Consider the following 57,079-nt stretch of genomic DNA (forward strand, 5'->3'; position numbering starts at 1 on the left):
CGCGCAGGATGGCGAACTTGCCGATGAAGCCCGGCATCGGCGGCAAGCCGGCGATCATCGCCGCGACCAGGCTGAAGCAGATCGCCATGGTCAGCCAGCTGACCGTGCGATGGCTGGCCGGGGCGGTGGTGTCCTCGACCGTGCCGAGGCCCATCGGCGCCCAGCGTTCCGAAAGCGGGTCGAAGCCGTCAGTCTCGACCGGGGCATCGTCGTCGCCCTCGTCGTTGCGGCTCACGGGATCGGCGATCAGGAAGAAGGCCGAGATGGCGGCGGTCGAGCCGACCATGTAGTAAAGCGCGCCGCCCAGCATCGAACTGCCGCCCCCGGCCTGCGCAAAGCCGATCGAGGCCAGCACCGTGCCCGACGAGATGATCGCCAGATAGCCGCCCTTGCGCACCAGTTCCGGCGTGCCGAGGATGCCGATCATGCCGAAGCCCATGGTCAGCACGCCGCCGATCATCAGCACCGGGGCGCCGAAACCCGCCGAGGGCCCGGCATCCGGCCCCAGCACCAGCAGCGACAGCCGCAGGATGACATAGATCCCGACCTTGGTCATGATCGCCATGATCGCGGCGGCCGGCGGCGAGGCGGCGCCATAGGTCGGCGGCAGCCAGAAGCACAGCGGCCAGGCCGCGGCCTTGATCAGGAAGGCGAGGCCGAGGAAGGTCGCGGCGGCATGGAACAGCAGCCGCTCGGCATCGTCGAGCCAATAGAGCGCCCGGCCGATATCGGCCATGTTCAGCGTGCCGGTGGTGCCATAGACCAGCGCCACCCCGATCAGGAAGAACAGCGAGGCCGCAAGGTTCACGGCAAGGTAATGCAGCCCGGCCTTGATCCGTTCGGGACCCGATCCGTGCAGCATCAACCCGTAGGAGGCCGCCAGCATCACCTCGAAAAAGACGAAGAGGTTGAACAGGTCGCCGGTCAGGAACGAGCCGTTGACCCCGGCCAGCAGGAACTGGAACATGCTGTGGTAATGCTGGCCCTTGCCGTGCCAGCCGGCCGCGGCATAGATCAGCGAGGGCGCGGCCAGCAGCGCGGTCAGCATCACCATCATCGCCGAAAGCCGGTCCAGCACCAGCACGATGCCGATCGGCACCGGCCAGTCGCCCAGGCGGTAAAGCCCGACGACGGTGCCGCCCTGTTCGGTCACGGATTTCACGCCCGACATCAGCTCGACCGAGGCCAGGAAGGTCAGCCCGACCGCCACCAGCCCCATGATCAGCTTGGTCTGCCGGTTGCGGTCGTTGTAGAACAGCATGATCGCCCCCGCCACCAGCGGGATCAGGATCGGCGCGATCATCAGGTGATCGGGCATGGTGCCGTCGTTCATCATGAATGGCGCTCCCGGCCGTCGACATGGTCGGTGCCGGTGGCACCGCGCGCGGCGATCATCAGGACAAGGAACAGCGCCGTGGTGGCGAAGCTGATGACGATGGCGGTCAGCACCAGCGCCTGCGGCATCGGGTCGGCATAGGCGGACGGATCGACGAAGCCGCCCTTGGGCATGATGGGCGCCCCGCCGATATAGAGCCGGCCCATGGCGAAGATGAACAGGTTCACCCCATAGGCCAGCAGGCACAGGCCGATGATGACCTGATAGGAACGCGGGCGCAGCATCAGCCAGACGCCGGAGCCGACCAGGATGCCGATGGCAAGGGCAAGGATCAGTTCCATCAGTTCGTCTCCTCGCTGGGTTCGACCGGGCGGGCGCGCGGGGCGACGCGCAGCGACTGGTGGGCGATGGCGATCAACATCAGCACGATGGCACCCATCACCAGCGAGAACACGCCGAAATCGAACAGCATCGCGGTCGAGAAGGGCACCTTGCCGATGATCGGGATGTCCAGATACTGTGCATGCGCGCTGAGGAACGGATAGCCGAAGATCCAGGACCCGGCCCCCACCGCCGCCGAGATGGTCAGCCCCGAGGCCATCCAGCGCACCGGCAGCACGATGATCCGCGCCTCGACCCAGCGCACATTGGCCGCGACATATTGCAGCAGCAGGCCGACGGCCAGCGTGACGCCGGCGGCAAAGCCCCCGCCCGGCAGGTCATGGCCGCGGAAGAACAGATAGGCCGACAGCGCGATGATCGGCGCGAACAGCCATTGCATCAGCACCGAGGGCACGAAGAGATAGGCTTCTAGCGCCTGCTCCTCGGCATCGAGCTGCGGGCGCGGGCGCTCGACGCTTTCGGGCGCGGGGCGGAAGCGGCGCAAGAGCGCATAGACGGTCAGCCCGACGATGGCCAGAACGGTGATCTCGCCGAAGGTGTCGAAGGCGCGGAAATCGACCAGGATGACGTTGACGACATTGGTGCCGCCGCCCTCGACATAGGCGTTGCGCAGGAACCAGTCGCCGACCGAGGCGCCGGGCGGGGTCAGCAGCACCGCCAGCGCCAGCGCCGTCATGCCCGAGCCGCAGGCCAGCGCGATCAGCAGATCGCGGCTGCGGCGCGACCGGGCGACCAGGTTGTTGTCCCCGGCGATTTCTTCGTTGCGCTTGGGCAGCCAGCGCAGGCCCAGAAGCAGCAATGCGGTGGTCGCGATCTCGACCAGCAACTGGGTCACGGCCAGGTCGGGGGCCGACAGCCAGACGAAGGTCGCGCAGGTCACCAGCCCCGCGCCGCCCATCAGCACCAGGGCGGCAAAGCGGTGATACTTGGCCTGCCAGGCGGCGCCGATGGCGCAGGTGCCGCCGACGACCCAGAGCAAGGCAAAGACCAGCTCGCTGGCACCCAATTCGGGCATGGGCACGTTCCAGTCCAGCGTCCGCAGCACGAACCAGGCCCCGGCCAGCGACAGCAGCACCATGGCGCGCAGCTGCGACTGAAGGCCGTTCGCCGACAGCACCCGCAGCGCGAAGCGCGGCAGGCGGATGGTCAGGTTCTGCAACAGCCAGTCGAAGCCGCGCGCGAAGTCCAGCCGGCGCATCAGCCGCGTGCCGTCCTCGCCCGAATCGATCAGCCGGCGCGGCAGCAGATAGATCAGCGCGCCCAGCGTCATGGCGATCAGGCTCATGATCAGCGGCGGGTTCACGCCGTGCCAGATCTTCAGGCTGAAATGCGGCAGTTCGGGGCCGACCACGGCCAGGCTGGCTGTCTGCAGCCAGGTGCCCAGCACCTGCTGCGGGAACATGCCGACGGCAAGGCAGATCGCGACCAGGATCGCCACCGGCAGGCGCATCAGCAGCGGCGGTTCGTGCGGCTCCTGCGGCAGGTCGGTGGCGGGCGGGCCGAAGAACACCTTCACGATGAAGCGCAGCGAATAGGCGGCGCTGAACGCCCCGGCCAGCACCGCGACATAGGGTGCGAAACTGTCGAGCGAGCCGCCGTTGTTCCAGACATAGGTCGCCTCGAAGAACATCTCCTTGGACAGGAACCCGTTGAGCAGCGGCACCCCGGCCATGGCGCCCGAGGCGATGATCGCCAGAGCTGCCGTGACCGGCATCACCCGGGCCAGCCCCGACAGGCGGCGCATGTCGCGGGTGCCCGTCTCGTGGTCGATGATCCCGGCGGCCATGAACAGCGAGGCCTTGAAGACCGCGTGGTTGACGATGTGGAACACCGCCGCGACCAGCGCAAAGGGCGTGCCGATCCCCGCCAGCGCGGTGATCAGCCCCAGATGGCTGATGGTGGAATAGGCCAGAAGGCCCTTGAGGTCGTGGCGGAACAGCGCCGTCACCGCCCCCAGGAGCAGCGTGGTCAGGCCGATGCCGGTGACGATCTGGAACCAGGCATCCGTGCCCCCCAGCGCCGGATGAAAGCGCAAGAGCACGAAGACCCCGGCCTTCACCATGGTCGCCGAATGCAGGTAGGAGGAAACCGGGGTCGGCGCCGCCATGGCGTTCGGCAGCCAGAAATGGAACGGGAACTGCGCCGATTTGGTGAAGGCGCCCAGCACGAACAGGATCAGCACCGCCGGATAAAGCCGATGGCTGGTGATCTGCGGCCCGGCGGCCAGCACGGCGTCGAGATCGTAGCTGCCGGCGATCTGGCCCAGGATGATCATCGCCACCATCAGGCACAGCCCGCCCGAGGCGGTGACGATCAGCGACATCCGCGCCCCGTCGCGCGCATCCTGGCGCTGGAACCAATAGCCGATCAGCAGGAAGGACACGATGCTGGTCAGTTCCCAGAACACCACCAGCATGATGATGTTGCCCGACAGCAGCAGCCCCGACATGGCGCCGGCAAAGGCCAGCAGGCAGGAATAAAGCCGCGGCACCGGGTCGTCGGGCGACATGTAATAGCGCGCGTAAAGGATGACGAGGAAGCCTATCCCCGCCACCAGCACCATGAACAGCCAGGAAAACCCGTCGATGCGGAAGGTCAGGTCAAGCCCGATGGAACTGACCCATCGGAAGGTGCCGGTGATGCTTCGCCCCTCGGTCACGGCGGGATAGAGCACGCCCAGGATCACCAGCGCGACGATCATCGTCAGCCCGGCCAGCCAGGCTTCGGCGTTGCGCGCCCCTATGGGAAGCGTGGCCGCCAGGGCGGCCGACACGAATGGCGTCAGAACAAGCAAGAGCAACAGGTTCTGTTCGACCATCGTGTTCCTTTTCCGGTTCGGGGTGTGCGCAGATAATAGCCGGGCGATGCGGGAAAACACAACCGACCCGGTCGAGAAAAACGACGCAAAAATCCGGGGATCAGCAATATTTTATCGCGCCGCCGGGCCGGATGCGAAACCGGGCCTCACCTGTCCCGGATTCGCGTCACGTCCTGCATCTGCCCGCCGGTCAGCAACACCTCGGCCGGCATGGGGTGGCTGATGAAATGCAGCGGGCTCGCCGTCGGCCCATAGGCGCCGCAGGCATGGATGGCGATCAGGTCGCCTTCCTTCAGCCGAGGCAGCGCGACGCCGCCGCCCAGCTTGTCGATCGAGGTGCAGAGCGGGCCGGAAATATCCTGCTTTTCCTCGGGGCGGGTGCCGTCTTCGTCGCCGCCGACCCGGTGCATGACGTAATTGCGCCGCAAGACCATGCCGAAGTTGCCCGAGGCCGCCAGGTTGTCGTTCAACCCGCCGTCGCAGATGGCGATTCGGGTGCCGCGCGACTGCTTGACCGACAGGACGCGGGTCACGAACCAGCCCGCCGGCCCGACCAGGTAGCGGCCCAGCTCCAGCACCAGCCGGGTGCCGGCAAGGCGCGGCTCGGCGCGGAAGGCGTCGAGTTCGGGGCCGATCTCGGCTGCGATGGCCGCAAGGTCCAGCGCGCTGTCCCCGGGGTGGTAGGGGATGCCGAGCCCGGCGCCGAAGATCAGCTTTTCCGGGCGCAGGTCCAGCGCGGCGCAGGTGTCGCGGAACACTTGCATGAAGATGCGCCAGTTCTCGCAGATCGCCTCGGGCTTGAGGCATTGCGTGCCGGAATAGATGTGCAGCCCGATGATGCGCAGGTTCGGCAGGGCGGCGATCTGCGGCAGGATCTCGGCCGCGTCCTCGACATCGACGCCGAAGGGGCTGGGTCGCCCGGCCATCTGGTCGCCGAAGCCCTTGGGCACCCGCGCCGGCGCAAGGCGGACCAGCACCGGCTGGACGCGGCCCAGCTCGGCCGCGACGGCATCGGCCAGCCGCGCCTCGCGCAGGCTTTCCAGCACCAGCTGGCCCAGGCCCGCCTCGATGGCGGCGCGCAGTTCCGCCTCGCGCTTGGCCGGGCCGGTGAAGCTGATCCTGGCCGCATCCCAACCCGCCTCGCGCCCCAGGGCCAGCTCGCCGCCCGAGGAAATGTCGAGGTAATCCAGCCGATCCCGCATCCAGCCCAGCAGGGCGGGGTTCGGATTGCTTTTCACCGCGAAGCTGACGGCGAACCAGCGACCCAGATGCGCGCGCAGATGGGCCAGCCGTTCCTCGACCACGTCGGTGGCATAGACATAGGCCGGGGTGCCGAAGCGCGCCGCCGCCTCGGCCAGGTGGCGGTCCAGGTCAGTCAAGGGACTGCACATAGGCGAGGATCGCGTCCACGCTGTCGAAATTCTCCAGCGTCACGTCGCCCGGCTGCACCCGCACGCCGGCATGCTGCTCGACGAACGAGATCAGCCCCACCATCGCCACCGAATCCAGCATCCCGGTCGAGAAAAGTTCGGTATCGCCCTCCAGCGCCGTGTCGATGTTCAGTTCGCTGCGGATGTAGCGGATCAGCTCGTCCTTGCTCAAGCTCATGGATTCAATGCCTTTCTGGTCAGTTCTGCAATGCGGCCCTGGCCGCGGAAATGATGGCGGGGCGGTCCAGCTTGCCGCTGGCGGTCCGCGGCATCGCGCCTTGCCAGGAATGATAGTGCTGCGGACGCATGTAATGCGGCATCGCCCGGACGCAATGCGCGGCCAGCGCGGCCTCGTCGGCTTGCGGCAGATAGGTCACGACCGCATGGACCGCCTGGCCCAGATCGGCATCCTCGACCCCGAAGGCCACGACGTCGGTGACAAGCCCGCTTTGCGAGATCGCATCCTCGACCTCGGTCGGCGACAGGCGGAAGCCCAGCGTCTTGATCATCTCGTCCATGCGGCTGACGAACCACAGGTCGCCGTCCTGGTCGACGCGGACCAGGTCGCCCGACCAGACCACTGGCTCGTCGCCCAGCAGATGCGCCAGTTCCGGGCAGGGGCGGATCTTCTGCGCCGTCACCTCGGGCTTTTCCCAATAGCCCATGCTGACCAGCGGGCCGGCATGGACCAGTTCGCCCTGTTCGCCGGGACCGGCGATGCCCTCGCCATGCTTGATGGCGAAGACCTGCGCGTTCGGGATCTGCCGGCCGATCGAGCCCATCTTGGCCGCGAATTTCGAAGGCGGCAGATAGGTCGAGCGGAAGGCCTCGGTCAGCCCATACATCAGGTAGATGTCGACGCCCGGAAACACCTGCGGCAGCAGTTCCAGGATGTTCGGTGGGATCTTGCCGCCGGTATTGGTGATGCGCCGCAGTGCCGGCAACTCGGTCGGGCGGTCCACCAGCAGCCGCACGATCTGGTTCCACAAGGGCGGCACGCCGGCGATCCCCGTCACCGATTCGGCCTGGGCCATGCGGATGATCTCGGCCGGCATGGTCAGCGGCTGATGCACCACCGTCCCGCCCGTCAGCAGCATGGTGGTCAACTGGTTCAGCCCGGCATCAAAGCTGTAGGGCAGCACCGACAGCAGGCGGTCGCTTTCGTCCAGCCCCAGATAATCCGCGACCGAGATGGCGCCCACGCGGATATTGCGATGGCTGAGCATCACCCCCTTGGGCGCGCCGGTCGAGCCCGAGGTGTAGATGATCATCGCCAACCCGCGCGGGTCGGATTCGTCGGGCGCGGAAGCCTGGTCGGCGGCAAGCGCCCCCCAGGGGTCCGCGCCCTGGACAAGGCCCTCGGCCTTGCCCTGAACAAGATAGGCCGTGCCCTCGGGCAAGGCATGTTCGCCCACAAGCGCCTCCAGCGCGTTTCGGGGCAGGATCACCGCGCGCGCCCGGCTGTCGCCAGCGACATAGGCCAGCTGCGCGGGGGTCCAGCGGATGTTCACGTTGACGACCACGGCGCCCATCTTCCAGGCGCCGAACATGGCCGCAACCTCGTCGATGCCCTTGCGCAGATGCACGATCACCCGGTCGCCGGGCCGGATGCCGCGTCGGGCGAGCCAGTCGGCCACGCGCCCGGCCTCGGCCGCAAGCTCGGCATAGGTGACCGAGCGGCCCTGGTCCACGGCGGCGATCTTGTCCGCGCGGGCGGGAAGGTTGTCGGCCAGCAGGCGCCACATGCTGCGGTCGAAATCGTCACTCATGGGCAGGGGCCTTCTTCTTGGCGGCAAAGATCGGCAGGCTGGGATAGATCTTGGCGGGCGAGCCGATCACCACCGAATCCGGCGGCACATTGGTCGTCACCGCGGTATTGGCGCCGATCCGCACCCGGTCGCCAATGGTGATCGGCCCCAGCACGCAGGAATTCACGCCGATGAACACGTCGTCGCCGATCACCGGCGCGCCCGGGCCCATGTTGGTGCCGATGGTGACGTTGTGCATCACCCCGCAACGGTCGCCGATCACCACGTCGGGATGGATCGACAGCGAGCCCTCGGCATGGATGATGTGGAAATTGCGGCCCAGCCGCACCTGCGGCGGGATCCAGACCTTGGTCACGTTCAGGATCAGGGTCTTCATCAGCGCGTAGAGCTTGCCGGCCAGCCAGCGCGCCCCTGGGTTCTTCAGCCCAAGGGCCCAGCGGCCATAGCGATAGACGGCAAGCGAGACGAAGGCGGGCTCGGTCAGCGAACGGCCGTGTCTTACGTAGTCATCCCGGAGAGTTTCGAACATCACCATGCACTTGCTTAATCACTTCGGCGGGAAATAAAGGTCGCCCGCCCCCATATTCCGATCTCTCGCAGCAAACTCAACCTGACTGTTAGGACGGGTTTTGGGGGTTTCGGGCCGCGATCAGGTCGAGTGTGCGCCGGATCTGGTCCCATTCCACCCGGTAGCCGCGGGCGGTTCCCGACCCCACCACCATGGCATAATGCTGCTGCCAGCAATCCGTGAGCAGCTTGAGCGAGGTGGTCACCCGGTCCGCCGGCTGCAGGGTCAGCACCGTGCCACCCGGCGCCATGGCGATCACGCCATGGGCAAGCTGGCTGCCCTCGACGCCCACCACCAGCCGGGCCGCGCCGGCCGCCTCGGCCAGTTGGTCGGCATCGTGGCGGTCGATGTAAAGCGTGCGGAAACCGTATTCGGCCTCCAGCCGCTCGGCGATCTCGGCCTCGTTCTCCAGGATGCGGGCATCGCCGCTGGCGCCGCGAAAGATGAAGACGCCGGGCAGCGGCTCCAGCGGGCGGTCCTTCAGGATGCGGGCGCGGTTTTCCTGCGCGCGGGCGCGGCGGTGGCTGTTGTTGTGCAGGTCGTCGAACAGGACCAGCTCGTCGAAATGCACCTCGCCGATGCGGCGCGGCGCCATGCCCAGCAATTCCTCGTAGCGGGCGATATGGCCGCCCCGCACCGGGGCCGAGGTCACGGGCATGCCGGCCGCTTCGGCCAGGCGATAGGCAAGGCAGTCGTTCAGAAGCCAGTTGCCGAACCAGCGATTGCCGATCCAGCTTTCGTAAAGCGCGCCCGACAAGCTTTCGCGCGGCCGGGAATAGGTCAGGCCGGAACGCTTGCGCTGGCGCAGGTGGCGCTCGGCCCCGCGCGCGTGAAGCACGCCATCGACGAAATCCACGTCGCGAAACCGATAGCCCATGGTCGGCGGCGTGCGCTCGGCCGGGTTGCCCTGCATCTGCGCCAGGATGTCGGGCAGGGCGCCGAATTCGGTGCGCGAGATATGCTCGATCTGGTCGGGCAGCCAGATCCCCGGCATGATCTCGACCGTTTCGGCCGGACAGATCTCCCACCGCTCGGCAGCGGTGTCGAAGAAATCCGCATGGCCCCTGCCGAAAAGGCGATGCAGGCGGTTATGGATCGGTCTGAGGGAATGCATGGCGGCTCGGCTGGCTGGTCGGGCGGAGTTTGCGGGCGCAAGGCGGCGGGCGCAAGGGGCAGAACGGCCGGTTCAGTTCGGAACCGGCCCTTTTAATGCCTCGATCAGCGTCTGGGCGATCATGGCATGGTCCTGCGCCGAGGGGTGCCACAGGCAGGCATTGCGCCGCGGATCGCCCAGGATCACCAGTTGGTTGGCAAGGCCGCGGGCGGCCAGCAGTTCCGATGCGGCTCGATGCGCCTCGACCAGTTCGGGGCCGTATTCGCCAAAGGCCAGCAACACCATGGCCGCGCCGGGATTTTCCTGCATGCGCGCCGCGGCGAAATCGGCCAGAGCCGGGCCGAAGTCGCGGCGCAACTCGGCCTTGTCGCGCCACGCTTTGCCGGGGGCGAGGTCCGAGCCGAAGACATTGGAGCCAAGCCCGATGACGACGATATCCGCCGGGCGCTGGGGCAGGGCCACGGCATCCCCATCCCCCGGCAGGGCCAGCGGATAAAGCCGGTCCATGGTGCGGTCGGGTTCGGCCCCGCCGTAATTGCGCAAGAGCCCGATCCCCGAGCGGGCGACGATCCGGTAATCCGCGCCCAGAGCCGCCGCGACCTGCGGCCCGAAGCTGCGGCTGGTATCGGTGGCGGCATAGATTTCCTCGGCGTCGCAATCGCGGCGCTCGGCGGTATTGGCAAAGCCGACGGTGTCGGAATCGCCGATGAACTCGATCAGCCGCGGCACCGGATCGGGCGGCGGCAGCGCCTGCGCCGGATCGCCCAGGAAGAAGCCGCCGAAAAGCGCCGGGCCACTTGATTCGCTGATCTTTTCGGCGCGGATCTCATGCGGGCCGGACGCGAGGCCCTCGATTCGCAAATCCTGCCGTCCGGGGCGCGAGACCTCGACCGCCTTGCCGTTCAGCATCACGCGCCAGTGATTGAGCGAATCGTCGAAGCGCAGGGTGACGCCCGTGCCCTCGAACCGGGCCGAGGCATGAAATCCCGGCCATTCGTGGCGATAGCCTTCGCCCGAGGGACCAGCCGCCGCGCGGCCCGTCACCGCGGCGGGCAGGGCGGCCAGGCCCGGTTGCGGCGCAACAAGCTGCGCTCGCAAACCCGCATCTTCGGCAAGGCTGAGGGTCGGCACCGGCGTCAGGGGACGCGGCGGCGCAGGCCAGGCAAGGAAGGCCATTGCGGCGGCCAGGGCGATGGCCGCCATCCCGACGCCGATTCGTTTCACCCAGCCTGCACCCATGACCACCCGCCAGAAAACCCGCCGCCGATCCCGACTGGCGCCCCCAGCGGCCGGTCAGCCGCGAAACCCGGCAAGAATCGCGATCGCTTCCTGCATGTCATAATGATGATTGCCGATGAAGAAGCCATGGGTATCGATCTCTTCGGCATGGCTCATCGATCCGTGCAGGCTGTGATCCATCAGCCGCAGCACCGGGTTCTTCGTGAAATTGCCGCTGACGATGGGCCGGGTCTCGAACCCCAGCGCACCAAGCCTCGCCAGAACCTCGCGCCGCGTCAGGCCGGTTTCGGGGCGCAGCACCAGCGAAAAGCCGAACCAGCTGCTTTCGCCGATCTCGCGCTGGATGCGGAACAGCGGATGACCCGCCATCGCCTCGGCCCAGCCTGCGCCGTTTGCGCGCCGGCCCTCGACCAGCCGGGGCAGTTTCGCCAGCTGCGCCCGACCCAGCGCACCCGACATCTCCAGCGGGCGCAGGTTGTAGCCGGGCAGGACGAAGCGAAAGCTTTCCTCGAAGGGATCGTCGCTTTTCTCGTCCGTCACCCGGTTGAGTTTCGGCAGGTTGCGGGTCCAGCCATGCGCCCGCAGCGCCAGCAGGATGTGGTAAAGCTCCTCGTCATCGGTGACGACCAGCCCACCCTCCATGGTCGAGATGTGATGCGAGAAGAAGGTCGAGAACGTCCCCATCACCCCGAACGTGCCGCATTGGCGGCCGCCGAACGTCGCGCCCATCGATTCGCAGTTATCCTCGATCAGCACGACCTGCCGCGTCCCGATGATGGTGCGGATCGCGTCGAAATCGTTGGGGTTGCCCAGCAGGTTCACCGCCATGACGGCGCGGGTGCGCTTGCCGATCGCCTCGGCCAGCGCGGTCAGGTCGTAGTTCAGCGTCTCGCGGTCGATATCGACGAATTTCAGGTGCAGCCCGTATTGGTGCAGCGGGAAGAAGGTGGTGGACCAGGACACCGCCGGCACGATCACCTCGTCGCCCGGCATCAGCCGCAGCGCGGGGTTCTGCGTATGGCGCAGCGCCGCCACCATGGCGAGATTGGCCGACGAACCGGAATTGACCATTACCGCATGGCGGCTGCCGGTAAAGCGGGCGAATTCGGCCTCGAATGCCGCGACCTCGGGTCCCATGGAAAACCGGCCCGAGCCGATCACCCGCTGCAAGGCATCCTGCTCCTCCTCGTCCCAAGTAGAGGTGGCAAGGGGAAAGCGGCTCATGGCTGGTGCTCCAGATACCAGGCATAGGTGGCGGCGATGCCCTCGCGCAGCCCGGTCCGCGGCGCCCAGCCCCATTCCGCCTGCCGCGCCACAGAGAGAAGCTTGCGCCGCATGCCGGCCGGCTTGCCCAGCTCATGGGTGAAACGCCCCCGCCAGCCGATCACCTCGGCCACGGTGCGATAATAGTCGTCGATCGTATGGTCGACACCCGGCCCGACATTCATCACCTGCGGCAGCGCCGAGGGATCGGCCAGCGCGCGCAGGATCGCATCCGCCAGGTCGCCGGCATACATGAACTCGCGCCGCGCCGTGCCGTCGCCCCAGATCTCGACCGTCTCATGGCCCTCGACCCTGGCGCGATGGATCTTGTGGATGATCGCCGGCAGCAAATGCGACCGGCGGGGGTCGAACTTGTCGTGCGGGCCATAGAGATTGCAGGGGATCAGCGTGCGCCATTGCAGGCTGCGATCTTCGCGGCAGGTATAGTCCACCAGCCGCATCGCCATGATCTTGGCCAGCGCATAGCCCTCGTTGCTGGGCTCCAGCGCGCCGGTCAGGATCTGCTCCTCGGACAGGTCGCGGCCCAGGTCGCGCGGATAGACGCAGCTCGAACTCAGGTTGATCAGCACCGGGATGCCTGCATTGCGGCAGGCGGTGATCAGGTTCAGCCCGATCAGGGCGTTCCCGGCAAGATACCGCACCGGCTCGGCCATGTTGGCCTGGATGCCGCCGACCGCGCCGGCCGCATGCACGACCGCATCCGGGCGCTGCCGGGCCAGCCAGTCGCGCAAGGCGCGGGCGTCGCACAGGTCCAGCTCGGCCCGCGAGGGGGCCAGCACCTCCCAGTCCGCGATGCCGGGATGGGCGCGCAGGTTCAGCCCGACCATGCCGTGCCCGCCGGTGATGAGCAGCCGCGCCATCTAGCGCCCCCCGGCCGGGACCGGCTGCCCGAGCCCGTGATGCTTCAGCAGCGCATGCTGCCGGGCGCAGCGCAGATCGGCGGCGACCATCTCGGCGATCATTTCGCGCAACCCGGTCTCGGGCCGCCATCCCAGCCGCTGACGCGCCTTGAAGGCATCGCCCAGAAGGCTCTCCACCTCGGCAGGGCGAAAGTATTTCGGATCGACCCGCATCACCACGTCGCCCGGCCTTACGGCCGGAGCCAGATCGCCCTCGACCGAGGCGGCCACGGCGATCTCGTCCACGCCCGAGCCGCGAAACTCCAGCGTGATGCCCAGCTCCTCGGCCGTCCAGGCCAGGAACTGGCGCACGCTGTGCTGCTCGCCGGTGGCGATGACGTAGTCGTCGGGCTCGTCGCATTGCAGCATCAACCATTGCATGCGCACATAGTCGCGGGCATGGCCCCAGTCGCGCAGCGCGTCCAGATTGCCGAGATAGAGACAACTCCCGACCCCCTGCGCGATATTGGCCAGCCCGCGGGTGATCTTGCGGGTGACGAAGGTCTCGCCGCGGCGCGGGCTCTCATGGTTGAACAGGATGCCATTGCAGGCGAATAGCCCGTAGGCCTCGCGATAGTTCACCGTGATCCAATAGGCGTAAAGCTTGGCCGCGGCATAGGGGCTGCGGGGATGAAAGGGCGTGCGCTCGGTCTGCGGCGTCTCGCGCACCAGCCCGTAAAGCTCGGAGCTCGACGCCTGGTAGAAGCGCGTCACCCCCTCCAGCCCCAGGAAGCGGATCGCCTCCAGAAGCCGCAGCGCGCCCAGCCCGTCGACATCGGCGGTATATTCCGGCGCCTCGAAGCTGACCGCGACATGGGATTGCGCGCCCAGGTTGTAGACCTCGTCCGGGCGCACCTCGGCCATGATCCGGGTCAGGTTCGAGGTATCGGTCAGGTCGCCGTAATGCAGGAAGAAGCGTGGCTGGACCTCGTGCGGGTCCTGGAAGATGTGATCGACCCGCTGGGTATTGAAGGACGAGGCGCGGCGCTTGATGCCATGCACCTCATAGCCCTTTTTCAGCAGGAACTCGGCCAGATAAGAGCCATCCTGCCCCGTCACCCCCGTGATCAGCGCCTTCCTTGCCACGACCGCACCCTCGCACCATTTAAAACCGCGCGGAAGGAAAACCGCGCCACCGAACCTTATCAACACCACAGCAGCCGCAAGCGGCTTCTTCGTTCTTCAAATACTCATGCGGCCGTGCCGCCCGGGCCGGCACCGCCGCAATGGCGCCGCGCCCGATCTCACCGTTTTCAACTACTCCGGCAGTGCCGCGCCTTACTTCGCCGCGTCGAAGACCGGCTGATAGATCTCCTTCAGCCGCACCACCGCCTCTTGCGGCGACATCTCGACCGACTCGCCCGTCCGGCGCGAGGTCAGCTCGACCTTGTTGGCCGCCAGGCCGCGCGGGCCGACGGTGATGCGCCAGGGCAGGCCGACCAGGTCCATGGTGGCGAATTTCGCGCCCGCCCGCTCGTCGCGGTCGTCATAGAGCGGGTCCAGCCCCTGCGCCTTCAATTCGGCATAAAGCGCCTCGCAGGCGCCATCGGTCGAGGCGTCGCCCTGTTTCAGGTTGACGATGCCGACATGGAACGGGGTGACGCCCTCGGGCCAGATGATGCCCCTGTCGTCATGGCTGGCCTCGATGATCGCGCCCAGCAGGCGGCTGACGCCGATGCCGTGCGAGCCCATGTGCACCGGCACCCGGCTGCCGTCCGGGCCGACCACGGTCGCGCCCATCGGCTCGGAATATTTCGTGCCGAAATAGAAGATCTGGCCGACCTCGATACCGCGCGCGACGCGGCGGCGCTCCTCGGGGATCTGCTCGAACAGCGCCGCGTCATGGGTCTCGTCGGTGCGGGCATAGCGGCTGGTGAATTCCTCCAGCACCGCCCGGCATTGCGCGACATCGTCGTAGTCGATCCGGCGGTCGCCGAATTTCAGGTCGGTGATCTCACTGTCATAGAAGACCTCGGATTCGCCGGTCTCGGCCAGCACCAGGAATTCATGGGTATAGTCGCCGCCGATGGGGCCGCCGTCGGCACGCATCGGAATGGCCTGCAGGCCCATGCGCTCATAGGTGCGCAGATAGCTGACCAGGTGGCGGTTATAGGCGTGCAGCGCGTCCTCTTTCGTGAGGTCGAAATTGTAGCCGTCCTTCATCAGGAATTCGCGGCCGCGCATGACGCCGAAGCGCGGGCGGATCTCGTCGCGGAACTTCCACTGGACATGATACAGCGTCAGCGGCAGGTCCTTGTAGCTGTTCACATGGCTGCGGAAGATGTCGGTGATCATCTCCTCGTTGGTGGGGCCGTAAAGCAGGTCGCGCTTGTGGCGGTCCTTGATGCGCAGCATCTCTTCGCCGTAATCGTCATAGCGGCCGCTTTCGCGCCACAGGTCGGCCGATTGCAGCGTCGGCATCAGCATGGCGATATGGCCGGCGCGGGCCTGTTCCTCATGCACGATCTGCTCGATGCGCCTGAGCACCTTGTAGCCCAGCGGCAGCCAGGAATAGATGCCCGCCGCCTGCTGCTTGATCATGCCGGCGCGCAGCATCAGCCGGTGGCTGACGATCTGGGCCTCTTTGGGGTCTTCCTTCAGAACGGGCATGAAATAGCGCGACAGACGCATGGCGAAATCCTCGATATGGGCCGGCACGAGTTAGCGCAGAGCGCCCAGCGGGGCAACGCCATTCCTTGCAAGCCGCGCCGCGACCGTCCACATAGGAACGCGAACGCGGGGACAGGAGCGACGAGACCCATGCAATTGCCGGTGCAGAAGCAGATCCTGTATTGGGGCGGCGCGCTGGCCGTCCTGCTGCTGGCGCTTTGGGGGCTGGGCAATGCCGTCACGCCCTTCATCATGGGCGCGGCGGTGGCCTATCTCTTCGACCCGCTGGCCGACCGGCTCGAGCGGCTGGGCCTGTCACGCACCGCCGCGGTGGTCATCCTCACGCTTTGCGGGCTCTTGCTGGTGGTGGCGTTGTTCCTGCTGCTGGTGCCGGTGCTGGTGCGCCAGACCACGGCGCTGATCGAGACGGCGCCCGAGATGCTCCAGCAGCTCCAGCAATTCCTGATGACGCGCTTTCCCGAGATCTTTACCGAGGGCAACCCGGTCAATACCGCGCTGACCAACATGGGCCAGCAGATCAGCGAGCGGGGCGGGCAACTGGTCAGCACCGTCCTGGGCTCGGTGATGGGCGTGGTCAGCATGGTCATGCTGATCGTGATCGTGCCGGTCGTCGCCTTCTACCTGCTGCTGGACTGGGACAACATGGTGGACCGGCTGGACGACCTGCTGCCGCGCGAACATGCGGGGACCATCCGCCGCCTGGGGCATGAGATCGACGCGGCGCTGTCGGGATTCGTGCGCGGGCAGGGCATGGTGATCCTGATCCTGGGCACCTTCTATTCGGTCTGCCTGGGCCTGATCGGCCTGCCGTTCGGCGTGGCGATCGGGGTGATCGCCGCCTCGCTCTCGTTCATTCCCTATGTCGGCGTGGTGATCGGCGGCGTGACCGCCATCGGCGTGGCGCTGTTCTCGTTCTGGGGCGAGCCGGTCTGGATCGGCGCGGTGATCGCGGTCTTCGTCATCGGCCAGGTGGCCGAGGGCAATTACCTGCAACCCAAGATCGTCGGCGGCCATGTCGGGCTGCACCCGGTCTGGCTGATGCTGGCCCTGACCGTCTTCGGCACGCTGTTCGGCTTCGTCGGCCTGCTGATCGCGGTGCCGGCTGCCGCGGCGCTTGGCGTGCTGGTCCGCTTTGCCGTCGCGCGCTACAAGGAAAGCGCGCTCTATACCGGGCGCGAGGTGCCCTCGCCGCCGGCGCCGCCCACCATGGTCGAACTGGTGCCGCGCGGCACCACCGAGCGCGCCCGCCAGTTGGCGCAGATGTCGCGCGACGTGGCGGTGGCGCAGATCCAGCGCGACGAGCATCTGGCGCATCTGCTGGAAGAGCACCAGCACCGCCAGGAGGCCGGCAGGATCCCCGATGCCGAGGGGCCGCCCTCGCCATCCGCGCTTTGGACCGAGGCGCGCGAGAACCTGCCCGGCAAGGACGGCTGAGCGGTGGCCAGACAGCTGACCCTGGACCTGACGATGCCGCCGGCCTCGTCGCGCGACGATTTCCTGATCACCGCGGCCAATCGCGACGCGCTGGCGATGCTGGATGCGCCGGGGCGCTGGCCGCAGGGGCGGCTCTTGCTGATCGGCGGTCCCGGTTCGGGCAAGTCGCATCTGGTCGGCTTCTGGGCGGCGGAACATGGCGCGCAGATCTGCCACGGCTGGACGCTGGCGCCCGAAGGCGTGGACGAGTTGGTCCAGCCCGGCGCCGCGCTGGTCGTCGAGGACGCGCATGAGATCGGCGGCAACCCGACCGCCGAACAGGGCCTGTTCCACCTGTGGAACCTTGCCGGTGCGCGGGGGGCGCTTTTGCTCATCACCGCGCGGTCGGCGCCGCGCGACTGGGGCGTGGCGCTGCCCGACCTGCGCTCGCGGCTGGAGACGGCGGCGCAGGCGATCCTCGGCCCGCCCGACGATGCGATGCTGACCGCCGTGCTGGTCAAGCTGTTCGCCGACCGCCAGATCCAGGTCGCGCCCGAGGTGGTGGACTGGCTGGTGCTGCGCATGGAGCGCGACCTGGACATGGCCCGCCGGCTGGTCGCAGCCATCGACCGCGAATCGCTGGCCGACCGCCGCGCCATCACCCGTCGCCTCGCCGCCGAGCTTCTGGACAAGCTGGCCCCCGTCGACGCATGATCCTTACCGCATTTTTCCAAAGTCCCGTGACATGACCCAGGCCGATTTCCTGAAATCCCCCTTTCCCGCCCCGCGCGAGCTGCCCGACGGCCCGCCCGAGGGGCCGACGCGATTCTTCAACCGCGAGATCAGCTGGCTCGCCTTCAACTGGCGCGTGCTGGACGAGGCGCGCAATCCGCGCGTGCCGCTGCTGGAACGGCTGCGCTTCCTGTCGATCTCGGCCACCAATCTGGACGAGTTCTATACGGTGCGCGTCGCCGGCCTGCGCGAACTGGTGCGCGAGGGCAACACGACGCTTTCCGACGACGGGCTGACCCCGGCCGAACAACTGGCGCTGGTCAACGCCGATGCCCGCCGGCTGATGGGCGCGCAGCAGGCGGTCTGGAACGGGCTGCGCCGCGAGATGGAGCAGGCCGAGATCACCATCCTGTCGCGCGGGCGCGTGACCCGCGCCGAGGACGAGTTCCTGCGCCGCCACTTCATGGACCAGGTGTTTCCCGTGCTTTCGCCGCTGGCGATAGATCCGGCGCACCCCTTTCCCTTCATCCCGAACGCCGGCTTTTCGCTGGCGCTGGAACTGGCTCGGGAAAGCGATGGCCAGCAGATGCAGGCACTGCTGCCGATCCCGCAGCAGATCGCGCGCTTCATCTCGCTGCCGGGCGGCAAGCGGTTCCTGCGGCTGGAAGACCTGCTGCTGATGCATCTGCCGAGCCTGTTCCCCGGCTATCGCGACATCGGCCATTGCGCCTTTCGCGTGCTGCGCGACAGCGACCTGGAGGTCGAGGAAGAGGCCGAGGACCTGGTGCGCGAGTTCGAGACCGCGCTGAAGCGTCGCCGGCGCGGCAGCGTCATCCGGCTGAAGATCACCGCCGGCGCGCCCGACCGGCTGCGCCGGCTGATCATGGAGGAGCTGGAGGTCGATCCCGAGGAGGTGGTCGAGGTCGAGGGCCTGCTGGGCGTCGCCGACCTGCGCGAACTGGTGCTGGACTCGCGCCGCGACCTGCAATGGCCCAGCTTCACCCCGCGCGTGCCGGAACGGGTGCAGGACCATGACGGCGACATGTTCGCCGCCATCCGGCAAAAGGACATGCTGCTGCACCACCCCTACGAGACATTCGACATGGTGGTGCGCTTTCTGGCGCAGGCGGCGCGCGACCCGGACGTGCTGGCGATCAAGCAGACGCTTTACCGCACCTCGCGCGACAGCCCCATCGTCGATGCGCTGTGCGAGGCCGCCGAGTCGGGCAAGTCGGTGACGGCGCTGGTCGAGCTCAAGGCGCGTTTCGACGAGGCCGCCAACATCCGCCAGTCGCGCCGGCTGGAGCGTTCGGGCGCGCATGTCGTCTATGGCTTCGTGCAATACAAGACCCATGCCAAGATCAGCGCCGTGGTCCGGCGCGAGGGCGACCAGCTGGTGACCTATACCCATTTCGGCACCGGCAACTATCACCCGATCACCGCGCGGATCTATACCGACCTGTCGCTCTTCACCTGCGATCCGGCGCTGGGGCGCGATGCGTCCAAGGTGTTCAATTTCCTGTCGGGCTATGTGCAGCCCGACGGGCTGGAGAACATGGCGATCTCGCCCATCGATCTCAAGGAGACGCTGCTGGAGCTGATCGCCCGCGAGGCCGAATTCGCCCGCCGCGGCCGGCAGGCCGAGATCTGGGCCAAGATGAACAGCCTGATCGACAAGGACGTGATCGAGGCGCTTTATGCCGCAAGCCAGGCGGGCGTGAGGATCAACCTGGTGATCCGCGGCATCTGCGGGCTGCGCCCCGGCATCGCCGGCCTGTCCGAGAACATCCGGGTGAAATCCATCGTCGGGCGGTTCCTGGAGCATTCGCGGATCGTCTGCTTCGGCAACGGCTTCGGCCTGCCATCCAAGCGCGCCCGGGTCTTCATCAGCTCGGCCGACTGGATGGGCCGCAACCTGAATCGCCGGGTCGAGACGCTGATCGAATGCTTCAACGAGACGGTGAAGGCCCAGATCACCAGCCAGGTCATGGCCGCGAACATGGCCGACGAGGCGCAAAGCTGGCTCTTGCAGCCCGACGGGCGCTATCTGCGTTATCTGCCGGCGGGACGGGACGACCTGTTTTCCTGTCACAAGTTCTTCATGGAAAACCCGTCACTGTCGGGACGCGGCAGTGCGGGTGCCCGCGACGTTCCGGCGCTCATGCACTCGACGGATTGACGCAAGGGGGGCATTTGCCCCATCCAAGGCGCGCGCCCAGGCGTGGTAACGGAATCGAGAGGAACCCGATGAACGGCATCGTGACCGCAAGCGGAGAAACCATCGAACCCTTCGGGCGCTCGCTGTTCGAGCGCGCCTCGGAACGGGCATTGAGCCGGGTCGGCGTGGTCGACGTGGGCTCGAACTCGATCCGCATGGTGGTCTTTGACGGGGCGGCGCGTTCGCCGGCCTATTTCTACAACGAAAAGGTCATGGCCGGGCTGGGCTCGGGCCTTGCCACCACCGGCCGGCTGAACCCCGAGGGGGTGCGCCGCGGCATGGCGGCGCTGCGCCGTTTTGCGGTCCTGGCCGACAGCATGGGGATCAAGCCGCTGACCTGCGTCGCCACCGCCGCCGTGCGCGAGGCCGAGGACGGCCCGGCCTTTCGCAAGGCGGTCGAGAAGGAGACCGGGCTGAAGCTTCTGGTCATCGACGGTGAGGAGGAGGCGCGGCTTTCCGCGCAGGGCGTCCTGCTGGGCTGGCCGGAGGCCAAGGGGCTGGTCTGCGACATCGGCGGCAACTCGATGGAACTGGCCGAGGTGGCGAACGGCAAGGTCGGCCGCCGCATCTCGACGCCGCTGGGTCCGTTCCGGCTGCAACAGGTCAAGGGTGGCGCCTCGGGCCTGCGCGACCATATCCGCGATACCATCGAGGCCGCAGCAGAGCGGCTGGGGCGCGGGCACGAGCAGATCTATCTGGTCGGCGGCTCGTGGCGGGCCATCGCGCGGCTGGACATGGAACGGGCGAAATACCCGATGACCGTGCTGCACGAATACCGCATGTCGCCCCAGGCCGTCGCCGATACGGTGAAATGGATCGGCGACAAGACCGTCCCGGAAATGCGGACGATGACCGGCATTTCGCAAGGCCGGATGGAGCTGGTGCCGCTGGCCAGCCAGGTGCTGCGCCAACTGGTGCAAAGCCTCAAGCCGAAATCGCTGGCCGTGTCCTCCTATGGCATCCGCGAGGGGCTGCTTTACGAACAGATGCCGACCGGCTTGCGCTCTCGCGATCCGCTGATCGAGGCGGCGCGCTTTGCCGAGCGGCAGATGGCGCGGATGCCGGGCTTCGGCAAGAAGCTCTATCACTTCCTGGAGCCGCTGTTCGGCGACCTGCCGCCCGAGCGCGACCGGCTGGTCAAGGCGGCCTGCCTGCTTCACGACACGACCTGGCGCACCCATCCCGATTATCGCGCCGATGCCTGCTTCGACAACGTGACGCGGGCCAACATGGCGGCGCTGTCGCATCCCGAGCGGGTGTTCCTGGGCCTGTCGCTGCTGCATCGCTACAAGAACAGCCGCGCCAATTCGCCCATGGCGCCGCTTTTCGCCCTGCTTTCCGAGAAGGAGATCCGCGAGGCGGAGGTGCTGGGCAAGGCCCTGCGTTTCGGCGCCATGTTCTCGGTCAAGGATCCGGCCGAGGCGGGGACGCTGAAGCTTCAGCGCAAGAAGAAGCAGCTGGAACTGAAGCTGACGAGGACCGGGCGGGCGCTGCTGGGCGAGGTGGCCGAGGCGCGGTTCCGCGCGCTTGCCGAAGCCATGGGCGTCGCGCCGCTGGTGACCGAGGGCTGAGCGGCGGGCTGAGCGGCGGGCCGAGCGATTTGCCCTTGGACGGCCTTCTCCTTATGGGGGAGGAGCTGTCCAAATGAACAACTTTTCCGTGTGAAAGAATCGTGGCATTCCGCTGCTCACGGAGGGCGGCGGTCCTTGTGTGGTTTTATCCGGTGTCCGGTTCCGGATCGCCGCCCTCCGTCTTGTCCAGCCGGATGAAAAGGGCGGGGCTCAAGCGCCCCAGGTCCGCTCCAGCAGGTTCAGCCAGTTCTTGCAGGCGATCTTTTCGACCAACTCGCGGCCATAGCCATGGTCCAGCATGGCCTGCAAAAGATTCTGCAGGGCCGAGGCATCGGCCAGATCCGCGGGCATGTCGGCACCGTCGAAATCCGAGCCGAGCGCGACGCCATCCTCGCCCAGGAACGCAAGCAGGTGGTCAAGGTGGCGCAGCATGACCTCGAACCCGTGCATCGGGTCGCGCCGGCCCTCGGGATGCAGGAAGCCCACGGCGAAATTCAGCCCGACGAGGCCCCGCGATTCGGCGATCACCCGCAACTGCCGGTCGGTCAGGTTGCGCGAGCTGGGTGCAACGGCATGGGCGCAGCTGTGGCTGGCGACCAGCGGTGCGTCCGAGAGCCGCGCCACGTCGTCGAAGCCCTTTTCGTTCAGGTGCGACAGGTCCAGCATGATGCGCAGCCGGTTGCATTCGCGCACCAGATCCTCGCCCTCGGCCGTCAGCCCCGGCCCTGTATCGGGCGACGAAGGGAAAGCGAAGGGCACGCCATGGGCATAGCGCGTCGGCCGCGACCAGACCGGCCCCAGCGAGCGCAGGCCCATGGCGTGCCAGGCATGCAGCGCATCCAGGTCGGGGATCGGCTCGGCGCCCTCGATATGCAGGATGGCGGCGATTCGGCCATCGGCGATGGCCGCGCGCAGATCGGCGGCGGTCCTGCAGATCGCCAGCGTGCCGGTCCGCTCCATCGCCATCAGATGGCCGGCCTGGGCCAGCGCATGGGGCAGGGCCTGGGCAGGCGCCACCTCGGGCGGCAGCGGCAGGGCGAAGGGCGGGTTCTTCTTGAGCATCGCTGCCATCGCATCGTCGGGGCCGGGGGGCGAGGGCGTCCAGATGGCGAAGAAACCGCCGGCAAAGCCGCCCGCCTTCATCCGCGGCAGGTCCAGATGCCCGCTGCCGTCGCCTTCCAGCCAAAGCCGGTCGCGGCCGGGCCCCGCAGCCACCATGCGCTGCAAGAAATCGTTGTGACCGTCAAAAACCGGAATCATGCTCATGTCCTTTCGCATTGCGCGGCGCAACATGCGCCGCTTATGCGCGTGCCGCAAGCGGCGGGGGTGCAAGCCGGCCTCATCCGGGGGCGGGTTTCCTGCGCCGCTTCAGAAGTGAAAACCCTCTTTCCCCGCGCCGCCGCTGCGCTAAGCTGGGAAAACAGCGAGGGAAGGAGACCCAGCCATGACCCGGATCGCCAAGGATTTCGACGGCCAGACCGTCATCTGCACCTTCGATGTCACCCCCGGCAGCGCGCATGACGTGCTGGACGCGCTGACCGCCGCCTATGACGAGGTGATCAGCCGGCAGCCCGGCTATGTCTCGGGTGCGGTCCACCTGAACGATGCCCAGACCCGGATCTGCACCTATTCGCAATGGCGCGACCGGCGCGACTACCAGGCCATGCTGCGCAGTCCCGAGATGCGCGAACGCAACCGCGCCATCAACGCCATGTGCCGCCATTTCGAGCCGGTGATGTACGAAGTGGTCGATTGCTGGCCGGGCTGAGCGCGAAACCCATGCTGCGACTGCGAAAAGCCCGTGCATTGCGCAAGCTTAGCCCCTAGTCTGGCGAAAAGCAGTCGGGCGATTGCCGGAACGGAGGGGCGCATGGCAGGACGCATCATCACGATTGCCCAGCAAAAGGGCGGCTCGGGCAAGACAACGATCGCGGTCAATCTGGCGGTGGCCCTGCGCGGGCGCGGCCATTCGGTCGCGCTTCTGGACACCGATCCGCAGGGCAGCATGGGACGCTGGTTCCTGGAACGGCTGGAGCGGCGGGGCGAGGACGAGGCGCTGGAATTCACCACCTCGTCGGCCTGGGGCGCCAGCTACGAATCCGACAAGCTGAAGAAACGCTTCGATTTCGTCATCATCGACACGCCGCCCAAGATCGACAGCGACCTGCGTCCGGCGCTGCGCGTGGCCGACCTGGTGCTGGTGCCGGTGGCAACCAGCCATGTCGACCTGTGGGCGACCGAGGGCGTGCTGGACCTGGCCCGGCGCGAGAGATGCGACACGCTGATCGTGCTGAACCGCACCCGCTCGCACGCCCGGCTGACCGGCGAGGTGGCCGAGGCCGCCGCCGCGCTGGGGGCCGAGGTGGCGGCCGCGCAGCTTGCCAACCGCGTCGCCTATGCCGAGGCGCTGGGGCAGGGGCTGGGCGCCGGCGAGGCGGCGCGCAATGCCACCGCCCGGGCCGAGGTCGAGGCGCTGGCCGAGGAAGTGCTTGACACGTTGGGCTAGGCCGCGATTCGCGGAAATCCGCCGATCGGCCGGGGCCGGGGAAACCAACCGCCGGTTGATGGGTTGCGTGGACAGCAAGTCCAGACTCATGAGGTCGAGATGAAACTGCCGCTTTCCCTTGCCGTTCTGGCAACCCCCTTCGCCTTGGCCGCCTGCACGCCCGAGGCTCCGCCGCCCCCTGAACCCGAAACCGTCTCCGTCGATCCCTGCGGCGCGGCGCGCTACAGCCATCTGATCGGCCAGACCTCGCCCACCATCTCGGTGCCCGAGGGGCAGATGTATCGCATCGCCCGCGAAGATCGGCCGATGACGATGGAGATGATCCAGGACCGGCTGACCTTCATCGTCGACAGCCGGGGCAAGCTGCTTTCGGTCAGCTGTAGCTGACCGGGGCGCAGGAGCGCTGCCTTCCGCGACAGCCGCCCGCGATCAGCCGCGGCGGCGCGACCGTTTGTTGCCGCCGCGCTGTCCGGCCCGCCCCGCGGTCGAGCGTCCCGATGACTTGACCGCTGCCTCGGCCGCCTCCTCGATGGCGGGTTGCCGGGCCAGCGGGTCGTCGGCGATCGCCAGTTCGACCGCCTCCAGCCGCTTCACCTCGTCGCGCAGCCGCGCGGCCTCCTCGAATTCCAGGTTCTCGGCCGCCTTGCGCATCTGCGCCCGCAGCGCGTCCAGATGCGCCGCCAGGTTGGCGCCGACCATCGGTTTCTCGACCCGGGTGGTGATGCGCGCCTGATCGGTATCGCCTTGCCACAGCCCGGCCAGCACGTCCTCGACATTCTTGCGCACGGTCTGCGGCGTGATGCCATGCGCCTCGTTATAGGCGACCTGCTTCTGGCGCCGGCGCTCGGTCTCGGCCATGGCGCGCTCCATGCTGCCGGTGATGCGGTCGGCATACATGATGACGCGGCCGTCGGCGTTCCGCGCCGCCCGGCCGATGGTCTGGATCAGCGATGTTTCCGAGCGCAGGAAGCCCTCCTTGTCGGCATCGAGGATCGCTACCAGCCCGCATTCGGGGATGTCCAGCCCCTCGCGCAGCAGGTTGATGCCCACCAGAACGTCGAAGGCCCCCAGCCGCAGGTCGCGCAGGATCTCGATGCGCTCGATGGTGTCGATGTCGCTGTGCATGTAGCGCACGCGGATGCCCTGTTCGTGCAGGTATTCGGTCAGGTCCTCGGCCATGCGCTTGGTCAGGGTGGTGACCAGCGTGCGCATGCCGGCGGCGGCGACCTTGCGCACCTCGTCCAAGAGGTCGTCCACCTGCATCTCGACCGGGCGGATCTCGACCTGCGGGTCCAGCAGGCCCGTGGGGCGGATGACCTGTTCGGTGAAGACGCCGCCGGTCTGGTCCAGCTCCCATTGCGCAGGCGTGGCGCTGACAAAGACCGATTGCGGGCGCATCGCGTCCCATTCCTCGAATTTCAGCGGCCGGTTGTCCATGCAGCTGGGCAGGCGGAAGCCATGCTCGGCCAGCGTGAACTTGCGCCGGAAGTCGCCGCGATACATGCCGCCGATCTGCGGCACGCTGACATGGGATTCGTCGGCAAAGACGATGGCATTGTCGGGGATGAACTCGAACAGCGTCGGCGGCGGCTCGCCCGGCGCCCGGCCGGTCAGATAGCGGGAATAGTTCTCGATCCCGTTGCAAACTCCAGTAGCTTCAAGCATTTCCAGGTCGAAGTTCGTGCGCTGTTCAAGCCGCTGCGCCTCCAGCAGCTTGCCCTCGTCGGCAAGTTGCTTCAGCCGTGTCTGAAGTTCTGCCCGTATCCCCTTGATTGCCTGCTGCAAAGTCGGGCGCGGAGTGACGTAGTGGCTGTTGGCATAGATGCGGATCTGCTTGAAGCTGTCGGTCTTGGCGCCGGTCAACGGATCGAATTCGGTAATCGATTCAAGTTCGTTTCCGAAGAAGTCAAAGCGCCAGGCCCGGTCTTCCAAGTGGGCCGGCCAGACCTCGACCAGATCGCCACGCACGCGGAAGCCACCGCGCTGGAAGGCGGCGTCGAGGCGGCGATATTGCTGCGCCACCAGTTCTGCCAGGAATTCGCGCTGGTCGTAGAGCTGGCCGACCACCATGTCCTGGGTCATTGCCGAATAGGTCTCGACCGAGCCGATGCCGTAGATGCAGGAGACCGAGGCGACGATGATCACGTCGTCGCGTTCCAGCAGCGCCCGGGTGGCCGAGTGGCGCATCCGGTCGATGGCCTCGTTGATCTGCGATTCCTTCTCGATATAGGTGTCGGAACGCGCGACATAGGCTTCGGGCTGGTAGTAATCGTAATAGCTGACGAAATATTCCACGGCATTTTCGGGGAAGAAGCCCTTGAACTCGCCGTATAATTGCGCGGCCAGCGTCTTGTTGGGCGCCAGGATGATCGCCGGGCGCTGGGTTTCCTCGATCACCTTGGCCATGGTGAAGGTCTTGCCGGTGCCGGTGGCGCCCAGCAGCACCTGGTCGCGTTCGCCCGCCCGCACGCCCTGCGACAGTTCGGCGATGGCGGTGGGCTGGTCGCCCGCCGGCTGGAACTCGGAACGCATGACGAAGCGCTTGCCGCCCTCGAGCTTGGGCCGGCTCACCTCGGGAAAGCGCGCGACGGGGGCGTTGGTGTTGTTGTGGCCCATGGTTTCACCTTTGTTCCTGCCAGGGTCAATCTGGCGCATTCGCGCCCCAATGCAAGCCCGGCACGGGAAAATGGGCCATGCAGGGGTGGCAATCCGGCCGGAATGGCGGGAAATCGCGCGACGTGCATCTTGATCGCCCGGCCGGCATCGGGGATAAGGCGACAAGCAAGAACAGAGGGTTCCCGCCATGCGTGTCCGCATCTACAAGCCCGCCCGCAACGCCATGCAATCCGGCACGGCCCGCACCAGGAACTGGGTGCTGGACTTTCCGCCGGCCGATCCGCGCGCCATCGACCCGCTGATGGGCTGGACCAGCAGCGACGACACCCAGAGCCAGGTCCGCCTGCGCTTCGAGACCCGCAAGCAGGCCGAGGATTACGCCCGCGAGCATGGGCTGGACTACGAGGTGATCGAGCCGCATACCCGCGCCGTGAACATCCGTCCCCGCGGCTATGGCGAGAATTTCGCCAGCGACCGGCGCGCGCCCTGGACGCATTGAGCCGGCGCACCGCCGCGCCCGGCACGGCATTTCTCGATCCTTCCAAGGGCCGGCGATTGCTGGCCTTGTCTTGTCGCGCCGGACGGCGTTGCGGTCGGGCGGCCCGGCATCGAGGCCCGGCATCGAGGAAAGCGCATTTCCCCGCAAATCTTTGCAAATATTTGGTGAAATGGCGGAAGCGGTGGGATTCGAACCCACGGTGGGGTCTCCCCCACGCTGGTTTTCAAGACCAGAGCCTTAAACCACTCGGCCACGCTTCCAGCCGGGTCGGGATAGGCCGGCGCGCAGGGCGAGGCAAGGGGAAACTAGCCGCGCCACGCAACGGGCGGGGCGGCGGCCGGCAGCCGCAGCCCGGCGCAAAGCCCGCCCAGGTCCGAGCCCTCCAGCACCAGTGCCCCACCATGCAGCGCGGCCAGATCGGCGACGATGGCAAGGCCGAGGCCGGTGCCCGGAGGGCCGGTCTCGTCAAGCCGTGCGCCGCGGGTCAGGGCGCGCGCGTGATCCTCGTCCGACATGCCCGGGCCGTCGTCCTCGATCAGGATGCGTAACTGGTCGCCCTGGAGCAGGACGGTGATGCGGACCCGGTTCTTGGCCCATTTCACCGCGTTCTCGACCAGGTTGCCGATCATTTCCTCAAGATCCTGCCGCTCACCGGCAAAGGCGGGGTCGGCATCGGCCCGGATCTCGGCCCGCAGGCCCGAATCGCGGATCGGACCGCCCAGCACCAGAAGGATGTCCTGGATCACCGGCGCGACCGGCGTGCGCTGGCCCAGCAGCCGCGGCGCGGCCGAACTGCGGGCGCGCCGCAGGTGCCAGCCGATCTGGCGGTCCATGCGCGCGATCAGCCCATGGCCCGGATGCTCGGACGGCAGCGCATTGTCCAGCGCCGCCAGCGGCGTCTTGAGCGAATGCGCCAGATTGCCGACATGTTCGCGCGCGCGCGCCAGCACGGCGCGGTTCTGTTCCAGCAGCGCGTTGATCTCGGTGGCGACGGGGCGCAGCTCGGCCACGGCGGGCAGGGGCAGCGCCTCGGCCTGGCCCGAGCGGATGCGGCGCAGGTCGCGGCCCAGCCGGTCGAGGCTTTGCAGCCCCGCCACGACCTGCAGCACGCTTGCCGCCGCCAGGGCCAGCCCCAGCACGGCAAGCGAGACCGCCAGCGGCCGGCGCAGCCGCGCCATGGCGGCGTCGATCTCGGCCCGGGGGGCGGTCACGGTCACGGCCAGCGCCGAGGCGGAATCGGGCAGGGTGAAGGCGTGGCGCGCAACCCGCAGCGGCTCTTCTGCCGGGCCAAGGCCGGGGCCGCCCTGGAAATCCGCCTCGGGCGGGTTCAGCACGTTGTCGAAAAGCGAGGGCGATTTCGCCATCACCTGGCCGTCCTGCGTCAACTGCCAGAACCAGCCCGAAAGCGGCATCTGGAAACGCGGATCGGCCGGGCCGGGACCGGCGGCCAGCCTGCCCTCGGCGTCGATGGTGGCCCCGGCGATCAGCGCATCGGCCACCGCCTCGGTCTCGGCGTCGAAGCGGCCGGTGATGAAATCCTCGAGGATCGCGGCGATGGCCAGGTAGCCGCCGACCAGCGCTACGCCGGTCAGCAGCGCCGCCAGCGCGATCAGCCGCGCGCGGATCGAATCGCGCGGCAGGATCAAGCCGCGGTCCTCAGCACATAGCCCTCGCCGCGCCGGGTCTCGATCAGGCCGTCGCCGATCTTCTTGCGCAGCCGGCCGATCACCACCTCGATGGACTTGAAATCGCGGTCGGCGGCGGAATCGTAAAGGTGGTCCGACAGTTCGCTGCGGCTGACCACGCGGTTCTGGTGATGGATCAGATAGGCGAGGATGCGGGTCTCGAACGCCGTCAGCTTCAGCGCCAGCCCATTGCGGGTGATGACGCCCAGCTGAGTGTCGAGCCGCAGCGGCCCGGCCTTGATCACCGCCTGGGCATGGCCGGCGGCGCGGCGGACCAGCGTCTGGGCGCGGATCACCACCTCTTCCAGCCGAAAGGGCTTGACGGCGTAGTCGTCGGCGCCAGCGCGAAAGCCCGCCACCTTGTCGGTCCAGTCGCCCCGCGCGGTCAGGATCAGCACCGGCATGCTCACGCCGCCCTCGCGCCAACGCGTCAGCACCTCGATCCCCGGCAGGCCGGGCAGGCCCAGGTCCAGGATCGCCAGGTCGTATGCCTCGGTCGAGCCGAGGAATTCGCCCTGCGTGCCGTCGGCGGCGATGTCGCAGGCAAAGCCGCCGTCGCGCATGGCGGCGGCAAGCTGGGTGGACAGCATCGGATCATCCTCGACGATCAGGCATTTCATGGCTTGGGCCCCTTTCGGCGGGCATCGGTCAGTCCCGCGCCCGCCACTTCCAGAAAATCGCCGCTATGCGCGTCCAGCCGGATCAGCAGCACGTCGCGCTTTGGCGTCAGCAGGCGCAACTCATGCACCAGCACCACGCCGCGCGTGCGTTCCTCGGGGGTGGGCGGCACGATGCGCGCCGCGATCAGCCGGCCGCGAAACCGTTCGCCGACGATCTCGGCGGCGCGATTGAGCGGCAGGATGCGGAAATCGCGGCGCTGGAGGCTTTCGAACTCGGGTGCCCAGTCCTCGGGCCAGGGCGGGGCGTGATCGTGGCCGCGGTCGTCGCCCGATGCGGGCAGCGCCAGCGCAAGCGCGGCAAGAAGCGGCAGGGATATGATGCGCAGGCGGTTCATCGGCCCTATGTAATGGGGGAAATCCAAACGAAAGCCAAACGGGTCGTTGGTCTTTGGTTGGCCAGAGGGGGGCTATCACCCGATTCGTCCGGGGCCGCAGAAGACGCCCCGATAAGGAAGGAACCAGAGATGAGCAGAAAACTCTCGACCTCGATCGCGCTTTCGGCACTGCTGGCGGTGCTGGGGGTCCCGGTGCTTGCGCAAGACACGCCCGCCGCCCCGCCGCCCGCGGCCGAGGCCCCGGCGCCGGTCGTGCTGCCCCAGGCATTGCAGGATGCGGGGCTGAGCGATGTGACCAGCAAGCGCGGTCCGCGCGGCGCGACCCGGATCGAGGGCAAGCTGCCCGACGGCACGCAGATCGACGCCATGCTGGACGCCAAGGGTCAGTTGCGCGGCCTGCGTGCCCGGGGCGATGCGGCGCTGCCGCAGGCGCTTATCGACCAGTTGGTGCCGCAGGCCGTGCGCGACAGCGCGGTCTTTGGCGAGCTGGGCACGCTGAAGGCGGTGTTCACGGGCGAGCGCGGGGTGATGCTGGCCGGGCAGGATGCCGACGGAAACAAGCTGCGCGCCGCCTTTGCCCAGGACGGCACCCTGCTGCGCTTTGGCCGGGGCGATGCGGGGCGCGACGGTGAACGGCATGGCAAGCGCCAGGACGACCGCCGGGACAAGGGCTACCATCACCGCGGCCACGACAAGCGCGACGGCCATCGCGGCTGGCACCACGGCCCGCGCGGGGACCGCAGTGGCGAGAAGGGCGCGCCGCCGCCCGCAGGTGCCGCGCCCGAGGCTCCCGCCGCGGATGCGCCGCAGCGCCAGGGTGCGCTGTCTCCGACGCGACTCGACCGGGGCGAGGTGCGCATGGCGCTGACCTCGGCCGGCTACAGCCGTATCGGCGAGATCCTGCAGGACGGCCCGCGCGTCGTGGCGCAGGCGGTGAACCCCGAGGGCGAGCCCGTCGCGGTCGAACTGAACCCGAAGGGGCAGGTCATGCGGGAAATCAACCGCTAAGGCAGGTTGCAGGCGGAGCGGGCCGCGCGGGCTTTCCAGCCGGCGCGGCCCGTTTCGGCGGAGCTTTTCGATCAACTCTCGGCAAGAGCCTGCCTTCCGGCGCGAAAAGGCTTGCCTGATCCGCGCGGCAATGCGAAATCCCCTCGGAATTTCCGGGTTTTCTTGCCCGAAACATGGGATCGATCGATGCGTCGTCGCGAATTTGTCATCTCTGCCGGTGCGGCCATGTCGGCCATCACCGCGCTGTCATCCTCGCTGGGGGCGGCCCTTGCGCAGGAGGGCCCCGAGGCCGAACCGGAACCGGCGGCCGAGCCGGAAGCGGCGGCCGAGCCGGCCGAGCAGCCCGCGCCCAAGCCCTTCGGCTTCGAGGATGTGGCGGAGATGGCCAGGGAACTGGCCGCCAATGCCTATGAATATCGCGATGCCGAGCTGGTCGGCAGCTTCGCCAACCTGAGCTATGACCAGTATCGGGGAATCCGCTTCCGCCGCGACCGCGACCCATGGGCCGGCAGCCGCGATTTCGCGCTGGACCTGCTGCCGCCGGGCGCCATCTTCCACGAGCCGGTGGATATCAGCCTGGTCGATGACGGCGTGGTCATTCCGGTCAGGTTCGACCCGCATATGTTCGATTTCAACCCGGCGCAGTTTCCCGACGGCGTCGATTACGAGACGCTGGGCAACATGGGCTGGTCGGGGTTCCGCCTGCGCGCGCCGCTGAACCGGCCCGACGTCATGGACGAGATCGCGGTCTTTCAGGGCGCGAGCTATTTCCGCGCCGTGGCCCGCGGCACGCTCTACGGGCTGTCGGCGCGCGGCCTGGCCATCGGCACAGGCAGCGCCGAGGGCGAGGAGTTCCCGCTGTTCCGCGGCTTCTGGATCCACAAGCCCGGGCCGCAGGATCGCTCGGTGCTGGTCCATGCGCTGCTGGACAGCCGCTCGGTCTCGGGCGCCTTCGAGTTCCGCATCACGCCGGGGGCCGAGACGGTGTTCGACACCCGCGTCGCGCTGTTCCCGCGCCAGGACATGCGCAATGCCGGCATCGCGCCGCTGACCTCGATGTATTGGTTCGGCCCCACCGATCGGTCGCGCGTGGACGATTACCGTCCCGCCGTGCATGACAGCGACGGGCTGCAGATGCTGACCGGGGGAGAGCAGCGGCTCTGGCGGGTGCTGTCGGGGCACAGCACCCTGCAGGTCTCGGCTTTCATGGACAACGATCCGCTGGGATTCGGCCTGGCGCAGCGGGCCCGCGACTTCGAATCCTACAAGGATGCCGAAGCGCGGTATGAAAAGCGCCCCTCGGCCTGGATCGCGCCGCAGGACAACTGGGGCAAGGGTACGGTGACGCTGGTCGAGATCCCGGTCGAGAACGAGTTCAACGACAATATCGTCTCGTTCTGGCAGCCGGCCGACACGCTGCTCAAAGGCAATCGCTACGATTTCAACTACATTCTGACCTTTGCGGCGGAAGTGCCTGACAGCGCACCAATTTCCCGTGTAATCGAGACCATGTCGGGCAGGGCGGTCAACAATGTCAACGCCCGCACCTATATCGTCGATTTCGACCTGGGCCTGTTCGGCTCGGACGATCCGGTGCCGCAGCTGCGTGCCTCGGCCGGGCGGATCGGGCACAGCTATCTGCTGCGCCTGCCCGAACAGGGCCGGATGCGGCTGGCTTTCGAATACCTGCCCGAAGGCGCCAAGCTGGCCGACCTGTCGGCGGTGCTCAACGGTCCGAATGGCCCGCTCAGCGAAACCTGGATCGCCCGCTGGACCCGAGAATGAGCGACATGATCGCGACAAGCAGCCAGCCGGGTCCGCGTCCCGCCAGCCAGGCCCGCCCCCTGCCGCTTTCCGCGGAGGAGGGCTGGGAGGCGCTGGACCTGTCGCTGCCCGAAGGCCCGGCCACGCCGCCCGAGGCGCCGCTGGACATGCCCGAGCAGGATTTCCGCGGCCGCCCGCCGCTGGGGCCGGACAGCCGCTGGCCTTCGCTTGGCACCATCGCCGCGCGGCTGGTCGCCTTTGGCGGCGCGGCGGCGATCGCCTGGGTGGGCTGGCGGCAGATGATCCTGACCTTCGGCTCGAACGTGACCTGGCTGCAATCGGTGCTGCTGGTGCTGTTCGCGCTGACCTTCACCTGGGTCGGGTTTTCCTTTACCTCGATGGTCTCGGGGCTTTTCGCGCGCCGGTTGCGCACGCCGGACGGCCCGAACGAGGCCAAGATTGCCGTGGTCATGCCGGTCTATCACGAGGATGCGGCGGCGACGACCGGGCTGCTGGCCGCCCTGGCGCGCGACCTCTATCGCGTGGGCCTGGCCGACCGGGCCGAGATCTTCGTGCTTTCCGACAGTCGCGAGCCGCGGGCCGTCTTCGAGGAGATGGCGGCGATCAGCCGGTTGCGCGACATCTCTCCGGTGCCGGTCTGGTATCGGCGCCGCAGCAGCAACAAGGGCCGCAAGGCCGGCAATGTCGGCGAATTCGTTCGCCGCTGGGGCGGGCGCTACGACCAGATGGTGGTGCTGGATGCCGACAGCGTGGTCGGCGCCGCCACCATCAGGACGCTGTCGGCGCGGATGAATGCCGACCCGGCGATCGGCCTGATCCAGACCATGCCGATGCTGGTCGGCGGCCAGACCATATTCGCCCGGCTGACGCAATTCGCCGGCCGCATCTATGGCCCGGCCGTCGCCCGCGGCGTCGCCGCATGGTCGGGCGACAGCGGCAATTTCTGGGGCCATAACGCGATCATCCGTGTCGAGGCCTTTGCACAATGCTGCGGGCTGCCGGAACTGCCGGGCAAGCCGCCCTTCGGCGGCACCATCCTGAGCCACGACTTCGTCGAGGCCGCGCTGCTGCGCCGCGCCGGCTGGAAGGTGCGGCTGGACCACGACCTGCGCCAGAGCTTCGAGGGGTGCCCGCCCACGCTGCTGGACATGGCCGTGCGCGAGCGCCGCTGGGCGCAGGGCAACCTGCAACATGCGCGGCTGATCTTTTCGCGCGGTTTTGCCTGGATCAGCCGGGCGCATTTCGTCATCGGCATGCTGGGCTTTCTGATGTCGCCGATCTGGCTGATGATGATCCTGGTGGGCCTTGCGCTGTCGGCCAATGTGCTGTTGTCGCGGCCGGACTACTTTCCGCAGACCTATCAGCTGTTCCCGACCTGGCCGATCTTCGACCCGGTGCGGATGCTGTGGCTGTTCGTCGCCGCCATGTCCTTTCTGCTGGTGCCCAAGTTCATCGCCATCTTCCGCGCCTGGCTGCGGCCCCTGGCCAAGGATTCGGGCGGCAATGTGCGGCTTCTGGCCTCGGCCATGTTCGAGATCGTGCTTTCCGCGCTGATCGCGCCGGTGCAGATGCTGATCCAGACCCGCCAGATCATCGAGATCCTGCGCGGCCGCGATTCCGGCTGGGAGGCGCAGGTCCGTGCCGGCCAGGTGCCGCCCTGGCATGTGGTGCTGCGCCGCCACGCGCTGCATGTCGCCCTGGGGGGTGCCACGCTGCTGGTGCTGGCCTTCCTGGCGCCCTGGCAACTGGTCTGGCTGTCGCCGATCCTGGCCGGGCTGATCCTGTCGCCCCTGACCTCGCGCTGGTCCGCAAGCCCGGTCTTCGGCCGCTGGGCGCGGCGGCAGGGCCTGCTGGTCACCCCCGAAGAGCGCGAGGCGCCCGAACTGCTGACCGCCGCCAATGCGCTGGATTTCCGCATCGCCGGCATGCTGCCGCGCGCCGGGCTGGACGTCCTGGGCCGCGATCCGGCCCTGCGTGCGCGCATCGCAGCGCTTCTGCCTGAAAACCCGCGCGCGCCCATCGAAGAGCGGCTGGACGCGATCTCGGCCGAGGCCAAGATCCGCCATGCCGGCTCGCAGGAACAGGCGCTGCGCTTCCTCAGCCCCGCCGAGCAGCTTGCGGTGATCGAGAACCGCGCGCTGATCGAAGCCTTCTCGAAGCTGCCGCAATGAACCGCATCGTCGCTCTGGATATGCTGCGCGGTTATGCGCTGGTCTGCATCATGCTGGACCACATGCCGATCGGCGTGCTGCGCAAGCTGACGCTGACCAATTTCGCCGTCTTCGACGCGGCCGAACTGTTCGTTCTGCTGTCGGGCTTTCTGGTCGGCATGGTCTGGATCAAGGTCGAGGCGCGCGAGGGCCGACCCGCCGCGCAGATCCGTTTCCTGCGCCGCGCCGCTCAGGTCTGGCTGGCGCTGATCGCGGGGGCGATCCTGCTGGCGCTGTTCTCGGCGCTGCTGTTCAAGCTGCAGATGAACCATACCGCGGTCTGGTTCCAGTACGCGCGCTGGATCGTCGAGCATCCCATCGGCTATGTCGCCACGGTGGCGCTGATGTGGATGCAGCCGAACCTGCTGGACGTGCTGGCGCTTTACGTGCTGCTGATCGCGACCGTGCCGGTGACGGTGCCCTTCATGCTGCGCTGGCCCTGGCTTGCCATGGCGGTCTCGGTGCTGGTGTGGATCCTTGCCCAGCCGCTGAACGCGCTGATCCCCAACCAGCGCCCGGGGCCGGGGCTGCTGTTCAATCCCTTCGGCTGGCAGATGCTGTTCTTTGCCGGCGTCGCCATGGGGGCCTTTCGCGACCGGATCATGCCGGTGCTGCGGCGCCATGCGGCACTGCTGACCTGGATTTCGGTGGGCGTGCTGCTGTTCAGCCTGACCATCGTGATCGCCTTGAAGATCGGTGCTCCGGCCAAGCCGGTCAGCCAGTTCCTGCGCCAGATCACCGGCGGCATCGACAAATGGTCGCTGGATTTCATGCGCTTCATCGCCATCCTGGCGGCAAGCTGGATCGTGGCGGTGCCCCTGGCGCGGCCTTTCGCCTGGATGGCCGCGACCGCTCCGGGCGAGGCGCTGGCCGAGATCGGGCGCGGCGGGCTGTTTTCCTTTATCGTCTGCGTGATGCTGTCGATCTGGGGCGATGCGCTGGACATGACCGTGCCGCCGGGGCCGGCGAACCTGTGGCTGCGGCTGGCCATCGACATCTGGCTGGTCACCGCCTTCTGGGTGATCGCCGCGCTGTGGATGCGGCGCGAAACCTGGCTGCCACCGTTGCGGACGCGCCTCGGGTTGGGCTAGGGGGCGGGGCGGGGCTTGCCTCGTGCGGCCCCAACCGCTCAACTGTCCGCTGCAAAGCCGAGGAGGGATCATGAAATCGGATATCCAGATCGCCCGCGAGGCGCAGAAGCTGCCCATCGCGCAGATCGCCGGACGGCTGGGCCTGGCCGAGGCCGATTTCCTGCCCTATGGCCACGACAAGGCCAAGATCGCGCATGAGGCCATCGCCGCGCTGGCCGGGCGGCCGCAGGGCCGGCTGATCCTGGTCACGGCGATCAACCCGACCCCTGCGGGCGAGGGCAAGACCACGACCACCGTCGGCCTGGGCGACGCGCTGAACCGGATCGGCAAGCGGGCCACGGTCTGCATCCGCGAGGCCTCGCTGGGGCCGAATTTCGGCATGAAGGGCGGGGCCGCGGGCGGCGGTCATGCGCAGATCGTGCCGATGGAAGACATGAACCTGCATTTCACCGGCGATTTCCATGCCGTCACCAGCGCGCACAACCTGCTGGCGGCGATGATCGACAACCATATCCATTGGGGCAACGCGCTGCGCATCGACCCGCGCCGAGTGACCTGGCGGCGGGTCATGGACATGAACGACCGGGTGCTGCGCCAGGTGGTTGTGGCGCTTGGCGGGCCGGCCAACGGCGTGCCGCGCGAATGCGGCTTTGACATCACCGTCGCCTCCGAGGTGATGGCGATCCTGTGCCTTGCCTCGGATCTCGCCGATCTGCAGGCGCGGCTGGGTCGCATCGTCATCGGCCAGACCTTCGACCGCAGGCCGGTGACCGCGCATGACCTGGGCGCCGAGGGCGCGATGACCGTGCTGCTGCGCGACGCCTTGCAGCCGAATCTGGTGCAGACGCTGGAAAACAACCCGGCGCTGGTCCATGGCGGGCCCTTTGCCAATATCGCGCATGGCTGCAATTCGGTCATGGCGACGCGCACGGCCCTGGCGTTGTCGGATTACGTCGTGACCGAGGCGGGCTTCGGCGCCGATCTGGGGGCCGAGAAGTTCCTCAACATCAAGTGCCGGCTCGCTGGCCTGCAACCCGCCGCCGCCGTGCTGGTGGCCACGGTGCGGGCGCTCAAGATGAACGGCGGCGTCGCCCGCACCGACCTGGGGGCCGAGAACGTCGCGGCGCTGCGGGCGGGCTGCGCCAATCTGGGCCGCCATATCCAGAACCTGCGCCGCTTCGGCCTGCCGGTGGTGGTGGCGATCAACCATTTCTCGGGCGATACCGAGGCCGAGATCGCCGCGCTTGCCGATTATTGCCGCGAGCGGGGCGTGCAGGCGGTGCTGTGCCGGCATTGGGCCGAGGGCGGCAAGGGCGCCGAGGATCTGGCCCGCGCCGTGGTCGCGCTGGCCGAGGGTGGCGCGGATTTCACGCCTCTCTATCCCGACGAGATGCCGCTGGCCGAAAAGATCGAGACCATCTGCCACCGCATCTATGGCGCCGGCCAGGTCGAGTTCCTGCCCCATATCGTCGAGCGGCTGGAGGAATGGCAGGCGGCCGGGCATGGCCACCTGCCGGTCTGCATGGCCAAGACGCAATATTCCTTTTCCGCCAACCCGGCGGCGCTTGGCGCGCCCGAGGGCTTTACCATCCCGGTGCGCGAGGTGCGGCTGGCCGCCGGGGCGGGATTCGTGGTGGCGATCTGCGGCGACATCATGACCATGCCCGGCCTGCCGCGCGAGCCTTCGGCGCTGCGCATCGGGGTTGATGCGGACGGCCATGTGCAGGGCCTGTTCTAGCCGATGCGCGCAGGCTTTCCCTTTGCGCCGCCCGGCATGACCGTCGGGCTGCTGGGCGGTTCCTTCGATCCCGCGCATGAAGGCCATGTGCATATCACCGACGAGGCGCTGCGCCGTTTCGGCCTGGACCGGATCTGGTGGCTGGTCAGTCCCGGCAATCCGCTGAAGCCGCATGGCCCGGCGCCGCTGGACGAACGCATCGCGCGCGCGCGGCGCATCATGCGCGACCCAAGGGTCGAGATCACCGGCATCGAGGCGCGGCTGGGCACGCGCATGACCCGCGACACCATCGCCGCACTGCAACGGCTTTATCCCGGCGTGCGCTTCGTCTGGCTGATGGGGGCCGACAACCTGGTGCAGTTCGACCGCTGGGATCGCTGGCAAGACATCGCGGCGCGGGTGCCGATCGGCGTGATCGCCCGGCCCGGCTGGCGGATGCCGGCGCGGTTCTCGCGCGCGGCGCGGTTGCTGTGGCGCGCGCGCCTGCCCGAGTCGCGAGCCCGTGAACTCGCCCGCGCTAGGCCGCCGGCCTGGGTGATGATAAACCTGCCGCTGAACAAGCTGAGCTCCACCGCGATCCGCGCGCTGGGGCCGAAAGGACGCTGATGAACGGATGGACGCGGCGCGGCTTCATGGCGGGGCTGGGGCTTCTGGCCCTGGCGCCAGGCATGGCGCCGGCGCAGCAAAGGCCGGCGGTGCGGCCCACGGGCTTCGACCCCGAGGCGCTGATCGCTGCCGCGGGCCTTGGCGGAGCGGTGGCCTATGCGGTGATCGACCCGGCCTCGGGGCAGGTGCTGGCCGAGCGCCAGCCCGAGCTTTCCATGGCGCCGGCAAGCACGCTGAAGGCCGTGACGGCGCTTTACGCGCTGGACCGGCTGGGCGAGGGGCACCGTTTTGCCACCCGCGTCATCCGGACCGGCAACACGCTGATCCTGGCGGGCGGGGGCGATCCGGTGCTGGACACCGATGCGCTGGACGAACTCGCCGCCGCGGCCGTCGCGGATGAACAGGCCGCCGGCCGCCCGGCGCCGACCGCATTCGCCGTCTGGGGCGGGGCGCTGCCGCGTATCGGCCGGCTGGACCCGGCGCAGGACGAGCATCTGCCCTACAACCCCTCGATCTCGGGGATGATCCTGAACTTCAACCGCGTGCATCTGGACTGGCGGCGCGGCGACAAGGGCTATCAGCTTTCGTTGCAGGCGCGGGGCCGCAAGCTTTCGCCCCGGGCCTATACGACCGCCATCGCGGCGGTGGACCGCGGGCTGCCGCTGTTCACCTATGAGGCGGGCAAGCTGGAAAGCTGGACCATCGCGCGCAGCAGCCTGGGCAAGTCCGGCAGCCGCTGGCTGCCCGTCCGCCGCCCCGAGCTTTACGCCGGCGACGTGTTCCAGACGCTTTGCCGCGCGCGCGGTCTGGCGCTGCCCAATCCCGAGGTGATCGAGATCCTGCCCGAAGGGGCCGAGATCGCGCGCCACGAAAGCCCGGACCTGCGCCGGATCGTGCGGGACATGATGGAATATTCGACCAACCTGACCGCCGAGGTGATCGGCCTTGCCGCCAGCCGCGCGGGCGACGTGGGAGCCTCGGCCGCGGCCATGGCGGATTGGCTGCGCGGGCAGGGGATCGGCGGCGACTTCGCCTTTCACGACCATTCCGGCCTGTCGCCCCTGAACCGCGTCAACGCGGGCATGCTGGCCGCGCTGGTGGCCGGGCCGGGCCGGACGCGCGATCTGCGCGGGCTGATGAAGCTGATCCCGCTGCGGGACGCGCGCGGCAAGCGCAAGGACAGCGACATCCGCATCGAGGCCAAGACCGGGACGCTGAACTTCGTCTCGAACCTGGCGGGTTATGCGCAGGCCCCCGACGGCCGGGAACTGGGCTTTGCCATCCTGACCGCCGACGAGGACCGCCGTGCCGCAAGCGAGGGCCAGGAACTGCCCGAGGGCGTCGCCGGCTGGACCAAGCGTTCCAAGGCGTTGCAGCAGGCGCTGATCGAGGGCTGGCTGGGCGAATTCGCCGCGCAGGCCCCCGTCGCCTCGGTGCAGGGGGCGACGCTTTAAGGCAGGCGGTCTAAAGCACGCGGTGGCGGGCGCGGGCGGCAAGCTCGATGGCGGCGGCGTGCAGGCGCGCGATCTCGAGCTGGTCGCGGATCTCGGCCAGCATCTCGGCCTCGATCTCGCCCAGCCGGCCGTCGGATGCCGCCACGTCGCAGGCCAGCACATAGGCGGTGTCGAACAGCTTTTGGGGCAGCGCATCGCGGACCAGGCCGAACAACGCGTCCAGCCCGTCCTCTTCCTCGAACAGCGTGACCACGGTCTGCGACACGGCGCGGATGCGGTCGATGTCGTAATCGGCAAAGACCGGGGTATGGTTCACCGCGCGCTCGATGGCGAGCAGTTCGGCGGTGCGCGGGTTCTGGTCCGAGGCCGAGACCGCCACCATCACCGCGACCAGCGCGTCGCAGGGCGAGAACGAGGGCAGGCTGTCGGGCATGGTATTTCTCTCCATCGGTTCGAGGGCGTAATTATTGACCAAACCGCCGCGTTTCAATACGGGGAAAGTTCCGAGAAATGGAGAACTCCCGATGACCGCCCTGCGTGATGCCGCGATGAAATCCAAGGCCTGGCCTTTCGAGGAGGCCCGCCGCGTGCTGAAACGCTATGAGAAGAAGGACCCAGAAAAGGGCTATGTGCTGTTCGAGACCGGCTACGGTCCCTCGGGCCTGCCGCATATCGGCACCTTCGGCGAGGTGGCGCGCACGACGATGATCCGCCGCGCCTTCCAGATCATCTCGGACATCCCGACGCGGCTGTTCTGCTTTTCCGACGACATGGACGGCATGCGCAAGGTGCCCGACAACGTGCCGCAGCAAGAGATGCTGCGCCAACACCTGCAAGAGCCGCTGACCACGGTGCCCGATCCGTTCGGCGAATATGACAGCTTCGGCGCGCATAACAACGCCATGCTGCGCCGGTTCCTGGACACCTTCGGGTTCGAATACGAATTCATCAGCGCGACCGAGTTCTACAAGTCCGGCCAATTCGACGAGACGCTGCTGAAGGCGGCCGAGAAATACGACGCCATCATGGAGGTGATGCTGGCCTCGCTGCGCGAGGAGCGCCAGCAGACCTATTCCTGCTTCCTGCCGATCAGCCCCAAGACCGGCAAGGTGCTTTACGTGCCGATCAAGCATGTCGATGCGAAGGCCGGCACCATCACCTTCGACGACGAGGACGGCGAGGAACTGACGCTGCCGGTCACCGGCGGCCAGGTCAAGCTGCAATGGAAGCCGGATTTCGGTGCCCGTTGGGCGGCGCTGGACGTGGATTTCGAGATGTATGGCAAGGATCACTCCACCAACACCCCGATCTATGACGGCATCTGCAGGATCCTGGGTGGGCGGGCGCCCGAGCATTTCACCTATGAGCTGTTCCTGGACCAGCACGGCCAGAAGATCAGCAAGTCCAAGGGCAACGGGCTTTCGATCGACGAATGGCTGACCTATGCCGCGACCGAGAGCCTGTCCTATTTCATGTTCCAGAAGCCAAAGACGGCGAAGCGGATGTATTTCGACGTCATCCCCAAGGCGGTGGACGAATATCACCAGCAGTTGCGCGCCTATCCCGACCAGACGGTCGAGCAGCAGCTGGCGAACCCGGTCTGGCACATCCATGGCGGCGAGGTTCCGGCCTCGGACATGGTGGTGCCGTTCCAGATGCTCCTGAACCTCGCCTCGGTCGCGGGGGCCAAGGACAAGACCGGGCTTTGGGGCTTCATCCGCCGCTATGCGCCCGAGGCCAGCCCCGAGACGAACCCGACGCTGGACCAGGCCGCCGAATTCGCCGTGCGCTATTTCAACGATTTCGTGGCCCCGACGCGCAGCTTCCGCGCGCCCACGGAAATCGAGCGCCGGGCGCTGGAGGACCTGGCCGGGCGGCTGGCGGCATGGGCCCAGCCCGCCGATGCCGAGGCGTTGCAGACCATGGTCTTTGCCATCGGCCGCGAACACGGGTTCGAGCCGATGAAGGACTGGTTCCAGGCGCTTTACCAGGTGCTGCTGGGTGCCGATCAGGGGCCGCGCTTTGGCGGTTTCATCGCGCTTTACGGCGTGGACGAGACCCGCGCGCTGATCGAACGCGCGCTGGCCGGCGAACTGGCGGCCGAGACGACCGCCTGATCCGGCACCGGAAATGCCATGTTGCGCGCGGCCGCGTTGTCGCGCGCGCATGGTTAACGGCCGGTTAACGCGACATTGCCAGTTTCCTACCGGACCGCGCGGGCATCAGCCCCGCAAGTTCTGGATGAGGGAGAATTGGCATGACCATTGCGATTATCGGCAACCAGTCGTTGATGCCGCGCGCCTTTCGACTGGGCCTGAAACAATGGTCCCGGACCGATGGCCGGGCAGGGTCTCCGACCTGGGCGGGGGCGGCGAACGCGGCGATCGTGCCGGCGGACGAGGATTTCGGAAGCTGCCTCGAGATCCTCAAGCAGGAGGCGGTGACGCAGGTCCGCTACATGCAGCGCACGCCGATCAATCCGGGCAGCTATCTGCGCATCTCGGCCAGGGTCAAGGCCATCGCGGGCAACCTGCCGCAGGTGCGCATCGCCGCCTTCGCCGGCAATGCCGCCGGCAACAACGTGGCGGGCGTGCCGCAGACCGGGCCCGCGGTCACGTTGCCGGGCTATGGCCAGGTGGTCGAGGTGGCGGCCATCGTCGGCACCGGCCGGCGCGAGGGCGTGGATATGCCCTGGGGGCGCAATGCGACCTTCGGCCATTTCGGCCTGGACCTGACCGGCGACAACAACGGCTCGATCCGCATCGAGAGCATCGTGATCGAGGACGTGACCGCCGCCTTCGTCCCGGGGATGCTGGATTGGGTCGACGTGCGCGATTTCGGCGCCATCGGGGACGGGACGGCCAATGACCGCGGCGCCTTCGTCGCCGCCGACCAGGCCGCTGCCGGTCGTCAGGTGCTGGTGCCCGAGGGCAGCTATTTCATCGGTTCGGACCTGAGCATGTCCTCGCCCATGCGCTTCGTCGGCACGCTGAGCATGCCGCGCACGGCGCGGCTGGCGCTGACGCGCAGCTTCGACTTTCCGACCTATGCCGCCGCCTTCGGCGACGAGACCGAGGGGATGAAGCGCGCGTTGCAGGCGCTCCTGGGCTTTACCGACCATTCGGTGCTGGATCTGTGCGGCCGCAACGTGCATCTGTCCGAGCCGATCACCATCGCCGACGCGGTGCCGGGCATGACCAGCTTTGCCAACCGCCGGGTGATCGCCAACGGCCAGATCAGCATCGTGCCCGGCGCAGCCTGGGACAGCCGGGTGGTGACCTCGACCGCGACCTATAACCCGGCGCAGTCGCAGGTGCTTTCCGCCGTCGGCAACATCGCCAATATCGAGGTCGGCGCGCGCGTGACCGGCAACGGCGTCGGGCGCGAAGTCTATGTCATGGCCAAGAACGTGGCGGCCGGCACGCTGACGCTGTCGCTGCCGCTTTACGGGGGCGCGGGGACGCGCAGCTACAGCTTTACCCGTTATCGCTATGCCGTCGACTTCTCCGGCATGGAGCATCTGAGCCGCTTCAATTTCGACGATGTCGAGTTCCTGCTGGAGGGCAATGCCAGCGGCGTCATGCTGGCCAAGACCGGCAACATGAACTGTTTCCGCGACTGCTATTTCACCCGGCCCAGGGATCGCGGCATCACCTCGATCGGCACGGCCTGCCAGGGCATGCTGGTGGACCGCTGCGAGTTCCTGTCGAACGAGATGGGCGATCTGGCGCAGAACCGCACGACCGTCGCGCTGAACGTCAACAACAACGACAGCAAGATCCGCCACAGCCGCTTTATCCGCTTCGCGCATTTCGCGGTGATGAACGGCGGCGGCCACATGATCGAGGGCAACCACTGGTTCCAGGGCGACAATGCCCAGAACGGCGTGCGCTTCGGCGGGCTGGTGCTGACCCAGACCAATGTGCAGGCGACCGTCACCGGGAACTATGTCGACAATTGCTCGATCGAATGGACCAACGAGCACGATCCCCATCCGAATTTCGACGGCGAGGAATATTCCTTCGGCGGGCTGACGATCACCGGCAACACCTTCCTGGCCTCGAATACGACGCCGGGCTTCAACTGGCTGGTGGTCAAGCCCTATGGCAACGGGCATTTCCTGCACGGCCTGGCGGTGATGGGCAATGTGTTCAAGTCGCTGTTCAACAAGATCACCCGCATCGACCGGGTGGACACCACTTTCGCCGACCTGAACTATCAGCGCATGCGCAACATCCAGTTCCAGGGAAACATGTTCAACGGCGTGAACATCTTTGTCGCCAATCCGATCGATATCACCCACAGCCAGGCCACGGCCTCGAACCGCTGGCTGATCACGGTGGACAAGGCGCTGCCGTTCAACGGCTGGGTGCGCAATGTCGAATCCGTGGTCGCCACCAGCGCCATCACCAATGCCGCCAATGCCCGCATCTCCGAGATGCCCTGGGTGCAGACGCAGCTGGCGGCGAACCAGCGCCAGATCGCGGTGAACTGGAACACGGCGGCGCGCGGCTCGGTCAGCATGCGGGCGCGGATGGACAACCCGGACTGAGGCAGGATTGCCGGCTTTCCTGCGGCCCTCGGCGGATCATTCCGCCGGGGGTTTCAGCATGTCCGACGCCGTCAGCTTGAACGCCTGGCCGAATCCGGCATTGAGCAGGCCCGAGACCGGCTCGATCCGCCAGAAGCGGAAATCCGGCAGGTTCAGATAGACCTTGGCCTTGGGATCGCGTTCCAGCCAGCGGGCGCGGCGGTCCTCGTCCGGCTCGGCCGGGACGGCACGGCCCAGGATCGACAGGCGGGCATGGGTCATGGCGTCGCCCTTGGCGGCCTCGGCGGCGATCAGCAGCCCGGCGCGGGGGTCGGCGGCCAGCGCGCGCGCATGGGCGGCAAGCCCCGCCAGCAGGGCAAGCGGCACGCCGTCCGCATCGGTTTGCAGTGCGATGCGGGTTACCAGGGGCACGCCCGTCTCGGGGTCGAGCGTGCCGAGGCTGGCATGGCGCGCTGCCTCCAGCAATTGCCGGGCGAGGGCGCGGGCCTCGTCGGTGGTTTCGCGAATCGGGTCGATCTTCATGGCGCCATGCTGCGCCGGCCATGTCGCGGCCGGCAAGCGGGTTTTCAACGAAATCTGTCAGGCTTTGATCGCCAGTTCCTCGGGGCGCAGCGCGCCGGGGAAATGGCAGGCGGTCAGATGCGCGCCGCCCCCTAGCGCCGGCCTTTCGCTGGCACAAAGGGCCTCGGCGCGCGGACAGCGGGTGCGGAAGACGCAACCCGAGGGCGGGCTCATCGGCGAGGGCAGCTCGCCCCGCAGCGGGATCATCCGCTTGTCGCGCTCAAGCTGGGGGTCGGGGATAGGCACGGCCGAAAGCAGCGCCTGCGTATAGGGATGGCGCGGCTCGGCATAAAGCGCCTGCGATTCGGCCAGTTCCATCACCCGGCCAAGATACATCACCAGCACCCGGTCGCTGATATGCTTTACCACCGACAGGTCATGGGCGATGAAGATCAGCGCCAGGCCAAGATCGCGCTGCAACTCGTCCAGCAGGTTGATGACCTGCGCCTGGATCGAGACGTCCAGCGCCGAGACCGGCTCGTCGCAGATCACCAGCTTGGGCTGGACGATCAGCGCCCGGGCGATGCCGATGCGCTGGCACTGGCCGCCGCTGAACTCGTGCGGATAGCGGTTGATCTGGTTCGGCAGCAGGCCGACGCGGTCCATCATGTCCTTGACCCGGGCCTTGACCTCGTCGCGACCCAGGCCCTTGTGATGGGTGGTCAGCGGCTCGGCGATGATCTGGCCGACGGTCATGCGCGGGTTCAGGCTGGCCAGCGGGTCCTGGAACACCATCTGGATCTGGCTGCGGTATTTCAGCATCCTGCGCGCGGAAAGGCCGATCAGGTCGGTGTCGTCCTGCCAGATCGCCTGTCCCGTCGCCGGGACAAGGCCGATCAGCGCCCGGGCAAGGGTCGATTTGCCCGAGCCGGATTCGCCGACGATGCCCAGCGTCTCGCCCGGCATCAGGGTGAAATCCACCCCGCCCACGGCATGCAGCAGCCGCGGCCTGGCCCAAGGGAGCGCGCCTTGCGCGGGAAGCTGGAAGCTGACGCGCAGGTCGCGCGCCTGGATCAGCGGCTTGGCGGTCATGGCCGGGCCTCCTGGAGGACGCTTGCCGGCATCTCGTCCAGATCGGCGGCGGCGGGTTCGGGCAGGTCGGGCTGCGGCGCATGGCCGGCGCGCACCGTGGCAAGGCCGGCATGGCAGGCGCGCTCGCGCCCCGGCGCGAAGGGATCGAGCGGCGGCATGGTCTCGCAGGCGGGCATGACATAGGCGCAGCGCGGCGCAAAGGGGCAGCCGGGGGGCGGGTTGGTCATGTTGGGCGGGCTGCCGGGAATGGCGGCCAACTGCTCGCCCTGCTGGTCCAGTCGCGGGATCGCCGCCAGCAGACCCTGGGTATAGGGATGCGCGGGATCGGCAAAGACCGGCCCGACCGGCGCGCGCTCCATCACCCTGCCGCCATACATGACCATCACCCGTTCGCAAGCGCCCGCGACCACGCCCAGGTCATGGGTGATCAGGATCATCGCCATGCCGAAGTCGCGGCGCAGATCGGCCAGCAGCTCCATGATCTGCGCCTGCACGGTCACGTCCAGCGCCGTGGTCGGCTCGTCCGCGATCAGCAGTTCGGGGCGGCAGAGCAGCGCCATGGCGATCATCACCCGCTGGCGCATCCCGCCGGAAAACTCGTGCGGGTAAAGCCGGATGCGGCCCCGCGCGTCGGGGATCTTCACGGCGTCGAGCATGCGCGCGGCCTCGGCCACCGCTTCGCGCCTGCCCATGCCCTGGTGCAGCATCAGCACCTCGGCCATCTGGTCCGAGACGCGCATATAGGAGTTCAGGCTGGTCATCGGATCCTGGAACACCATGGCGATGCGGCGGGCGCGGATCCTGTTCAGCACCTTGGGGGTCGCGTTCAGGATCTCGGCCCCGTCGAAGCGGACCGAGCCCGCGGCGCGGCCGTTCCTGGCCAGCAGGCCCATGACAGCAAAGGCAAGCTGCGACTTGCCCGAGCCCGACTCGCCGACGATGCCCAGCGTCTGGCCGCGTTCCACGTCCAGGTCGATGCCGTTCACGGCCGAGACCTCGCCGTCGGTGGTGGCGAAGCGCACGTTCAGGTCGCGGATTTCCAGCAGGGCCATGTCAGCGATCCTTGGGGTCCAGCGCATCGCGCAAGCCGTCGCCGACGAAGAAGAAGGCAAACAGCGTGATGCAGAAGAAGAACAGCGGAAAGGCCAGTTGCCACAAGGTGCCGTAGTTCATCGTCCCCGCGCCCTCGGAGATCAGCGCGCCCCATGAGGTCAGCGGTTCCTGCACGCCGAGGCCGAGAAAGCTGATGAAGCTTTCCGACAGGATCATCAGCGGCACCAGCAGCGTCGCATAGACCGCGACCACCCCCATCAGGTTCGGCACGATATGGCGCAGGATGATCCGCCATGCCGGCACGCCGGTGGCGCGGGCGGCCTCGATGAATTCGCGGTTCTTCAAACTCAGGGTCTGGCCGCGCACGATGCGGGACATGTCGAGCCAGGAAATCAGGCCAATGCCCAGGAACAGCATGGACATCGAGCGGCCGAAGATGACCAGCAGCAGGATCAGCACGAACATGTAGGGGATCGACATCAGCACGTCGACCATGCGCATCATCACCGCATCGGTGCGTCCGCCGACATAGCCGGCCGTCGCGCCGTAAAGCGTGCCGACCACGACCGCGATGCCGGCGCCGATCAGCCCGACCATCAGGCTGACCTGCGTGCCCTGCACGGTGCGCGAGAACAGGTCGCGGCCCAGGTCGTCGGTGCCGAAGTAATGCCCGTTCTCCCAGCTTGGGGCGCCCAGCAGCGCGGCCTGGCCCATGATCGAGAAGTCCATCTCTTCGTTCGACCATGCGGCAAGCTGGCTGCCCAGCAGCGCGAACAGCCCGACCAGGATCAGCACCATCAGGCTGACCATGGCGGCCTTGTTGCGGCGAAAGCGGCGGCGGGCGTCGGCCCAGGGGCTGCGGCCCTTGACCTCGGGCTGGGCCAGGCGCGCGGCCAGCGATTGCATCTGACGGGCGTCGATCATGGCTCAATACCGGATCTTCGGGTCGATCCAGGCGTAGAGCACATCGACCACGAGGCTGAAAAGGATGGTCAGCGCACCGACGAGGATGGTGATCCCCATCATCACCGCATAGTCGCGGTTCAGCGCCGAATCGACGAAGCTGCGGCCGATGCCGCCGGTCGAGAAATACATGTCGATCACCACCGAGCCGGTGATCATGGTGACGAAGGCCGGGCCGAGATAGCTGATGACCGGCAACATGGCGGGCTTGAGCGCATGGCGCAGGATCACCGCGCGTTCGGGCAGGCCCTTGGCGCGGGCGGTGCGGATATGGTTCGAGCCCAGCACCTCCAGCATCGAGGACCGCGTGATGCGCGCGATCGAGGCCATGAAGCTCGTGGACAGCGCCACCACCGGCATGATCCAGTAGATCGGCCCGCCCCAGCCGCCGCCCGGCAGCCAGCCGAGCCACAGCGTGAAGACCAGCACCAGGATCGGCGCCATGACGAAGTTCGGCAGCACCTGCGCGCCGATCGAGATGCCGACGGCGAGGTAGTCCATCCAGCTGTTCTGCCGGATCGCTGCCGCCGCGCCCAGGGCCACGCCGACCGCCACCGCGACGACGAAGGCGACGCCGCCATAGGTCAGCGTCACCGGAAAGCCGGCGGCGATGATCTGGTTCACCGAACGGTCGGGATAGACGAAGCTGGGGCCGAAATCGAAATGCGCCACGATCCCCCAGACATAGCCTGCGATCTGCCGCCACAGCGGCTCGTCCAGCCCGTATTTCGCATTCAGGTTGGCCAGCACCTGCGGCGGCAGGGCGCGTTCCTGCGTGAAGGGGCCGCCGGGCGCGGCATGCATCAGCAGGAACGAGACGACGATCAGCAAAAGCAGCGTCGGAATGGCGACCGCAAGCCGCCGCAGGATGAAGCCGAACATGCGCAGGTTCCCAGGGGCAGGTGCCGGACAGGATCGGAAGGGCGGCGCGCGGGCCGCCCCCGAGGCTTATTTCTGGATGCGGTAGATGTCCTTGGCATACCAGTCGTTCATCACGTTCTCGGTCGGCAGGCCCTTGATGTCGTCGCGGATCATGTCGACCTTGGAATATTGATAGACCGGGACCAGCGGCATGTCCTCGGCCAGGATCTTCTCGGCCGCGGTATATTGCGCGTTCGGGTCTTCCGAGGTCTTGGACTGATCCATCAGCCTGTCGAATTCCGGGTTGGAATACTTGCCGTAGTTCATGCCCGTGCTGCGGAAATAGTCGAGGAAGGTCGAGGCCTCGTTATAGTCGGCGCACCAGGCATAGCGGGCCATCTCGAAATCCTGCGACTGCATGCGGTCGGTATGCACCTTCCATTCCACGTTGTTCAGGGTCAGCTCGACGCCGATCTGCTTGTAGAACTGCTGCGCGGCGACGGCGATCTTCTTGTGGTTCTCGTCGGTATTGTATTGCAGGGTCAGCTTCAGCGGCTTGTCGGGGCCGTAGCCGGCCTCGGCCAGAAGGGCCCTGGCCTTTTCCAGCCGTTCGGCCTGGGACCAGCCCGCATAGTCGATCTCGGGCATCTGGAAGCCCTCGATGGCCCAATGCGTCCAGTTATAGGCGGGCTTCTGGCCGCCCTGCAGGATCTGGTTCACCACCACGTCGCGCTGCATGGCATAGCTGAGCGCCTTGCGCACCCGCACGTCCTTCAGCGCCTCGGGGCCTTTCTCGCTGACGTTCAGCAGATAGGCATAGGTGCAGGAATAGGGAATCGAGATCGCCTGGTCGGGAAACTGCTCCTTGAGCCGCGGATATTGCCCGGCGGGGATCTGCACCCGATCCAGTTCGCCCGCCTGATAGCGGGTCAGCGCGACGTTGTTGTCGTTGACCGTCAGGCCCTTGATCCGCTCCATCACGACATTGGCGGCGTCCCAGTATTCCGGGTTCTTCTCCATGCTGATCTGCACGCCCAGGTCGTGGCTTTTCAGCACATAGGCGCCGTTGCCGACCAGCTTGCCGGGCTGGGTCCAGTTGTCGCCCTCGGCCTCGACGACCTTCTGGTTGACCGGGAAGGTCGAGCCATGCGTGACCATCTTGGGGAAATAGGGCGTCGGCGTGGAAAGCCTGACCTCCAGCGTGTGGTCGTCCAGCGCCTTGACGGTCAGTTCCTCGGGCTGCTTCTCGCCCTTGACCACGGCGCTGGCGTTCTCGACGTTCATCAGCTCCATGAACCAGGCATATTCCGAGGCGGTCTCGGGATTGGCGAGCCGCTGCCAGGCATAGACGAAATCGCCCGCCGTGACCGGATCGCCATTCGACCATTTCGCCTCGGGGCGCAGGTGGAAGGTATAGGTCAGCTTGTCCTCGGACAGGTCGAACCCGCTCGCGACGCCGGGGACCGGCGCGCCCTTGTCGTCCTCGTTCAGCAGTCCCTCGAACAGCTGGCGGATGATGTCCGAGCCCTCGACATCGGTGTTTTTCTGCGGGTCGGCGGTCTTGATCGCGTCCAGCAGCCAGAAGGTATAGGACTGGTTCTCGGCCAGCTTCTCGCCCTCGGCGGGCTGGACCGCCAGTGCGGGCAGGGCCAGGCCTGCAACCAGTGCGGTCGTCAGGAACAGTCGGGTCATGGGGCACCTCTCTGATGATGCATAGCGCGGTTCTTGTCGTCCGTGCCGCGCGGATGATCGAAATTGAGCGCAAAACCTGTAAGACAGCAAGTGCGATTTCCGGCTTTCGCAGCGCCCGCCCATGTGAAACAAGATCGACATGAGCAGCGATCCGTGCATCACCCTGGTCACCGGCGGCGCCCGTTCGGGCAAGTCCGCGCTGGCCGAATCCATCGCGGCCCGGCACGAGGGCGCGCGGATCTACATCGCCACGGCCGAGGCCCGGGATGACGAAATGACGCAGCGCATCGGCCTGCACCGTGACCGGCGGGGCAGCGGCTGGCGCACGGTCGAGGAGCCGCGCGATCTGGCGGGCGCTCTGGCGCGCACGGACGGGCAGGGCGCGCGGCTGGTCGATTGCCTGACGCTGTGGCTGTCGAACCTGATGGCCGACGGCGACGATCCCGGCCCGCAGGTCCGCCGGCTTTGCGAGGTGCTGGGCACGCAGGACAGCCCCGTGGTGCTGGTGACGAACGAGCTGGGTCTGGGCATCGTGCCCGAAAATGCGCTTGCCCGCCGCTTCCGCGACGAGCATGGCTGGATGAACCAGGCGGTGGCCCGGGTCGCTGACGAGGTCTGGATGGCCGTCAGCGGCCTGCCGCTATGCCTGAAACCGCAAAGAGGGACACCGTGAAAGAGTTCGACCAAACCGCCGCCGCCGCCGCCCGCGACCGTCAGGACCAGTTGACCAAGCCCCCGGGATCGCTGGGCCGGCTCGAGGAACTGGCCGTGTTCATGGCCGGCTGGCAGGGGCACGAGCGGCCAAAGATCGAGCGTGCGCAGGCGCTGGTCTTTGCCGGCAATCACGGCGTCACCGCGCAAGGCGTGAACCCGTTCCCGGTCGAGGTCACGGCCCAGATGGTCGAGAATTTCCGCAAGGGCGGTGCGGCGATCAACCAGCTTTGCCGGCTGGCCGGTGCCGAGTTGCAGGTCATCGCGCTGGACCTCGATCGGCCGACCGGCGATTTCACCCAGGGGATGGCGATGGAGATCGACGACCTGGTCGCCGCCATCCAGACCGGCAAGAACGCCGTCGACGCGCAGGCCGACGTCATCCTGCTGGGCGAGATGGGGATCGGCAATTCCACCGTCGCGGCGGCGCTGGCGGCGGCGACCTTCGGCGGCACGGCCGAGGATTGGGTCGGGCCGGGCACCGGCGCCGACGACGAGGTGCTGGCCCGCAAGATCGGCGCCGTCGAGGCCGGGCTCAAGCGCCACAAGGGCGCGGCGACGGCGGCCTCGATCCTGGGCTCCTATGGCGGGCGCGAGCAGGCGGCGATCTGCGGCGCGGTGATCCGCGCGCGCGAGTTGGGAATCCCGGTGATCCTGGACGGCTTCATCTGTTCGGCGGCGGCGGGTGTCCTGCTGGTCAACGACCGCAACGCGCTGGATCATTGCCTGATCGGCCATGAAAGCGCCGAGCCGGGCCACCGCCGCCTGATCGCGGTGATGCGCAAGGAGCCGGTGGTGACGCTGGACATGCGGCTGGGCGAGGGCACGGGCGCGGCGGTGGCGCTGATGATCCTGCGCGCGGCGCTGGAATGCCACGATGGCATGGCCACCTTCGCCGAGGCCGGGATTGGCTAGGCCGCTGGCCGAGACGGCGCTGGCGCTGGTCTGGCTGACCCGGTTGCCCGTGGGGCGGCTGTTGCCCGTCCCGACGCCGGCGCTGGCGCAGGCGGCATGGGCCTTTCCGCTGGTCGGGCTGGCCGTCGGGCTGATCGGCGCCGCCGTGCTGGGGCTGGCCGCCCTTGCCGGGTTGCCGACGCTGGTCGCGGCGCTGCTGGCGGTGGGCGCCATGATCCTTGCCACCGGCGGGCTGCACGAGGACGGTCTGGCCGATTGCGCCGACGGCAGCGGCGGCGGGACGCGAGAGCGGCGGCTGGAAATCATGCGCGATTCCCGCATCGGCAGCTATGGCGTGCTGGCGCTGGTGCTGACGGTCGGGCTGCGCGTGGCGGCCATCGCGGCGCTTGCCGGCGATCCGTGGCTGGCGGCGGCGGCCGCGACCGGGCTGGCGGCTGCGTCGCGGGCCGGCATGGCGGCGGGGCTGGGGCTGATGCCGCCGGCGCGGCCCGACGGCCTTGGCCATGCGGCGGGGCGGCCGACGCGCGGCGTGGTCCTGGCCGCGCTGGCACTGGGGGGGGCGGCGCTGCTGCTGCCGGCGCTTTGCCTGCCGCATCCGGTTGCCGGCTGGGCGGTGCCGGTCGCGGCGGTGGCGACGGCGCAGCTGTGGCTTGCCCGCCGGGCCATGCGGACGCTTGGCGGCCAGACCGGCGACGTGCTGGGCGCCATGCAGCAGGCGGGCGAGACGGCCGGGCTGGTCGCGCTGACGGCGCTCGTCTAGCCGCCGTTACGTCGCGTCGCGTTTTTCTTGACGGGTTTTTGCGGTTCACTCATACCCAACGGCTACATGAAGAGGTCTGGGACCATCTGCCGCGCGCCGTCGCATGAGGCGGTCATGGATTTAGGGAGGTTTGTCATATGGGTGCCCTGTTGGGGCTTTCTCGCGGCATTGACCGCGTCAATTCGGCCATCGGCCGAAGCGTGAGCTGGCTGATCCTGGTCGCCGTGCTGGTCAGCGCCGGGAATGCGGTCATCCGCAAGGTGCTGAACACCTCGTCCAACGCCTGGCTGGAACTGCAATGGTATCTCTTCGGCGCCGCCTTCCTCGGCGCAGCGGCCTATACGCTGAAGGAGAACGAGCATATCCGCATCGACATCATCTATGGCCTCTGGAGCCGCCGCCGCCAGCACTGGATCGACCTGATCGGGCATGTCTTCTTCCTGATGCCCTTCGTCACGCTGATGATCTGGTATCTCTACCCCTGGGCGATGCGCTCCTATTACCGGGGCGAGGTCTCGACCAATGCCGGAGGACTGGTGCTGTGGCCCGCCAAGATGCTTCTGCTGGCCGGCTTCGTCATGCTGTTCTTCCAGGGCATTTCCGAGATCATCAAGAAGATCGCCGTCATGCGCGGCATCATCGAAGACCCCAACCCCTTCGTCTCGGCGCATGAGGCCGCGGCGATGGAGGGCGACGTCATGGTCCGCGAAATGGCCGCCGCGATCGAGGAAGACACCCAGGACGGAGAGACCCGCAAATGATGGTCTTCATCGCGCAGAACATGGCGCCGATCATGTTCGCCTCGCTGGTGCTGTTTCTGCTCTTCGGCTATCCGGTCGCCTTCGCGCTGGCCGCGAACGGGCTGTTGTTCTTCGTCATCGGCGTCGAGCTTGCGCCGCTTTCGGGCGGCAACATCAACCTCAGCTGGCCGCTGCTGAACGCCATGCCCGAACGGTTATGGGGGGTGATGTCGAACGAGACATTGCTGGCCATTCCATTCTTCACCTTCATGGGCATCGTGCTGGAGAAATCCGGCATGGCCGAGGATCTGCTGGACACGGTGGGCCAGCTTTTCGGCCCGATCCGCGGTGGCCTGGCCTATGCGGTCATCATCGTCGGCGCGCTGCTGGCGGCGACGACCGGCGTGGTCGCGGCCTCGGTCATCGCCATGGGCCTGATCTCGCTGCCGATCATGCTGCGCTACGGCTATGACCGGCGCATCGCCTCGGGGACCATCGCGGCCTCGGGGACGCTGGCGCAGATCATCCCGCCCTCGCTGGTGCTGATCGTGCTGGCCGACCAGCTCGGCCGTTCGGTGGGCGACATGTACAAGGGCGCGCTGATCCCCGGCCTGGTGCTGACCGGGATCTACATGTCCTATATCTTCGTCATGTCGATCATCCGGCCCAACAGCCTGCCGGCCCTGCCGAAAGAGGCACGGACGCTGGGCTCGGGCGTGACCTCGCTTTTCGTGGCGCTGGCGCTGACTGTCGGCATGGCCTGGCTGGCGTTCCGCTGGCTCTATCCGACGCATGGGCGGGATGCCGACATCCTGGCCCCGGCGCTGGCGGTGATCGTGATCTATGTCGCCGCGCTGCTGGACCGGGCGCTGAAGGTCAACGTGATGTCGCGGCTGGCGCAACAGGTCGTCATCGTGCTGATCCCGCCGCTGGCGCTGATCTTCCTGGTGCTGGGCACGATCTTCCTGGGCATCGCCACGCCGACCGAGGGCGGCGCCATGGGCGCTGTCGGCGCGCTGCTGCTGGCCGGGGTCAAGAACCGGCTTAGCTATGACGTGATCCGGCAGGCGCTGCTGGCCACGACGCGGCTGTCGGCCTTTGTCATGTTCATCCTGATCGGGGCGCGGGTGTTCTCGCTGACCTTCTACGGCGTGAACGGGCATATCTGGGTCGAGCATCTGCTGACCTCGCTGCCCGGCGGCGAATACGGTTTCCTGATCGCGGTCTCGGTGCTGGTCTTCCTGTTGGCCTTCTTTCTCGACTTCTTCGAGCTGGCCTTCATCATCGTGCCGCTGCTGGCACCGGCGGCCGAGGCGATGGGCATCGACCTGATCTGGTTCGGCGTGCTTCTGGGCGTGAACATGCAGACCAGCTTCATGCACCCGCCCTTCGGGTTCTCGCTGTTCTTCCTGCGCTCGGTGGCGCCGAAATCGCCTTATGTCGACAAGGTGACCGGCCAGACCATGCAGCCGGTGACCACCGGGCAGATCTATTGGGGCGCGGTGCCCTATGTCTGCATCCAGCTGGTGATGGTGGCCGTCGTCATGGCCTTCCCCGGACTGGTCATGCATTACAAGGGCGCGCCCATCGACACCTCGAACGTCCGCTTCGAGATCCCCTCGGGCGGCGGCTTGGGTGGCCTGGGCGGTCTTGGCGGGCTGGGCGATCCCTTCGGCCAGCCGGCTGCGCCGGGAACCGCGGCGCCGAATGCGCAGGGCGGCATTCCCGCGCCGGGCGGGTTGGACAGTCCGCCGAATTTCGGCACGCCCGCAACCCCGGCTCCGGCTACGCCCGCCCCGGCGGATGGCGCCACGACGCCCGCCCCCGCCGCGCCCGACCTGGGCGGGCTGGGCGGCCTCTCCGGTCCGCCGCCGGGCCTGACGGCCCCGCAGCAACCGGCAGGGAACTGACAAGGGAAAGGCGGCCTTCCGGTCGCCTTTTTCCGTTGTCGCCGCCTGAAACGAAAAGGGCCGCCGCGATTTCTCGCGGCGGCCCCGATGCAATCCGGCACCGGCTCAGAGCGTGCCGTTGCGCTGCTGGATCATCATGAAGGTGTCATAGGTATATTCAGCGGTCTGGTTGTAGAGATACCAGTCGCCCCGTGCCACCTTGATCGAATCCCAGATCTTCTTGAAGGGTTCGTTCGAGGCTTCCAGCTCGGCATAGACCTCGTTCGCGGCCTTGTAGCAGGCATCCAGGATCTCGGCGCTGAACGGGCGCAGCTGCGCCCCCGAGGCCACCAGTTCCTTCAGGGCGATCGGGTTCAGGTGGTCGTATTTCTGCAGCATGTTGGCGTCGACCGCCTGGCAGGCGGTGCGCAGCAGCGACTTGTAGTTCTCGGGCAGCGATTCGTATTTCTCCTTGGCAAAGAAGAAATGCACCGTCGGTCCGCCTTCCCACCAGCCGGGATAGTAGTAATAGGGCGCGACCTTGTAGAAGCCCAGCTTCAGGTCGTCATAGGGACCGACCCATTCCGAAGCGTCGATGGTGCCCTTTTCCAAGGCCGGATAGATGTCGCCGCCGGCGATCTGCTGCGGCACCGCGCCCAGGCGCTCCAGCACCCGGCCGGCAAAGCCGCCGACGCGGATCTTGAGGCCCTGGAGGTCGCCCACGGCGTTGATTTCCTTGCGGAACCAGCCGCCCATCTGCACGCCGGTATTGCCGCCCGGCAGGCCAAAGATGTTATGGTTGGCGAGGAATTCGTTGTAAAGGTCGATGCCGCCGCCATGGTATTGCCAGGCATTCATCGCCCGGGCCGACAGCGCGAAGGGCACGGCCGAACCCAGCGCAAAGGTCGGGTCCTTGCCCCAGCTGTAATAGCCGACGGTGTGGCAGGCCTCGACCGTGCCGTCGGTGACGGCGTCCTGGGCCTGCAGGCCGGGGACGATCTCGCCGCCCGCAAAGACCTGAAGCTGGAACTTGCCGTCGGTGGCCTCGGCCAGCTGTTTCGACAGCACCTCGGCCCCGCCATAGATGGTGTCCAGCGACTTCGGGAAGGCCGAGGTCAGGCGCCATTTCACCTCGGGCATTTCCTGCGCGATGGCGGGCGCGGCCAGAGCGGCCCCGGCAGCCGCCGTAGCGCCGCCGACCGTGGCGCGGGTCAGAAAGGCGCGCCGGTCGAACTGGTTGGTTTTCTTCATGAGTTCCTCCGCATTGATCGACCGTTTCCCGGCGGTCGACGACAGGAATGTTGCACGCCCCCGCCACTCTGTCGAGACGGCAGCGCGGGTTTCGCGACCGATCCCGGCGCCGGGCCAGGATGCCGTTGCGTCACCCGGATAACCGGCATGGCCGATCTTGTGGCTGCATCATCGGGCTACCCAAGCGGTTTGGGCTTGCCTATACTGGCAGGGGTCCGGGGCTTTGGGGGAACAAGGGATGCGCTGTCCTTTCTGTGGAAATGTCGATACGCAGGTCAAGGATTCGCGTCCGGCCGAAGACAACGTGGCCATCCGCCGCCGCCGCTTCTGCCCGGCCTGCGGCGGTCGTTTCACCACCTATGAACGCGTGCAGCTGCGCGATCTGGTCGTGGTCAAGTCCAGCGGCCGGCGCGAGGATTTCGACCGCACCAAGCTGGAGCGCTCGATCCGCATTGCCATGCA

Annotated in this window: 49 protein-coding genes and 1 tRNA gene (2 of these 50 only partly in view); 23 read left to right on the forward strand and 27 right to left on the reverse strand. The window is 67.5% G+C overall.

Annotated features, from left to right (window positions below; genetic code table 11):
• From QPR87_RS10765 to proS, 13 genes are all read right to left on the reverse strand, one after another.
• On the reverse strand, positions 1–1,333 hold the 5' portion of the coding sequence (locus tag QPR87_RS10765) for a monovalent cation/H+ antiporter subunit D (protein WP_434555562.1). The gene continues 398 nt to the left of window position 1, outside the view; the window shows 1,333 of its 1,731 coding nt (coding positions 1–1,333); the start codon lies at positions 1,331–1,333; the stop codon falls past the left edge of the window.
• Positions 1,333–1,677 carry a Na+/H+ antiporter subunit C gene (locus QPR87_RS10770; RefSeq protein ID WP_011747611.1) on the reverse strand — a complete coding sequence of 115 codons (345 nt, stop codon included), beginning with the start codon at positions 1,675–1,677 and terminating at the stop codon, positions 1,333–1,335. Before QPR87_RS10770 ends, QPR87_RS10765 begins: the two co-directional genes overlap by 1 nt.
• Positions 1,677–4,556: a monovalent cation/H+ antiporter subunit A gene (locus QPR87_RS10775; RefSeq protein WP_011747612.1), complete on the reverse strand. Its 2,880-nt coding sequence runs from the start codon at positions 4,554–4,556 to the stop codon at positions 1,677–1,679. The genes QPR87_RS10770 and QPR87_RS10775 overlap by 1 nt, the downstream gene beginning before the upstream one ends.
• 146 nt (positions 4,557–4,702) lie before the next feature.
• Positions 4,703–5,935 carry a type III PLP-dependent enzyme gene (locus QPR87_RS10780; RefSeq protein ID WP_285049573.1) on the reverse strand — a complete coding sequence of 411 codons (1,233 nt, stop codon included), beginning with the start codon at positions 5,933–5,935 and terminating at the stop codon, positions 4,703–4,705.
• On the reverse strand, positions 5,928–6,164 hold the full coding sequence (locus QPR87_RS10785; protein ID WP_104492392.1) for an acyl carrier protein: 237 nt from the start codon (positions 6,162–6,164) through the stop codon (positions 5,928–5,930). The genes QPR87_RS10780 and QPR87_RS10785 overlap by 8 nt, the downstream gene beginning before the upstream one ends.
• Before the next feature lie 19 nt (positions 6,165–6,183).
• Positions 6,184–7,755 (reverse strand): AMP-binding protein, encoded by a 1,572-nt coding sequence (locus QPR87_RS10790; RefSeq protein WP_285049574.1) that lies wholly within the window; start codon positions 7,753–7,755, stop codon positions 6,184–6,186.
• On the reverse strand, positions 7,748–8,284 hold the full coding sequence (locus QPR87_RS10795; RefSeq protein WP_285049575.1) for a serine O-acetyltransferase: 537 nt from the start codon (positions 8,282–8,284) through the stop codon (positions 7,748–7,750). The genes QPR87_RS10790 and QPR87_RS10795 overlap by 8 nt, the downstream gene beginning before the upstream one ends.
• Before the next feature lie 88 nt (positions 8,285–8,372).
• Positions 8,373–9,437, reverse strand: a complete 1,065-nt coding sequence (locus tag QPR87_RS10800; protein WP_285049576.1) for a glycosyltransferase family 61 protein — start codon at positions 9,435–9,437, stop codon at positions 8,373–8,375.
• A 72-nt stretch (positions 9,438–9,509) separates the two neighbouring features.
• Positions 9,510–10,661 carry an SGNH/GDSL hydrolase family protein gene (locus QPR87_RS10805; RefSeq protein ID WP_285049577.1) on the reverse strand — a complete coding sequence of 384 codons (1,152 nt, stop codon included), beginning with the start codon at positions 10,659–10,661 and terminating at the stop codon, positions 9,510–9,512.
• A gap of 69 nt (positions 10,662–10,730) precedes the next feature.
• On the reverse strand, positions 10,731–11,900 hold the full coding sequence (locus QPR87_RS10810; protein ID WP_285049578.1) for a DegT/DnrJ/EryC1/StrS family aminotransferase: 1,170 nt from the start codon (positions 11,898–11,900) through the stop codon (positions 10,731–10,733).
• Positions 11,897–12,820 carry a GDP-L-fucose synthase family protein gene (locus tag QPR87_RS10815; RefSeq protein WP_285049579.1) on the reverse strand — a complete coding sequence of 308 codons (924 nt, stop codon included), beginning with the start codon at positions 12,818–12,820 and terminating at the stop codon, positions 11,897–11,899. The genes QPR87_RS10810 and QPR87_RS10815 overlap by 4 nt, the downstream gene beginning before the upstream one ends.
• Entirely contained in the window at positions 12,821–13,945 is a 1,125-nt protein-coding gene (gene gmd / locus QPR87_RS10820) for a GDP-mannose 4,6-dehydratase (RefSeq protein WP_285049580.1), read from the reverse strand.
• A 192-nt stretch (positions 13,946–14,137) separates the two neighbouring features.
• Positions 14,138–15,490 carry a proline--tRNA ligase gene (proS, locus tag QPR87_RS10825; RefSeq protein ID WP_104492636.1) on the reverse strand — a complete coding sequence of 451 codons (1,353 nt, stop codon included), beginning with the start codon at positions 15,488–15,490 and terminating at the stop codon, positions 14,138–14,140.
• Positions 15,491–15,619: 129 nt separating this feature from the next.
• On the opposite strand from proS, the gene QPR87_RS10830 reads away from it, so the two are divergent.
• The 4 genes from QPR87_RS10830 to QPR87_RS10845 all read left to right on the forward strand — a co-directional run bounded on the left by QPR87_RS10830 (position 15,620) and on the right by QPR87_RS10845 (position 21,424).
• Positions 15,620–16,924, forward strand: coding sequence for an AI-2E family transporter (locus tag QPR87_RS10830; protein ID WP_285049581.1), 1,305 nt, complete (start codon positions 15,620–15,622; stop codon positions 16,922–16,924).
• A 3-nt stretch (positions 16,925–16,927) separates the two neighbouring features.
• A complete protein-coding gene (locus QPR87_RS10835) occupies positions 16,928–17,617 on the forward strand; it encodes a P-loop NTPase family protein (RefSeq protein WP_104492408.1) in 690 nt (229 codons plus the stop codon).
• Between the two features lie 31 nt (positions 17,618–17,648).
• Positions 17,649–19,814, forward strand: a complete 2,166-nt coding sequence (locus QPR87_RS10840; protein ID WP_285049582.1) for an RNA degradosome polyphosphate kinase — start codon at positions 17,649–17,651, stop codon at positions 19,812–19,814.
• Between the two features lie 68 nt (positions 19,815–19,882).
• Complete coding sequence (locus QPR87_RS10845; protein WP_285049583.1) at positions 19,883–21,424, forward strand: Ppx/GppA family phosphatase; 1,542 nt, start codon at positions 19,883–19,885, stop codon at positions 21,422–21,424.
• A gap of 210 nt (positions 21,425–21,634) precedes the next feature.
• Here QPR87_RS10845 and QPR87_RS10850 read toward each other — a convergent pair whose 3' ends face one another.
• A complete protein-coding gene (locus QPR87_RS10850; protein WP_285049584.1) occupies positions 21,635–22,684 on the reverse strand; it encodes a dipeptidase in 1,050 nt (349 codons plus the stop codon).
• Positions 22,685–22,868: 184 nt separating this feature from the next.
• Between QPR87_RS10850 and QPR87_RS10855 the strand changes: the two genes are divergently transcribed.
• The 3 genes from QPR87_RS10855 to QPR87_RS10865 all read left to right on the forward strand — a co-directional run bounded on the left by QPR87_RS10855 (position 22,869) and on the right by QPR87_RS10865 (position 24,317).
• Positions 22,869–23,192, forward strand: coding sequence for an antibiotic biosynthesis monooxygenase family protein (locus QPR87_RS10855; RefSeq protein WP_104492416.1), 324 nt, complete (start codon positions 22,869–22,871; stop codon positions 23,190–23,192).
• A 102-nt stretch (positions 23,193–23,294) separates the two neighbouring features.
• Positions 23,295–23,930, forward strand: a complete 636-nt coding sequence (parA, locus tag QPR87_RS10860) for a ParA family partition ATPase (RefSeq protein ID WP_011747629.1) — start codon at positions 23,295–23,297, stop codon at positions 23,928–23,930.
• Positions 23,931–24,029: 99 nt separating this feature from the next.
• Positions 24,030–24,317 (forward strand): hypothetical protein, encoded by a 288-nt coding sequence (locus QPR87_RS10865; protein WP_011747630.1) that lies wholly within the window; start codon positions 24,030–24,032, stop codon positions 24,315–24,317.
• 42 nt (positions 24,318–24,359) lie between these two features.
• Here the strand turns inward: QPR87_RS10865 and uvrB are convergent, their stop codons facing one another.
• Positions 24,360–26,546 carry an excinuclease ABC subunit UvrB gene (gene uvrB / locus QPR87_RS10870; protein WP_285049585.1) on the reverse strand — a complete coding sequence of 729 codons (2,187 nt, stop codon included), beginning with the start codon at positions 26,544–26,546 and terminating at the stop codon, positions 24,360–24,362.
• A 187-nt stretch (positions 26,547–26,733) separates the two neighbouring features.
• Here uvrB and QPR87_RS10875 point away from each other — a divergent pair, with 187 nt between their 5' ends.
• Positions 26,734–27,045 carry an ETC complex I subunit gene (locus QPR87_RS10875; RefSeq protein WP_104492421.1) on the forward strand — a complete coding sequence of 104 codons (312 nt, stop codon included), beginning with the start codon at positions 26,734–26,736 and terminating at the stop codon, positions 27,043–27,045.
• A 170-nt stretch (positions 27,046–27,215) separates the two neighbouring features.
• Here the strand turns inward: QPR87_RS10875 and QPR87_RS10880 are convergent.
• The 4 genes from QPR87_RS10880 to QPR87_RS10895 all read right to left on the reverse strand — a co-directional run bounded on the left by QPR87_RS10880 (position 27,216) and on the right by QPR87_RS10895 (position 29,745).
• Positions 27,216–27,305, reverse strand: a tRNA-Ser gene (locus QPR87_RS10880).
• A 45-nt stretch (positions 27,306–27,350) separates the two neighbouring features.
• A complete protein-coding gene (locus QPR87_RS10885; protein ID WP_285049586.1) occupies positions 27,351–28,691 on the reverse strand; it encodes a sensor histidine kinase in 1,341 nt (446 codons plus the stop codon).
• Positions 28,688–29,350 (reverse strand): response regulator transcription factor, encoded by a 663-nt coding sequence (locus QPR87_RS10890; protein ID WP_285049587.1) that lies wholly within the window; start codon positions 29,348–29,350, stop codon positions 28,688–28,690. Before QPR87_RS10890 ends, QPR87_RS10885 begins: the two co-directional genes overlap by 4 nt.
• On the reverse strand, positions 29,347–29,745 hold the full coding sequence (locus QPR87_RS10895) for a hypothetical protein (protein WP_285049588.1): 399 nt from the start codon (positions 29,743–29,745) through the stop codon (positions 29,347–29,349). Before QPR87_RS10895 ends, QPR87_RS10890 begins: the two co-directional genes overlap by 4 nt.
• Before the next feature lie 129 nt (positions 29,746–29,874).
• Between QPR87_RS10895 and QPR87_RS10900 the strand changes: the two genes are divergently transcribed.
• The 7 genes from QPR87_RS10900 to QPR87_RS10930 all read left to right on the forward strand — a co-directional run bounded on the left by QPR87_RS10900 (position 29,875) and on the right by QPR87_RS10930 (position 39,637).
• On the forward strand, positions 29,875–30,753 hold the full coding sequence (locus tag QPR87_RS10900) for a hypothetical protein (protein ID WP_285049589.1): 879 nt from the start codon (positions 29,875–29,877) through the stop codon (positions 30,751–30,753).
• 186 nt (positions 30,754–30,939) lie between these two features.
• Positions 30,940–32,538: an OpgD/OpgG family glucan biosynthesis protein gene (locus tag QPR87_RS10905; protein WP_285049590.1), complete on the forward strand. Its 1,599-nt coding sequence runs from the start codon at positions 30,940–30,942 to the stop codon at positions 32,536–32,538.
• Positions 32,535–34,709, forward strand: coding sequence for a glucans biosynthesis glucosyltransferase MdoH (mdoH, locus tag QPR87_RS10910; RefSeq protein WP_285049591.1), 2,175 nt, complete (start codon positions 32,535–32,537; stop codon positions 34,707–34,709). The genes QPR87_RS10905 and mdoH overlap by 4 nt, the downstream gene beginning before the upstream one ends.
• On the forward strand, positions 34,706–35,839 hold the full coding sequence (locus QPR87_RS10915) for an OpgC domain-containing protein (RefSeq protein WP_104492495.1): 1,134 nt from the start codon (positions 34,706–34,708) through the stop codon (positions 35,837–35,839). The genes mdoH and QPR87_RS10915 overlap by 4 nt, the downstream gene beginning before the upstream one ends.
• A gap of 70 nt (positions 35,840–35,909) precedes the next feature.
• On the forward strand, positions 35,910–37,577 hold the full coding sequence (locus tag QPR87_RS10920) for a formate--tetrahydrofolate ligase (protein WP_011747640.1): 1,668 nt from the start codon (positions 35,910–35,912) through the stop codon (positions 37,575–37,577).
• 3 nt (positions 37,578–37,580) lie between these two features.
• Entirely contained in the window at positions 37,581–38,183 is a 603-nt protein-coding gene (locus QPR87_RS10925; protein WP_230998915.1) for a nicotinate-nucleotide adenylyltransferase, read from the forward strand.
• Positions 38,183–39,637 (forward strand): D-alanyl-D-alanine carboxypeptidase, encoded by a 1,455-nt coding sequence (locus QPR87_RS10930; protein WP_285049592.1) that lies wholly within the window; start codon positions 38,183–38,185, stop codon positions 39,635–39,637. Before QPR87_RS10925 ends, QPR87_RS10930 begins: the two co-directional genes overlap by 1 nt.
• 10 nt (positions 39,638–39,647) lie before the next feature.
• On the opposite strand, the gene QPR87_RS10935 is transcribed toward QPR87_RS10930, so the two are convergent.
• A complete protein-coding gene (locus QPR87_RS10935) occupies positions 39,648–40,070 on the reverse strand; it encodes a tellurite resistance TerB family protein (RefSeq protein ID WP_011747643.1) in 423 nt (140 codons plus the stop codon).
• A gap of 91 nt (positions 40,071–40,161) precedes the next feature.
• On the opposite strand from QPR87_RS10935, the gene QPR87_RS10940 reads away from it, so the two are divergent.
• Both QPR87_RS10940 and QPR87_RS10945 read left to right on the forward strand, forming a co-directional pair.
• A complete protein-coding gene (locus QPR87_RS10940; protein ID WP_104492504.1) occupies positions 40,162–41,754 on the forward strand; it encodes a lysine--tRNA ligase in 1,593 nt (530 codons plus the stop codon).
• A 140-nt stretch (positions 41,755–41,894) separates the two neighbouring features.
• Positions 41,895–44,189 (forward strand): right-handed parallel beta-helix repeat-containing protein, encoded by a 2,295-nt coding sequence (locus QPR87_RS10945; RefSeq protein WP_285049593.1) that lies wholly within the window; start codon positions 41,895–41,897, stop codon positions 44,187–44,189.
• A gap of 36 nt (positions 44,190–44,225) precedes the next feature.
• Here QPR87_RS10945 and QPR87_RS10950 read toward each other — a convergent pair whose 3' ends face one another.
• From QPR87_RS10950 to QPR87_RS10975, 6 genes are all read right to left on the reverse strand, one after another.
• On the reverse strand, positions 44,226–44,711 hold the full coding sequence (locus QPR87_RS10950; RefSeq protein WP_285049594.1) for a pyridoxamine 5'-phosphate oxidase family protein: 486 nt from the start codon (positions 44,709–44,711) through the stop codon (positions 44,226–44,228).
• 57 nt (positions 44,712–44,768) lie between these two features.
• Positions 44,769–45,782: an oligopeptide/dipeptide ABC transporter ATP-binding protein gene (locus QPR87_RS10955; protein ID WP_285049595.1), complete on the reverse strand. Its 1,014-nt coding sequence runs from the start codon at positions 45,780–45,782 to the stop codon at positions 44,769–44,771.
• A complete protein-coding gene (locus QPR87_RS10960) occupies positions 45,779–46,834 on the reverse strand; it encodes an oligopeptide/dipeptide ABC transporter ATP-binding protein (protein ID WP_285049596.1) in 1,056 nt (351 codons plus the stop codon). The genes QPR87_RS10955 and QPR87_RS10960 overlap by 4 nt, the downstream gene beginning before the upstream one ends.
• 1 nt (position 46,835) lies before the next feature.
• Entirely contained in the window at positions 46,836–47,759 is a 924-nt protein-coding gene (locus QPR87_RS10965) for an ABC transporter permease subunit (protein ID WP_285049597.1), read from the reverse strand.
• Between the two features lie 3 nt (positions 47,760–47,762).
• On the reverse strand, positions 47,763–48,680 hold the full coding sequence (oppB, locus tag QPR87_RS10970) for an oligopeptide ABC transporter permease OppB (RefSeq protein WP_285049598.1): 918 nt from the start codon (positions 48,678–48,680) through the stop codon (positions 47,763–47,765).
• Between the two features lie 66 nt (positions 48,681–48,746).
• The gene (locus tag QPR87_RS10975) at positions 48,747–50,351 is read right to left on the reverse strand and encodes a peptide ABC transporter substrate-binding protein (RefSeq protein ID WP_285049599.1); all 1,605 of its coding nucleotides are present in this window, start codon (positions 50,349–50,351) and stop codon (positions 48,747–48,749) included.
• A gap of 139 nt (positions 50,352–50,490) precedes the next feature.
• On the opposite strand from QPR87_RS10975, the gene cobU reads away from it, so the two are divergent.
• From cobU to QPR87_RS11000, 5 genes are all read left to right on the forward strand, one after another.
• On the forward strand, positions 50,491–51,024 hold the full coding sequence (cobU, locus tag QPR87_RS10980; protein WP_285049600.1) for a bifunctional adenosylcobinamide kinase/adenosylcobinamide-phosphate guanylyltransferase: 534 nt from the start codon (positions 50,491–50,493) through the stop codon (positions 51,022–51,024).
• A complete protein-coding gene (gene cobT / locus QPR87_RS10985; RefSeq protein WP_502921607.1) occupies positions 50,994–51,977 on the forward strand; it encodes a nicotinate-nucleotide--dimethylbenzimidazole phosphoribosyltransferase in 984 nt (327 codons plus the stop codon). Before cobU ends, cobT begins: the two co-directional genes overlap by 31 nt.
• Entirely contained in the window at positions 51,970–52,737 is a 768-nt protein-coding gene (gene cobS / locus QPR87_RS10990; RefSeq protein WP_285049602.1) for an adenosylcobinamide-GDP ribazoletransferase, read from the forward strand. Before cobT ends, cobS begins: the two co-directional genes overlap by 8 nt.
• Before the next feature lie 137 nt (positions 52,738–52,874).
• Positions 52,875–53,498 (forward strand): TRAP transporter small permease subunit, encoded by a 624-nt coding sequence (locus QPR87_RS10995; protein ID WP_104492525.1) that lies wholly within the window; start codon positions 52,875–52,877, stop codon positions 53,496–53,498.
• On the forward strand, positions 53,495–55,387 hold the full coding sequence (locus QPR87_RS11000) for a TRAP transporter large permease (protein ID WP_104492527.1): 1,893 nt from the start codon (positions 53,495–53,497) through the stop codon (positions 55,385–55,387). Before QPR87_RS10995 ends, QPR87_RS11000 begins: the two co-directional genes overlap by 4 nt.
• Before the next feature lie 105 nt (positions 55,388–55,492).
• On the opposite strand, the gene QPR87_RS11005 is transcribed toward QPR87_RS11000, so the two are convergent.
• On the reverse strand, positions 55,493–56,617 hold the full coding sequence (locus tag QPR87_RS11005) for a TRAP transporter substrate-binding protein (RefSeq protein ID WP_011747881.1): 1,125 nt from the start codon (positions 56,615–56,617) through the stop codon (positions 55,493–55,495).
• A 238-nt stretch (positions 56,618–56,855) separates the two neighbouring features.
• On the opposite strand from QPR87_RS11005, the gene nrdR reads away from it, so the two are divergent.
• Positions 56,856–57,079 carry the 5' portion of a transcriptional regulator NrdR gene (gene nrdR / locus QPR87_RS11010; RefSeq protein WP_011747880.1) on the forward strand. Its footprint extends 241 nt past the window's final position, so 224 of the gene's 465 nt are visible here — the first part of the coding sequence; the start codon lies at positions 56,856–56,858; its stop codon lies off the right edge, out of view.

The sequence above is a fragment of the Paracoccus sp. SSJ genome (assembly GCF_030234105.1).
GTDB lineage: Bacteria > Pseudomonadota > Alphaproteobacteria > Rhodobacterales > Rhodobacteraceae > Paracoccus > Paracoccus denitrificans.

Excerpts from the sequence above, each read along its gene's own strand:
- QPR87_RS10770 (WP_011747611.1), bottom strand. The coding sequence starts at position 1,677 with ATGGAACTGATCCTTGCCCTTGCCATCGGCATCCTGGTCGGCTCCGGC.
- QPR87_RS10775 (WP_011747612.1), bottom strand. The coding sequence starts at position 4,556 with ATGGTCGAACAGAACCTGTTGCTCTTGCTTGTTCTGACGCCATTCGTG.
- QPR87_RS10785 (WP_104492392.1), bottom strand. The coding sequence starts at position 6,164 with ATGAGCTTGAGCAAGGACGAGCTGATCCGCTACATCCGCAGCGAACTG.
- QPR87_RS10790 (WP_285049574.1), bottom strand. The coding sequence starts at position 7,755 with ATGAGTGACGATTTCGACCGCAGCATGTGGCGCCTGCTGGCCGACAAC.
- QPR87_RS10795 (WP_285049575.1), bottom strand. The coding sequence starts at position 8,284 with ATGTTCGAAACTCTCCGGGATGACTACGTAAGACACGGCCGTTCGCTG.
- QPR87_RS10800 (WP_285049576.1), bottom strand. The coding sequence starts at position 9,437 with ATGCATTCCCTCAGACCGATCCATAACCGCCTGCATCGCCTTTTCGGC.
- QPR87_RS10810 (WP_285049578.1), bottom strand. The coding sequence starts at position 11,900 with ATGAGCCGCTTTCCCCTTGCCACCTCTACTTGGGACGAGGAGGAGCAG.
- QPR87_RS10815 (WP_285049579.1), bottom strand. The coding sequence starts at position 12,820 with ATGGCGCGGCTGCTCATCACCGGCGGGCACGGCATGGTCGGGCTGAAC.
- proS (WP_104492636.1), bottom strand. The coding sequence starts at position 15,490 with ATGCGTCTGTCGCGCTATTTCATGCCCGTTCTGAAGGAAGACCCCAAA.
- QPR87_RS10830 (WP_285049581.1), top strand. The coding sequence starts at position 15,620 with ATGCAATTGCCGGTGCAGAAGCAGATCCTGTATTGGGGCGGCGCGCTG.
- QPR87_RS10840 (WP_285049582.1), top strand. The coding sequence starts at position 17,649 with ATGACCCAGGCCGATTTCCTGAAATCCCCCTTTCCCGCCCCGCGCGAG.
- QPR87_RS10845 (WP_285049583.1), top strand. The coding sequence starts at position 19,883 with ATGAACGGCATCGTGACCGCAAGCGGAGAAACCATCGAACCCTTCGGG.
- QPR87_RS10850 (WP_285049584.1), bottom strand. The coding sequence starts at position 22,684 with ATGATTCCGGTTTTTGACGGTCACAACGATTTCTTGCAGCGCATGGTG.
- QPR87_RS10855 (WP_104492416.1), top strand. The coding sequence starts at position 22,869 with ATGACCCGGATCGCCAAGGATTTCGACGGCCAGACCGTCATCTGCACC.
- parA (WP_011747629.1), top strand. The coding sequence starts at position 23,295 with ATGGCAGGACGCATCATCACGATTGCCCAGCAAAAGGGCGGCTCGGGC.
- QPR87_RS10865 (WP_011747630.1), top strand. The coding sequence starts at position 24,030 with ATGAAACTGCCGCTTTCCCTTGCCGTTCTGGCAACCCCCTTCGCCTTG.
- uvrB (WP_285049585.1), bottom strand. The coding sequence starts at position 26,546 with ATGGGCCACAACAACACCAACGCCCCCGTCGCGCGCTTTCCCGAGGTG.
- QPR87_RS10875 (WP_104492421.1), top strand. The coding sequence starts at position 26,734 with ATGCGTGTCCGCATCTACAAGCCCGCCCGCAACGCCATGCAATCCGGC.
- QPR87_RS10890 (WP_285049587.1), bottom strand. The coding sequence starts at position 29,350 with ATGAAATGCCTGATCGTCGAGGATGATCCGATGCTGTCCACCCAGCTT.
- QPR87_RS10895 (WP_285049588.1), bottom strand. The coding sequence starts at position 29,745 with ATGAACCGCCTGCGCATCATATCCCTGCCGCTTCTTGCCGCGCTTGCG.
- QPR87_RS10900 (WP_285049589.1), top strand. The coding sequence starts at position 29,875 with ATGAGCAGAAAACTCTCGACCTCGATCGCGCTTTCGGCACTGCTGGCG.
- QPR87_RS10905 (WP_285049590.1), top strand. The coding sequence starts at position 30,940 with ATGCGTCGTCGCGAATTTGTCATCTCTGCCGGTGCGGCCATGTCGGCC.
- mdoH (WP_285049591.1), top strand. The coding sequence starts at position 32,535 with ATGAGCGACATGATCGCGACAAGCAGCCAGCCGGGTCCGCGTCCCGCC.
- QPR87_RS10915 (WP_104492495.1), top strand. The coding sequence starts at position 34,706 with ATGAACCGCATCGTCGCTCTGGATATGCTGCGCGGTTATGCGCTGGTC.
- QPR87_RS10920 (WP_011747640.1), top strand. The coding sequence starts at position 35,910 with ATGAAATCGGATATCCAGATCGCCCGCGAGGCGCAGAAGCTGCCCATC.
- QPR87_RS10925 (WP_230998915.1), top strand. The coding sequence starts at position 37,581 with ATGCGCGCAGGCTTTCCCTTTGCGCCGCCCGGCATGACCGTCGGGCTG.
- QPR87_RS10930 (WP_285049592.1), top strand. The coding sequence starts at position 38,183 with ATGAACGGATGGACGCGGCGCGGCTTCATGGCGGGGCTGGGGCTTCTG.
- QPR87_RS10935 (WP_011747643.1), bottom strand. The coding sequence starts at position 40,070 with ATGCCCGACAGCCTGCCCTCGTTCTCGCCCTGCGACGCGCTGGTCGCG.
- QPR87_RS10940 (WP_104492504.1), top strand. The coding sequence starts at position 40,162 with ATGACCGCCCTGCGTGATGCCGCGATGAAATCCAAGGCCTGGCCTTTC.
- QPR87_RS10945 (WP_285049593.1), top strand. The coding sequence starts at position 41,895 with ATGACCATTGCGATTATCGGCAACCAGTCGTTGATGCCGCGCGCCTTT.
- QPR87_RS10950 (WP_285049594.1), bottom strand. The coding sequence starts at position 44,711 with ATGAAGATCGACCCGATTCGCGAAACCACCGACGAGGCCCGCGCCCTC.
- QPR87_RS10955 (WP_285049595.1), bottom strand. The coding sequence starts at position 45,782 with ATGACCGCCAAGCCGCTGATCCAGGCGCGCGACCTGCGCGTCAGCTTC.
- QPR87_RS10960 (WP_285049596.1), bottom strand. The coding sequence starts at position 46,834 with ATGGCCCTGCTGGAAATCCGCGACCTGAACGTGCGCTTCGCCACCACC.
- QPR87_RS10965 (WP_285049597.1), bottom strand. The coding sequence starts at position 47,759 with ATGATCGACGCCCGTCAGATGCAATCGCTGGCCGCGCGCCTGGCCCAG.
- oppB (WP_285049598.1), bottom strand. The coding sequence starts at position 48,680 with ATGTTCGGCTTCATCCTGCGGCGGCTTGCGGTCGCCATTCCGACGCTG.
- QPR87_RS10975 (WP_285049599.1), bottom strand. The coding sequence starts at position 50,351 with ATGACCCGACTGTTCCTGACGACCGCACTGGTTGCAGGCCTGGCCCTG.
- cobU (WP_285049600.1), top strand. The coding sequence starts at position 50,491 with ATGAGCAGCGATCCGTGCATCACCCTGGTCACCGGCGGCGCCCGTTCG.
- cobT (WP_502921607.1), top strand. The coding sequence starts at position 50,994 with ATGCCTGAAACCGCAAAGAGGGACACCGTGAAAGAGTTCGACCAAACC.
- QPR87_RS10995 (WP_104492525.1), top strand. The coding sequence starts at position 52,875 with ATGGGTGCCCTGTTGGGGCTTTCTCGCGGCATTGACCGCGTCAATTCG.
- QPR87_RS11000 (WP_104492527.1), top strand. The coding sequence starts at position 53,495 with ATGATGGTCTTCATCGCGCAGAACATGGCGCCGATCATGTTCGCCTCG.
- QPR87_RS11005 (WP_011747881.1), bottom strand. The coding sequence starts at position 56,617 with ATGAAGAAAACCAACCAGTTCGACCGGCGCGCCTTTCTGACCCGCGCC.